A 57671-nucleotide genomic window follows, 5' to 3' on the forward strand; every position below is an offset into this window, starting at 1 on the left:
CGACGCGTATAGCTGTTTTTGAATATCGAAGCACCGAGTGCGTTCTTCGGTAAGGCTGTGCCCATTTTTTGCAGTCGAGGGCGTAGGCATCCGGGTTTTTAAGGCGCTCTTTACTACTGGCTCTTTTCAGCGCATCGATCAGGCGGGTCAGTGCCCAGTTGATCCTGTTCTCGCCGCCTGTCGACATCGTCAACCCTTGACTGTCAGGTTTGAACTCGCCTATTTCTTTGAACTCGGTGCCAACCCCCTGCATGTAGTAAGCATAAAAACCTTCTTGCTCAGCGGCCTTGCTGTCATTCCTACCCACACTGGCGTGGTACAAGCGAGCCACATTGGTCGTAGTTGAAGGCAATGCCATAGCGTCTGACGGTTCATGGTTGTTGGTGCCGTCAAAGCAAAGCGTGATCGTCACGATCTTCATGCATGGCGGGCCCGGGTAAACCAGCCCAGCCGCACGGTGTGCGTCCATCGATTGTTGTTCAAAAGGGTCGTAGGCCGTCCGTTGCGTCCGATAATTACGCAGTACATCCCCTCGTGTTTGCGGCAGCAGCCCACCCATTTCGAAATCGGGAGTTGGGCTGAGAAATTCCGCAGCAGGCTTTTTGAGTTGTGGGGTCATGGCTTCGGACATGTGACTGGCTCCAGCATTTTTTGAGGGAAGTTAAACGGATAGCCGGGTTGGCCCGGAAGCACGGCTACTGCTGAAACCGCGACCTGATTACACGGCAGAAAATGCACGTCTATTGCGCCCAACTCGTCATAGGGCGCGACGACTACAACCGCACGATGGCGCGTGTATTTGGCCGCATGCAGTTTGTAAGCAGCCCGGTAGCCATCTGTCCCAAGCGGAGGCCAATTGGCTGAAGCATGCGGATTCGGGTCTTTCTCCCACTCAACCACGACGGTCAAACCGGGATACCACTTCACCGGAAGCGGCGCGCAGCAGTTCTGCTTTCCACCGCCACCATAAGGGCCGACATTCGGCCCGCCATTACCATTTACCGAGAACCGGTTAATCGCTGCCGAGGTATGGCTATAACCCTCAATGGGCGTGCCTAATCGTTCAGGCTGGGGCTGCGCACAGCCCAGCAGCGACATACCGCCCATTAACAGCACAAGGAATAAACGGCTCATAAAAGGGTTTCAGGACGCGTCAACGCCAGTGGAGGTTTGCGCAGTGCGCTTGCGATAACATCCTTGTGATGCCGCTTGTCCTGGTCAAACCAGTGCCACTGGATCACCGGGACTTTAAAAAGCCCTCGCTGGCGGCAATCAAGTAACAACGTGAAGTGCGCAGCATTGGCCGGTGCGAACATACGCTTATCCTTTAAAACGCGATGCTCAAGCCACAGCCTGCGCAAGCTCAAATTTCAGAGCACGCTAACAAGACGGAAAAAGATTTGATGTAGGAAGCCTCCCAAGTTCGTGTGGTATCCGTTTGATACGGCGAATACGCAATGCTTGAGAGGGCTGTGAGAATCGCGCCGAGTGCATTCGGCGCATCGGTATTTCGTAATGCGCTGCCGCTTAAACCGGTTGCCTCACCTCACGACGCACCCATTTCACCTCACCCTGCAACTCCAGCACCTGCTGATGAAAACCCTCCAGCGAGACAGTGTGCCCAACGCTGATCAGGATCGTTTCCGGAAGCATTTCCTTGAGCAACTGGTAACACCGCGCTTCGTTGGCGGCGTCCATTGCCGAGGTGCTTTCGTCGAGGAACAGCACCGCAGGGCGGGCCAGGAGCGCGCGCACGAAGGCGCAGCGCTGTTGTTCGCCGATGCTCAGGGTTTGTGCCCAGTCGCGCTCTTGGGCGAGTTGCGGGCACAGGTGTTCGAGGCCGACTTGCTGCATCAGCTGCTGCAACAGGGCGTCCTCTGTGGCAGGCGCGGGGTTCGGGTACCAGAGCGTTTCGCGCAGGCTGCCGAGGGGCAGGTAGGTTTTTTGCGAGAGCGTCAGCGTACGCTCACGGTCATAGGCAACCGTGCCTGACGCGTGGTGCCAAAGCCCGGAGACGGCGCGAATCAGCGTGGATTTGCCGTACCCTGACGGCGCCCTGATCAGCAGGCTTTCGCCGGGCTTGAGCGCGAGGTTAAAGCCGGTAAACAGGCGTCGGCCATCGGGCAGCCAGATGTCCAGGTTGCGAATCAGCAAACCGTCGCGCTGTTGCGTCAGCACTACGTCGGAGTTGACCTTGACGTTATCCAGGCGTTTCTGGAAGCCGTCCAGCCGGTCGATCACCGATTTCCACTCGGCCAGCTCTGGAAACACGCCAACCAGGTAGGCCACGGCCGAATGCACTTCGCCAAACGCCGCGCTGATCTGCGTGAGGCGCCCGAGGGTAAAGGCCCCGGCGAAGAACTGCGGCGCCATGATAAACATCGGAATCACTGTGGCGCTGCGCAGGTAGAAGGTCGAGTAGCCCATGATCAGCTTCTGCTTTTTCACCAGTACCCAAAAGTTTTGCAGCGCAGCTTCGAGGCGTTGGTTGAACCGCTGATTTTCCACGGCTTCGCCACGGTACTGCGCAACCGAGTCGGCGTTTTCGCGCAGGCGCATCAACGAGAAACGAAAATCCGCCTCGCGGCGTTGCTGCATGAAGTTCAGCTGGGGCAGGGCGCGGCCGAGCCAGAACGCGAAACCGGTGCCCAGCAGCGCATACACCAGCGCCACCCACACCAACAGCCCCGGGATGACCACGCTTTGATCGCCCAACGGAATGCTGATCAAGCCCGAGGCCTGCCACAGGATGTTCAGGAACGAGAACAGCGACACCACTGCCGTCAGCAACCCAAGGCTCAGCTTGAGCGACTTGATGATAAACAGGTCGATGTCTTCAGCGATGCGCTGGTCGGGGTTGTCGACATCGGTTTCGGTCAGTTTCAGCTTCTGGTAGCGCTGATTGTCCAGCCACTGATCGAGCATGTTGCGCGTGGACCAGCGCCGCCACAGCAAGGTGAGTTTTTGCTGAAAGTGAAACGCGCCGACGGTAAACGCCGCGAGCCCAACTTGCAGCAGAATGAATTGCAGCCCGCCCACCAAAAAGCCCGGGTAGTCCTTCTCTTGCAGTGCGTTATAAAAATGCAGGTTCCAGAAGTTGTTGAGGATATTCACGCCCACCAGGCACAGGTTCATCAGCACGGTGGCCAACAGCAACAGCAAGGCCGGGTATTTCTGCTCGGAGGTCCAGAATGGCCGTGCCAGGCGCCAGAAATTACGAAGTGTATGCATGAGGGCTGAAGAGGTCCGGTCGTTGGCGACGTTGAGTTTGCAGGGGAGGGAGGATAGGATCTGCCAATGCTAATCGCTTGCATTCATAAGGGAAAGCCACAGGAGCCGCGTTATCGAATTTCCAGACTGGCTCAAGCAGGCGTGGCCGCCTATTCAGCGGGTCATCCAGCTTGAACCGAATGATCAGCCGTTCATCCCACTGAGCCGCGCCGCCGCCCCCGCGTTGTTGCACCCGGTGCTGGCCGAGTTCGCCCTGCGTTACCCCGGCATCAACCAGCCGGCCGTGGTGTCGCAGTGGTCGATGAACTACATGAGCATCGTGGTGCCGGCAACGCTGGCCTGCGTGCTCACCGGGCAGCGCGCAATCGACTTTTGGGGCGATGACGCGGTGTTGCGCCTGGATGCCGGCCAACCGTTGGCGTTGTATTTTTCCAGCGCCTTGCCGCCCATCACCGCAGCGGAGCGCGCCGCGTATTGGTCGCGCTGGGTGCACGAACACCTGGCGCCGTTGTTCGCCAGCCTGGCAGTAGCGGGTGGCTTGGCGCCGAAGGTGCTGTGGGGCAATTTTGTGGCGATCTGGGACGGCGCTTTCGACCGGCTTGACCCCGACTTGAGCCGCGAAGGCTTTGCCGAGGCGCACCAGTGGCTGGAAACGGTCAGCGTCAACGACGGGCGCTTGAAATTGCGCGGCCTGCAACGCCAGGTGCCGTCGCCGGCCCCCGAGATTTGCCCGCGCCTGCCGCTGCGTCGGCATTGCTGCCTGCACTATCAACTGCACCCGCTGGTTGAAGGCGAGCCGTTGGTGCTCTGCGAATCCTGCCCCAAACTGCACCGCCTGCCCGTCGCCGAGCAGGTCAGTTACCTGCATTCGCTTTACGACTGAAGTTCAACCTCGGCATGCGCGCTCAGGCGTGATTCGCTCAGCCGTCCGTGTTCAATGCGCAGCAGCCGGTCGGCCAGGCCGAAATACGCATCGTCGTGGGAGATCACGATCACCAGTTTGCCGCGCTCACGCAGGTCCGCAAGAATTCGCGTGTAGAAAAAGTGCTTGAACACCGGGTCCTGATCCGCCGCCCACTCGTCGAACAGGTAGCACGGGCGGTCATCCAGGTAGGCACTGAGCAGCGCCAGGCGTTTGCGTTGCCCGGTCGACAGGGCCAGCGTGGTCAGGCGGCCTTTTTCGATTTGCACCTTGTGGTCCAACTGCAAGTGCACCAGGTAATCCTGCGCCTGCTGCACCAACTGTGGGTTGTCACCGTCGAACAGATTTTCGAACAGGCAGAAGTCGGTGAAGATCGCCGAGAAATGCTGGCGGAAATGGTGGTTGTCGTTGCTTGACGAGACCTGCTCGTCGAGCATTACGTCCCCACTTTCCGGGCGATAAAGCCCCGTCAGCAACAGCGCCAGGGTGGTCTTGCCGCTGCCATTGCCGCCGGTGATGAACACCACTTCGCTGGTACTCAACGTGACATTGATTGGCCCCAGCGTGAAATGCCCGTCCTCGCGTTCGCGGTAGTAGGTGTGGGTGACGTCACGGCACACCAGGCTGCGCACCTGAGTCGGCGCGAAGGTTTCGAGGGTTTCGCTGGCGCCGTGCATCTCGCTTTCCAGGCTGCGCACCTTGTTCAGCGCAACGCTGGCGCGGCCGAGTGTCGGCAGGGCGTGCATCAGTTCCGACAGCGGCGTGATCATGTACAGGATCGTGAGGATGTAACCGGTGACCAGGCTGACGCTCAGGTCGATGAAGTGCGGCGCGACAAACAGCACCACACCGATCAGCATATAAAACACCGCATTGCCCCAGTTGAGCACCACGGCATAAATGCTCATGCCGCGCACAAAGTCGCGGCGGTATTGCTGGCTGACCGGCAACAACAGGCGGGTAAAAAAGTGCTGGCGACGCGGGTGGTTGAGCTGCAGTTCTTTACTGCCATCGGTGAGCAGGCGGTAATGCTCGAACAACTGGTCCTTCAGCTCGCGCGCACGCGAGATCGAGGTCAGCGCGCGGCGTTGCGGCCAATTGAAACTCAAGCTGCCGAGTACGATCAGCAACACCGTCAAGCCCAGCAACGGCAAGCTGAGCCAGCCGAGGTAGCCGAGGCAGGCAATGATGATTCCGCCATTTACCAACAGAATCGGCACCAGCTCCACCGCTTGGCTGATGGTTTGCGTGTCGTCGGTCAACATCGCCAGCAGCCGGTGTTTGCCCAGGCGCTGCAATTGCGCATAGGGCGTGTCGATCAGCTTGGCGCTCAGGTGCAGGCGCATATCGTTGACTGCCGCCTGGCCCAGGCGCAGCAGGCTGATGTCGGAAATAATCCGCGACACCGCTACCAACAGCACCAGGCCGCCAAAGTACAGGCCGTCAATCGGTCGCAGTTGATCGAACACCGTGAGGCTGTGGTTGATCATCGCGATCAAGCCTGCCGCCGCGAGCCCGCAGGCCAAGCCCGTCAGCGTCGCCACCAACAGCGCGCGCCACGAGCGCTTGGCCATGAGTATCAGCAAATCCATTAAACCGCTCCATCTGTTGCCAGCGCCGCAAGGGCGGCCGCCAATTGTTCATGCACCGCCGGGTGCTCAAGAATGTTCAAGTGCTGCGCCTGCACCACTTCACACGCGAATGGCCCGCTGCTCAGTTGTTGCCACTGCGGGTCGGCAAAGTCCGCCTCGCCCAGCGTGGCGTCGGCCCACCACACATGCACCGGGCAACTCAGCCGTGGCGGTTGGAAGCTGCCGAGTAGCTGCTGCGTATGCTGTTGGTAACCCAGCCGCGTGTGCAGGTGCTCCCAACTGTCGCCATCGAGTTGCAAGCCCTGCTGCTGTGCCCATTGCGCGAGCGCGGGCAGGCGCTGCGCGACCGGCAGTGTAGCGAGGTGTGCGCTCAACGCGGCGGATACTGCTGCCGGCAACTGGCGCAGTAGCGCCTGACTGTCTACGGTCAGCGCTTGCGCAGCCGAGGCAATCAGCGCCGCGACGCTGTCTTGCGCGGCCTCGCGCTGGTATTGCGAGTCAAGAATGCCGAGAAACGCCACCTGTTCGCCGCAACGCTCCAATTGCGCCGCGGCGCTGATCGCCAGCAGCCCACCGAGCGAGAACCCGAGCAGATGATACGGCCCATTGGGCTGTTGTTGGCGCAGGTGTTCGACGTACTGCGCAGCCAGGCTATCGATGTCGCCGTCGGCCAGGGGTGCGCTGTCATCGCCCAGATACGCCGCCTGCAACCCCCACAATTGCCAGTTCGGCAGATGCGGCGGCAGCGTGCGGTAATCCTGTACATGGCCGGTGGACGGGTGGAAGCAGAACAGCTTCGCGCCGCTGTCCGCTGGCGACAACCGCACCAGCGGCGACAGTTTGAACTCGGACTGCACCAGCGCTGCAAACGCCGCGACACTCGGCGCATTGAACACCGCATTCACCGTGACCGGCGCCGACAGCACGCTTTGCAATCGGCTGGCCAGGCTCACCGCCGCCAGCGAGTGCCCGCCCAGCGCGAAAAAGTCATCCTCGATACCCACCCGCTCCAGCCCCAGCACCTGCGCCCAGACCTCGGCCAGCAGCGCTTCCAACGGCGTGCGCGGCGAGGCACCGCCAACGCTGTCGAGGACCTTGTCGGCCCATTGCTGCAAGGTCTTGCGGTCGAGTTTGCCGTTGCCCATCAGCGGCAAGGCGTCGACGATGCGCAAGCTCGGCAGCATGTAATCCGGCAAGCGGTCCTGCGCCTGGCCGTGCAGTTGCGCCACGCTCACTGAATGCCCCGGCGCGAGGGTCAAGAAGGCAAACAATTGCTGGCCCAGTTCGCCTTTGGGCAAGCATTCCACCGCCGCCTGCGCCACGCCCGGCAGGCTGGCGAGCTGCGCCTGAATCTCGTCGAGCTCGATGCGAAACCCGCGCACCTTGACCTGGCGGTCCGAGCGGCCGGTGATTTCCAGGCTGGCGTCGTGCCGATAACGCGCGCGGTCGCCACTGTGATACAGGCGTTCGCCGTCGCGCTGGATAAAACGTTCGGCGTTGTGTTGCGCATCGAGGTAGCCACGCGCCAATTGCGGGCCGGCGATATACAGCTCAGCGTGTTGCCCCGGCGCCGCCAGTTGCTGTTGCTCATCCAGCAGGTACAGGCGCATGCCGTCGAGTCGATCGCTCAGCGGCAGGCGCCGGTAGTCACAGGCCGGGTCGAGCGTGTGCATCGCTACGCCGACGGTGGTTTCCGTCGGCCCGTAGTGGTTGAACAGCTTCAGTTGCGGTGCGAACTGGCGGATCGAGTGCAGCAGGCGCTGCGAGCAGCTTTCGCCGCCCACAATCAGTTGTTTGCGTGGCAATACCGCGGCGCTTTGCGCGCTGATCAGCCAGGCGTCGAGCAGCGACGGCACGATTTTCAGGTGATCAATCGGGTAGCGCAACTGCCAGGCGGCCCACGCCTGGGCATCCATCGCAGTTTGTTTGTCGAGCAGGTGCAGTTCGCCGCCGCTGAGCAGTGCCGGGAACAGCAGGGTGTAACCCAGGTCTGCGGCCAGCGAGGTGACCACGGCGCTGCGCTCGAAGGCTTGCAGTTGCAGGCGTGCGGACACGCTGTCGACGTAGCTGGCGAGTTGCGCGTGCTCGATGATCACGCCCTTGGGCACGCCGGTGCTGCCCGAGGTAAACAGCACGTAGGCCGCGTCATTCGGCTGAATCTCGTGGCTCACGTCGGTCATCGGCGTGTGTTGCCACGCGGCAGTATCGCGCAGGTCAAGGCTGCCCATCGACGCCAGCAGCGGCGCATTGCCGTCGGCGCCAGTGAGTACAAAGCGCGCTTGCGCCTGTTGCAGGATCGCCAGGCAACGCTGCGCCGGCTGGTGCACGTCCAGCGGCACAAACGCTGCGCCGCTCTTGAGCACCGCGAGCATTGCCAGCACCATCGGCGCCGAACGGTCCATGTACAGCGCCACGCGGTCTTCGCGGCCAATGCCTTGGGCGCGCAGGTAATGCGCCAACTGGTTGCTGCGCGCGTGCAGTTCGGCGTAACTCAGGTGCTGGCCGGGGTCGCGCAACGCCAGGTGTTCGGCAAAGCGTGCAGCGCCCGCATTGAAGCGCGCAGGCACACTGACAAAGGCCGGTGCGACGCTGGCATGCCTTGCCGCCAACGCCTGCGCAAAGCCCGGCGCGTGCAGCGACAGCTCGGCCAAGGGTTTGGCCGGGTGGGTGAGGGCGTCGAGCAGCAGCGATTGCAGTTGTTCCAGCAAGGTCTGTGCGGCCTGCACGCTGTAACGATTGGCCTGATGGCACAGCGTCAGGCGGTAGGCGCCCGTCGCGTGCGCTTCGGCGACCAGCAGCAGTTCGATGCCGGCGGGGATCGCGTCTACCTCCAGCACGTTGAACGGGCTACCCGCAGCAACATCGGGGGCCGCGCTCCACTGAAAACCATACGCTGAGGTGTTGACCGGCGGTGAGTATTCCTGCCATTCGCCGACTTGCTCGCAGAGCGCTTGCAAGGTCGCGAGTGCCGCGCCGAACGGGTGCTCGAGTGCCGGTTGCCAAGGCAATGGCAGGGCCTTGGCGAACAAGCCCCAGCACTCGGCGAGTTCTTCATAGTCGTCACGGCAGTCATGCACCCAGTTCAGGCTCAGGGCCGGGTTGTCACTCGCGCTCAAACGCTGTAACAGCACACCCCAAGCGGCCATCAGCAACTGTTCGGCGGGCGCGCTGTGCCCTTGCAACGCGGCGCTTAACGCCGGGTTGAGCGCGCAGCGCGTGGTCAGCGGCGTATCGGTCTGATCGCTGCGCGCTTCGCGGTACAGCAACTCGCTGCCGGCGTGCTCGCCCAGCGCCAGGCCGGCCCAGTATTGCCGGCCTTGTACCGCGTCTTCATCGGCCTGCAAGTCGTGAATCCAGGCGCTGTATTGGGTGTAGGTCATCGCCTCGGCGTCAGCCACCGGCGCTTGCGCCGAACCCAGCGCCCGCGCCAGCCGCAGCAGCGTGCCACGGTCGGCGGCGAGGGCGGGCAGTTGCAACGTGACCCGCCGCACTTCATCGCCCAGCGCCTGCACGTCTACACCGATGGCGCTGGTGGCGGCGACGATCTGCAGCGGCACCTGCAAGCCCGGCTCAGGCCGGGTGTGCAGGCGCAGTGCATCGTGAACCGTGGCCAGCGCCGCCAGCCGTTGCTGCAACTGTGCCAGCGCGGTGGCGCCGCGCACCTCCAGCACCAAGCGTGCCGGTGGCGCGTTCGCCAGCCATTGGCTGCGTTGCTGGGGCGACAGGGCGAATGCTGCCGGGTGGTTACTCATGCCTGTTCCTCGGTGCGGTTCAGTGGTTCGCGGTTCATCATCTGGCCCATGGCAACGCAGATTTTGCGTTCACCCTCAAACGGGTCGCGAGCATGCGCCACCAGCATATTGTCGAGCATCACCATGTCGCCCTTTTGCCAGGCGAAGCGCACCGCACAGGCTTCGTACGCCGCGCCGATCACTTCCATCACCGCGTCTTCAATCACGCTGCCATCGCCGTAATAGACGTTGCGTGGCAGGTTGCCGGCGCCGAACAGGTTGATCAGGTTGCGCCGCACTTCCGGCTCCAGGCAGGCGCTGTGATGCAGTTGCACCTGGTTGAAAAACGACGCCTCGCCGGTGTCCGGGTGAGCAACAATCGCCGGGCAATACTGGGCGATTTTCAGGTTGTCTGCCCCCAGCCATTCCCACTGCATGCCCGATTTCCGGCATTGGCGCTCGACCTCTTCGCGCTGCTCGGTTTTGAAAAAGTCTTGCCAGCGCACATCCAGCTTGTCGGTGAAATGCCGCACGTAGAGCAGGCCCAAGGCCTTGAAGCGTTCAACGATGTCGGCCGGCAACTGCGCTAGCACCTGGCGGCAGTCGACAACCGGCGTGCAGCCACCGCGTGGTGCCGGTATCTCGCAGTAAAACCACTGCTTGCGCGGCCACTGCGGCAAGTGCGAGCTTTCGTTGTGGAACAGAATCATGTGTTGTTCCGGGTACGGCGTGGAGTGGTAGATATTCTTCCCGGACTTGTTCTTCGGCAGGTCGCCGTACGTGCCGAACAGGTCCGGTTCGATGGCTTGGGCGAACTGCTCGAAGGCGCTTGCGTCCGGCAGGTTAAAACCGCGAAACAGCAGGCCGCCGTGGGTGCGCAGTTGCGCATTGATCCACTCACGCGCTTGCACGGCCCAGTGCACCGGGTCCAAATCCGCCAGCAGCGGTTCAATCACCAGCGGCAGCGGTTGCGCGTCACTCAAGGTGCGCGTGCGTACCTGCTCATGCGCCAACTGGCTGACGGCGGTGGCGCGGGTGTTTTTCAGCTTGCTCATCTTCGACTGCTTGCGCTCACTGCGCGCTTGCGCCTCGTCTATGGCCACCGGCGCAGGCTGGCTGTCGCCTTCCAGGCGCCAAGCCCACGTCTGCAGCGTCAAGCGTTCAAGCAGTTGCTCGAAGCCTTGTTCCAGCCGCGCAATGGTCTGCGCCTGCAGCACGCTGGTGCGATACACCCAGCGCACGTTCAGGCCGCTTTCGTCTTCCTCGACAAACACCGCGAGGTCGAACTTGCTGGTCTGCTGCTGCGGCTCCAGGTGTTCCACCTCAAGGCCCGACAGGCTGGCCGTGCCCTGCGGGGTGTTCTGCATCACGAACAACACCTGCACCAGCGGGTTAACCCCCGGCGTGCGTGGTGGTTGCAGCGCTTCCACCAGCTTGTCGAACGGCACTTGCTGGTGCTGGAACGCCGCCAGGCAGTCTTCGCGCAGGCGTTGCAGGCGGCTGTCGAAGCTGTCGCTGTCGCTCAGGCGTGCGCGGATCGGCAGCACGTTGACGAAGAAGCCGATCAGTTGTTCCAGCGCCGGTTGCTCGCGGTTGGCAAGGTCGGTGCCAACGATAAAGTCGTGCGTGCCGGTGGCGCGTTGCAACAGGCTGTTGAAGGCGTTGAGCAAGACCATGAACAGCGTGGCGCGCTGGGTGTGCGCGTACGCCTTGAGCACCTGCGTTTGCGCCTTGCTGAAGTGCTGGGTCAGCACCGCGCCCTGGTAGTCCGGCTGCGTCGGGCGCGGCGCATCCAGCGGCAACGCGATCAGGGTTGGCGCGCCGTCGAGCTGACGCCGCCAGTAATCAATCGCCCGCGCCAATTGGCGCTGCTGCGGTTCACTGCGTTGCCATTGCGCGTAATCGGCGTACTGGATCGGCAGCGGCGTGAATACCGGCGCCGAACCGCTGGCGTAGGCCTGGTAGCCGGTGATCAGCTCCTGAATCAGAATGCCCATCGACCAGGCGTCCGTGGCGATGTGGTGCAACACCAGTTGCAGCACGTGATCATCCGCGCCCACCTGCAGCAAATGCGCACGCAGCATCGGTGCATGTTGCAGGTCGAACGGCTGCGCCGCGTGCTGATCAATCAGGCGTTGCAGGGCGTGCGCTTGCACGCTGATCGGCGTGAGGTTGAGCATCGGCGCCGGGTTGATCACCTGGCACGGCTGGTCGCCTTTCAGGTGGAAGCTGGTGCGCAGCGATTCATGCCGTTCCAGCACGCGTTGCAGCGCTTGCTGCAAGGCGCCGGTGTCGAGCGCGCCACGCAGCCGCACCACGCTGGTCATGTTGTAGGCGGCATTCGGGCCTTCGAAGCGGTCGAGGAACCACAGCCGTTGCTGGCTGTACGACAACGCCAGGGTCTGGTTACGCGGCACCGGCACGATGGGGTTGTCGTCGGGCACCTGAGCCTGTTGCTCTACCGCCAGCGCCAATTGCTCCAGGGTGCCGCCTTCGAACAGGGTGCGCAGCGGCAGGCTGACGTTCAGGCGTCGACGAATGCGCGAGAGCATTTGCGTGGCCAACAGCGAGTGCCCGCCGATGGCAAAGAAGTCATCGTGCACGCTGACAGTGGCCACGCCGAGAATGTCCTGCCACAGCTCGGCCAAGACGTGTTCTGTCGGCGTACGCGGCGCCACCGATTCGCCTTCGGCCTGCTCGGCGTGCGGCACGTCGAGTGCCGCCAAGGCCCGACGGTCAACCTTGCCGTTGGCGTTCAACGGCAACTGCGCGAGGTTCAGCCAGCGCGCCGGCAGCATATAGCTCGCCAGTTGCTGCGCGAGGTGCGCGCTGAGTACCTGCTGCGCGGGTTGCCCGCCGAGGTCTGCGGTGTCGTCGAGTACGTACCAGGCCACCAGTTGCAACGCGCCACGCGCATCCGGCAGCGCCAATACCGCTGCGCTGTCGACCGCCGGGTGCTGCATCAGGCGGTTTTCGATTTCGCCCAGTTCGATGCGATAGCCACGGATCTTCACTTGCTGGTCGCGGCGCCCGAGGTATTCGATCACTCCATCCGCGCGCAGGCGGCCAATATCACCGCTGCGATACAGGCGCGCGCCCGGCTCGAACGGGTGCGCGACAAACGCTTCACGCGTGCGCTGCGGGTCGTGCAGGTAACCACGGCCGACACCCGCGCCGCCGATGCACAGTTCGCCCGGCACGCCGATGGGCACGCTGCGCAGCTCGGCATCCAGCACAAACACTTGGTTGTTCGCGGTCGGCCGACCAATCGGCATGTGCAGGCAGTCATCGCCCGGCGCCTCGCTGATCGGGTAAAAGGCCACGTCATCCGAACACTCGGCGGGGCCGTAGGCGTTCATCAATGGCACCGAGGCGAAGCGCGCAAACCAGTCCTGCGCCAGCGCCGGTGGCAGCGCTTCGCCCGTCGGCAGCAGCCAGCGCAGCGTCGACAGGCTGTGCTGCGCACGCGCCTCCTGCAACATTCCGCGCATCAGCGCCGGTACGGTTTCGAGCAGGCTCAATTGCTGCGCCTGCACTGCGTCGAGCAAGGCCAGTGGGTCATGCGCCTGGCTGTCCGGCAAAATGTGCACAGTGGCGCCTACCAGCGGCGCGGCGAGGAACTGCCACACGCAAATATCGAACGCCGGCGAGGCGGTTTGGGCGATGCGGTCGTGCTCGCCGAGGCCCAGCGCCGGAACTTTGCCGAAAATGTTGTTGAGCATGCCGCGCTGTTCGACCATCACCCCTTTGGGTTTGCCGGTGGAGCCGGAGGTGAAAATCACGTAGGCCAGTTGGTCGGGGTTGTGTGTGTAAGCCACGGCCGGCTTGGCCTCGCCTTGCCAGAGTGGCTGCGCGATCAGGCAGGTGGGCTGCTTGAGAATCTGCGGCAGCACCGCATCAAGCTCAGCGGCGGCGCTGTCGCACACCAGCAGCAGCGGCGCTGCACTCAGGTTCAGCAGTTCGGCCAGGCGCGCGGGCGGCTGTTGGATGTCCAGCGCCTGGAACGCAGCGCCGGCTTTGAGCGTGCCGATCATCAGCGTCAGCAAGGCCAGGCCACGTTCGGCGAACAGCGCCACCAGGCTTTCCGGGCCGGCACCGGCGGCTTGCAAGGCATGGGCCACAGCGTTGGCGCGACGGTCCAGCTCGGCGTAGGTCAGCGTCTCGTGCTGATGCACGGCGGCAATCTGTTGCGGCCGACGGCGTACCTGATCGGCGAACAGCGCCGCGTAGCCTTGGCTCAGCGGGAAGTCTACCGCGCTGCGGTTCCAGTCCACTTGCAATTGCTCACGCTCTGCGGGCGGCAGCATGTGCAGGCTGCCCAATGGCGCTTCGGGCGCATCAAGCATGCTCGACAGCAACTGCACCAAGTGGCCGAGCATGCGCTGCACGGTGTCGCTGCTGAAACGCTGGCTGTCATACGACAAGCGAATACCCAAGCGGTCGCCGGGGTACAGCACCACGGTCATCGGGAAGTTGGTGTGCACGCGATCTTCATAAATGTCGATGCTGAAGGCATCCAGCTGCACGCTGCTGATGTCCAGCGGCGCGTTTTCGAACACCACCAGGCTGTCGAACAGTGGTTGGCCGCGCGGTACACCGCTGCTGCGCTGAATATCCACCAGCGAGGCACTTTCGTGTTCGCGCAAACGCGCGTTGTGCGAGAGCAAGGCTTGCAACCAATTGGCCACCGGCGCTTGCGGGTCCACATCAATGCGCAACGGCAGGCTGTTGATGAACAGGCCGACCATTTCTTCGACACCCGCAAGGTCAGTCGGGCGACCGGCCACGGTCACGCCGAACAGTACGTCGCGGTTGCCGCTGTAGCGCGACAACAACAACGCCCACGCACCCTGAATCCAGGTGTTGGGGGTCAATTGGTAATGCTGGCAGAGCTGCTGCAACCGTTGGGTCTGGCTGATGCTCAGGGTCTGGTCGAAGTCGCCGACCTGTTCCGGTGCTTGTTCCGGGCGGGCGAGGGCGGTGTCTACATGCAGCGGCGTCGGCTCGCTGAACCCGGCCAGGTCGGCCTGCCAGAAGGCGTGCGCGGCGGCCATGTCCTGGCGTTCGAGCCAGCTCATGTAGCCACGGAACGAACGCAAGCGCGGGCGCGCTATCGGCTCCTGACGCACGATGGCTTGGTAGATCGCCAACAGGTCTTCCATCAGCAGGCCGAAACACCAGGCATCGGTGAGGATATGGTGGAAGCTGCGCACCACGGCGAAGCGGCGCTCATCCAGCTGGAACACGCGCAAGTGCGTCAACGGTGCGCTGCTCATGTCAAAACCCTGCACGCGCTGCGCTTCCAGAGCCTGGTCCATCGCTGCGCGTTGCTGCGCGTCATTCAAGTGGCGCAGGTCTTGCCAGTCGAACGCCGGGTCGGTGCTGCGGTACACGCATTGCAGCGGCTCATGGTCGTCCTGCCACCAGAATGCGGTGCGCATCATTGGGTGCCGATCAAGGAACACTTGCCACGCCGCCTGCATCGCCGGGCGCTGCAACACGCCGTCCCAGCTGTAGCGTTGCTGCATCAGGTAGATGCCGCTGTTGGGCTGCAGCAACGTGTGCAAGAGCATGCCCTGTTGCATCGACGACAGCGGGTACACGTCTTCGAGGTTCGCCCAGTCCAGCGGTTCGGCGGCGAGGGTGGCCGCCTGTTGGTGGCACAGCGGGAACGCTTGACTCGCCGGGCGCAGCTCAGGCTCGGCGAGCAGTGCCGCCAAGGCGCTGAGGCGTTCGGCGAGTGGCGCGGCCCACTCGGCGGCGAGTGCGCCTTCGCAGCGCAGGTGCAATTGGCCGTCCTGCCAATGCGCATCGATGCGCAACGCGTGCGCCGAGGGTGTTGGCGTGTTCGCCGCCGTCACTTGCTCAAGCAGGCCGCGCTGTTCGCGGTGGCTGTCGAGGTCGCCGCGCCAATGGATCGCAACCGCTGCCGGCGGCAACTCGCGCAAGGGTTCTTGCAGGTAGGTGTTATCCGACAGGTAGCGCAAGGCGCCATAGTCGGCGCCGTGTTGCGGGTAGTCGCGCAGTTGCGCCGCGACTGCCTGCACGCGTTGCAGCAGCGTCGCGCCCTCGGTGTGCACGAACACCGGCACGGCCAAGTCCAGCGCGCCGATGATCAGGTGCGGTTGCAGGTCGGCGAGGACGATGGGCGCGTTGACCGGCAAGCGCTCGGCAGTCGCACGTGCGGCGTGCAGGTCTAACGCGAGCAGGCCGTCGCCACAGTGGGCGCGGCATTCTTCAACCACGGCGCTCGCGAGCAGGCTGTTCCAGTCCAAGTGCAGCACGTCGACCAAGCGCTTGAGGTCGCCGCTGGGCTTGGCGCCCAGGCGGTGCTCCATCACTTGGCTGACGTGCTGGCTGTGCGGCAGTTGCAGCGTGTCTACCGCGGCGTATTGCAGCCAGTGTTCCCACGCGTCGTCGAGCGCATCGCTTTCGGCGTAGGTGTGCTGGTGGCGTGCCCATTGGGTGAAGTTACCGCCGGTGTAAGACAAGCGTACCGGCCGTTGGAAGCGCAATTGGCCCAGCGCCAGGTTGAGGTCGTTGAGCAGCAACGGCCAGGACGCGTCATCCACACACAACGGGTGCGCGGCCAGCAGCAGGTGGTGCTCGCCCAACAGGCTGGCATGCAGGCTTTGCCCGGCGTGCAGGTCAAGGCGCTCGACAGCGGCTTGGGCGACGTTGTGCAACTCGGCCTCGGTGTACTCGCCCAGCGAAACCGCTGGCGCTGTGGGGGCGACCAGCACGCGCTGTTGCCAGTCGCTGTCGAGCGCCAGCCGCAGCGCTTGATGATGTTGCTGCAGCGCGCCGAGGGCTTCGGCGAGCAGTTTTCTGTCCAGCGGCTGTGCGAGTTTCACGCAACGCCAAGTGGCGGTCAGCGGGCCTTGTTCGAGGCGTGCGCGTTGGCCGGCGCTCAGTGGCAACGCATAACCATCGGCAAGTTGCTCGGCCACCGCATGGCTGGCATCGGCGCCGAGTACGCGGGCGATGTCGGCAATGGTGCGGTTTTCGAACAGTTGCCGTGGGGTGAGCTTGAGCCCTTGTTGGTTGGCCCGCGCGATGATTTGCAGGTTGAGGATCGAATCACCGCCAATCGCGAAGAAGTTATCGTTGACACCGACCTGCTCGCGCTTGAGCACGTCTTGCCAGATCGCCGCCAACAGCGTTTCGACTTCATTGCGCGGGGCGACGTGGGTAGCGCTCTCGTCGTTGGCGGGTTGCGGCAGCGGCAGGCCTTGTACGTCGACCTTGCCGTTGCGCGTCAGCGGCAGCTCATCCAGCGTGATGAAATGCGCGGGCACCATGTAATCCGGCACGCGGCTGCTCAGGTCGTTACGCAGCTTGACCGCTGACAGCGACTGGCTGGCAACCAGGTAGGCGACCAAACGCACACTGCCGTCCAGCTCGACCGCGCGCACCACTACTTGCTCGATCAGCGGCGACAAGCGCCTGATCTGCGCCTCGACTTCGCCCAGCTCCAGGCGGTTGCCACGGATCTTCACTTGGCTGTCGACGCGGCCGAGGAACGCCAGTTGCCCGTCGACCAGCCAGCGCACGCGGTCACCGGTGCGGTACCAGCGTTGCTGCTGTGCATCGCTGTGAAAGCGCTCGGCGGTCAGGTCGTCACGGTGCAAGTAGCCACGGGCGAGGGCGCCGCTGATCAGCAGTTCGCCGCTGACCCCGGTGGCCACGTCGCGACCTTGCGCGTCGACCACCCGCAGTTGGCGGTTGGGCAGTGGCTTGCCCAGCGCGATACTGCGCTGGCCCGCTGTGAGTTCGGTGGCGATTGCGCCAACCGTGGCTTCGCTCGGCCCGTAATGGTTGAACACGCGCAGGCCGGGGGCCAGGCTGTTGACCTGGGCCAGCAGCGCGGGGCTGAGGGCATCGCCACCAAACACCAGCAGCGCGGTGGGCAACAAGCGCGCATCCGGCAGCGCCTGTAACAGGCCGCCGAGGTGGCTTGGGGTGATTTTCAACACATCTACCGGGTGTTGGCTGAACAGCTCGGCGAGTGCCAGTGGGCTGAACCCGCTTTCGTCATCCACCAGCAACAGGCTGCCGCCGCTGCACAGCGCGCCGAACAATTGGGTGTGGCCCAAGTCGGCGGCAATGCTCGACAGCAGGCCGTAGCGCGCGGCGGCCGGCGGCTTGAGCACGCTGTGCACCGCCGTCAGGTAGTCGACGATGGCGCGGTGCTCGACCACCACGCCTTTTGGCGTACCGGTGGAGCCCGAGGTGTAAATCACGTAGGCCGCAGCATCCAGCGCGTGCGTGATTACCGGCGCGGTGTCGGGCTGGGCGGCAATCACGGCGGCCTGTTCAGCCAGGCACAGCAGTGGTGTGTGCTCGGCCAAGCGGGTCAGCAAGGGCGACGCGGTCGCGCCGATCAACAGCGCGGCGCGGCTGTCTTGCAGCACATCGGCCAAACGCCCGAGCGGTTGTTTCAGGTCCAGTGGCAGGTAGGCGGCGCCAGCCTTGAGGGTGGCGAGCAGGGCGATGACAAAATCGGCGCTGCGCTCCAGCGCCAGGGCGACCAGGCTGTCGTGGCCGATGCCTTGGGCGCGCAAATGCTGGCTGAGGCGATTGGCGCGCTGGTCGAGTTCGCGGTAACTCAGCGCGCCGTGTGCGTCACGCAGCGCCGGTTGATCGGGGGCGGCTGCAACCTGTTGCTCAAAGCGCTGGTGCAGGCACAGTGGTGCTACGGCGAGCTGTGCACCGCGCCCGAGGGCTTGTAACTGCGTGCGCTCGGCAGCGCTGAGCCAGTCGAGTTCGCCCACGCGGCACGCTGGCTGCGCGGCCATGGCCAACAGCACACTGCGCAATTGCGTCGACAGCCGCGCAATTTCGGCATCGCTGAAGCGCTTGCGGTCGTAGCTGAACAGGTAATGCAGTTGCTCGCCCGGCACCACGATCAGCGACAGCGGGAAATGGTTGCGGCCTTGGGTCAGCGTCAGGCCATCGACGGCCTGCGCACGGTTCGGGTCGGTGAAGCTCAAACCGCCCGCGTCCTGGTTCAGCGCGTCGGTGACCGGGAAGTTTTCGAACACCAGGATCGAGTCGAACAGCGCCTGCTCGGCGGCGATCTTGCTCATCGCCTTGAGTTTGCCCAGCGGCAGGTAGGCGTGGTGGCGCAGGTCGCTGTTGGCCTGCTGCAACTGTTGCAACCAGTCCACCAACGCCGGGCCTTCGGACCATTGCACGCGCAGCGGCAGGGTGTTGATGAACAGGCCGACGGTGCTGTCGATAGCCGCCAGTTGTTCCGGGCGACCGGCCACGGTGACGCCATAGATCACGTCGTCGCGCCCGGCATGTTGGCCCAGCAGCAACGCCCAGGCGCCCTGGATCAGGCTGTTCAGGGTCAGGTGATGACGGCGCGCAAACTGCGACAGTTGCTCGGTTTCGTCGACACTCAAGCGGTTTTCGCGCTCGGCGCAAGGCGCGTCGGTGGGCGGCGTCAGGCGCAGGCCGAAGTCGGGCAATGGCGTTGGTTCGCTGACGTCGTGCAGTTGTTCACGCCAAAAGCCTTCGGTGGCGGCCATGTCCTGCTCCGCCAGCCAGGCGATGTAGTCGCGGTAAGCGCGGGTCGGCGGCAGGTTGGCCGGGCGGCCATGCGCGTGCTGGTAGTAGAGCGCCAGCCATTCCTGAATCGCGATGCCCACGCTCCAGCCGTCCATGATGATGTGGTGGAAGGTCCAGATCAGGTGCCAGCGCGCAGGCTCAAGCCGCACCAGCGCGAGGCGCATCAGCGGCGCGTCATTCAGCTCCAGCGGCTGGGCGCGTTGCTCCAGCGCCAACTGCTGCAGCGCGTTTTGGGTGTCGGTGCGCGTTTGCCAGTCGAGTTCGGTCAACGGCAGTTGCAGGTCGCCCTGGACCACTTGATAGGCGTCGTCGAGGTCTTCCCACAGGAACGCGCTGCGCAACACCGCGTGGCGTTGCATCAGGGCTTGCCAGGCGCCGCGAAACGCGTTCAGTTGCAGCGGGCCGTTCATTTCCAGGCTCAGTTGCTGGTAGTACACCCGTGAGTCGGGCTCCACCACGCTGTGAAACAGCAAACCGTGTTGCGTCGGCGAAAGCGAGTAGATGTCTTCGATGTTGTTCATTGGTGTGCGATCCATTTCAAAAACGGGGAGAAAACGGCGAACGACGCAGCGTTTTCAGGCATTCGGTTTGCGCTTTAGCTTGCTCAGCAAGGTGTCCAGCGACTTCTGATTCAGCGCCTTGGCCAACGGGAAGTCAGACGGCATCAGTGCCCCGGCGTGTGGATCAAGGCAGTGTTCGAGCAGTGCTTGCAGGTGCGTCAGCAGGCGCGCCGGCAGGTCGCGATCGGCGGCCGGGCTGACGCTGTGCCAGTGCAGGTGCAGCACGCCGTCTTCCAGCCATGCCACCACTTCACGGGCATGGCTCACCCGGTTAATGCCGGCAACCTCGGGCGGCGCCGCCAGTGTGCTGGCGCGCAGCCAACCGGCGGGCGGTTGCTCGTGGCCCAAATAGTTGAACAGCACGTCACCGGTGGCCGCCGGCAATTCACCGCGCAGGCGCAGCAAACCGTGGCCCAAGCCCTGGCCTGGAACCGCGCGCAAGGCCTCTTTGGCCTGGCGCACCCAGTCGCCGACGCTGCCACGCGCGTTCACCCGCAGCGGGAACAGGGTGGTGAACCAGCCCACGGTGCGGCTGACATCCAGCCCCGCAAAACCTGCATCACGGCCGTGGCGTTCCAAGTCGACGACGATGTCCTGGCGCTGCTCGACTTCCGCCAGCGTTGCGACGAGCGCGGCGATCAACAGTTCTTCGGGCTGGGTGCGATAGGCCGCATGGGACTCGGTCAACCATTGATGAGTGCGCGGCGCATCCCAACGCGCCGCCAGGGTCTCGCGCTCGGCCACCGTTGCCTGTGGCCGAGGGTTAGCAGCGACCTGGCTGGCCCAGTAAGGCTGTTCGGCGCCGACGTTGGCTGCGTGCGCGTGCATCTGCTCGGCCCACTGGCGATAAGCCGTGGTTTTCGCCGGCAGTGTCGCCGGCGTGCCGTTCTCCAGCGCGGCATACAGCGTCTGGAAGTCTTCCAGCAGCGGCGCCCAGGAAACCGCATCGATCACCAAGTGATGCGCCACCAGGTACAGGCGTTGCGGCGTGCCTTCGAGCAGCGCGGCGGCGAACAGCGGGCCGTGTTGCAGGTCCAGGCTTTGTGCGACCTGTTGCAGTTGCTCCACGTGCGTCACGCGGGTCAACTGCGCAGGTTCGACCGCAGCGATGTGCGCTCGCCATGCGCCGTCCACTTCGGTGAAGCGCAGGCGCAAGGCGTCGTGATGCGCGACCAGCCGATCGAGTGTCGCTTGTACGTGGGCGAGTTGCAGCGGGCGCTCGCTGTCGGCCAGCACCGACTGGTTCCAGTAAGCGGCCTGCGGTTGTTGCTGGTCAAAGAACCATTGATGCAGCGGCATCAACGGCATCGGGCCAACGATGTCACCTTGCTCGGCCACGGCCAGCAGTGGCGTGATCACCAAGGCCAGTGCCGCCGGGGTTTGCGCGCGGAACAGGTCTTTCGGCGTCAGCGCGTAACCGTGGTCGCGCAGGTGTGAGATCAACTTCAGGCCGAGGATCGAGTCACCGCCCAAGGCGAAGAAACTGTCTGCAGCACCGACCGCGCGGCCAGCGGTGAGGCTGTCGCCAAGCAACTCGCTGAACAGTTGGCACACCAGGCTTTCCAGCGCAGTGCGCGGCGCCACTGGTTCGTGCTGCGTCTGTGGCAACGGCAGCGCCGCCAGGGCTTTGCGGTCGAGTTTGCCGTTGCTGGTCAGCGGCAGGCTCGGCACCTCTACCCAGACCGCAGGCAGCATGTACGCCGGCAACTCGGCGCCGAGCGCAGCGGCCAGGTCCGGCTGCGGCGAGTGGCTGCTATAGAACGCCACCAGGCGGTTGTCGATGACCAGCGTGCACGCACCGGTGATGCCCGGTTGAGCCAGTAGCGCGGCATCAATTTCGCCCAGCTCGATGCGCTGGCCACGCAGTTTGACCTGATGGTCGAGGCGGCCGAGGTAGTCGACATTGCCGTCAGCGAGGAAGCGGCAACGGTCGCCGGTGCGGTACAGGCGTTCGCCGTCGACCATCAGGAAGCGTTCGGCGCTGAGGTCGTCACGTTTCAGGTAGCCACGCGCGACACCGACGCCACCGATGTACAACTCGCCGATGCTGCCAATCGGCAGCGGTTGCTGGGCGTCATCGAGGATGTACAGGCGCAGGTTGGCAATCGGTTTGCCGATGGGCACCACGCTATCAGTGACTGAACAGCGCCATACCGACACGTCAATCGCCGCTTCGGTCGGGCCGTACAGGTTGACCAACACGGCCGGGTGTTGCGACATAAAGCGCTGCACCAAGTCGACCGGCAACGCTTCACCGCTGGCAAACACTTGGCGCAGGCTGCGGCAGTCGGCCAGGCTGGGCTCTTCAACAAACGCGCGGAGCATCGACGGCACGAAGTGCAGCGTGGTGATCTGTTCCTGTTGAATCAGTTGGCTGAGGTAAGCCGGGTCACGATGCCCGTCGGGGCGTGCAACCACCAGCGTGGCCCCGGTGATCAGCGGCCAGAAAAACTCCCAGACCGACACGTCAAAGCTGTACGGGGTTTTCTGCAAGACTCGGTCGTTCGGGCCAATCGGGAACGCGTCCTGCATCCAGTGCAGGCGGTTCATCAGCGCGCCATGTTCGTTCATCACGCCTTTGGGCTGGCCGGTGGAACCCGAGGTATAGAGCACGTAGGCGAGGTCACTGGCGTGGACGCTCAGCGGGTCTGCGGCAGGTGCCTCTGGCAGCGTCTCCAGCGTCCAGGCGGTGTGGCCTGCGGGCAAGTGTGGCAGCCACTGCGCTTGCGTCAGCGTAACGTGTGCGTCTGCGTCAGCGATCAAGAACGCCAAGCGCGCAGCCGGCAATTCCGGGTCCAGCGGCAACCAGGCCGCACCGGCATGCACCACGCCGAGCAAGGCAACGACCATCTCCACCGAACGCTGCATGCACACCGGCACAATCGACTCGCGGCCAATACCGGCGCTGCGCAGGGCGCGGGCGACGGATTGCGCGCGCTGGTCCAGCTCGGCATAGCTGAGGCGCTGGCCTTCAAACACCAATGCCGTTGCATTCGGGGTCAGTGCGGCTTGTTGGGCCAAGGCCGTGTGCAGGTTGCTTGGGCCTTTATAGTCACGCTCGGTCGCGTTCCACTGCGCAAGCTGAGCCTGATCCTGCGACTGCGGGAACAGCTCGACCAGCGCGCGTTCCGGCGCAGCCACCAGTGCATCGAGCAGGGCACACCACTGCGCGCTCCAGCGTTGCATCGTCGCGGCGTTGAACAGCGCGGCCTGGTATTCCAGCGTAAGGCGCATGTCGCTACCGTCATCGTGGACTTCCCAGCTTTGTTCGAACTTGGCGTCGATGGCTGGCAGCGTTTGTTCCGTCAGGCTCATGCCAGGCCACTGGCGACTGTCCATGCGGCCGTGGTTGAGCGAGAACAGCACCTGAAACAGCGGCGTGCGGTTGAGGTCGCGGCGCTGGGCCACGGCGCCGACCAAGGTGGCGAAAGGCAGGTCGGCATGCGCCTGGGCGGCGCGCAGGTCGGCTTCCAGGTTGGCCAATAAGGTCGCCGCCGGGGCCTGTTGATCGACCTCGCTGCGGAGCACCAGCGTGTTGACCAGGCAGGCCAGCAGCGCTTGGGTTTGCGGCTGATCACGCTGGTCGGCCGGGGTGCCCAGGCGAATCTCGCGCTGGCCGCTGTAACGTGCGAGCAGTGCACTCAGGGCCGCCGCCAGCACCACGTACGGCGTGCTGCCGCGCAGCCGCGCAAACTCGCGGATCGCGGCGGCGCGCTGGGCGCCAAGGCTGACGCTCAGTTGACCGGCGCGCCGATCCGCTTCGGCGGCGCGTGGCTGGTCGAGTGGCAGTTCGAGGGCATAGTCGTCCTGGCCGAGGTGCTGTTTCCAGTAGTCCAGGCTGAGCTGGCGCCGGGCCTGAGTGTCCGCTTGGTGTTGCCACACGGCGAAGTCAACATAGTCGATCGCCAGTGCCGCCCAGCCCGGCGCTTGCGCGTCGAGGCCGGCACGGTAGGCCTGCGCCAGTTCGTCGATCAACAACTGCATGGCCCAGCCATCGGTGGCGCTGTGGTGCAGGCACACCAGCAGCAGGTGTTCGTCGCTGCCGTGGCGTTGCAGCAACTGCGCGCGCCACGGGGCGGCGTTCGCCAGGTCAAACGGGGCCATCAAGTCAGTTTGTGCCTGGCTACATGCGGTGTTCCAGTTATCGGTGGCAACCTCGATCACGCGCAGCGCCGGGCCTTGCGGGTCGATGAGCAATTGCGCTTCGCCGGCGACGTCGACAATGCGGCTGCGCAACACCAGGTGGCGCTCACTGACCAGGTCAAATGCCTGCCGCAACACGGGCACGTTGAGGCTGCCGCTCAAGCTCAGTGCGAACGGCATGTGGTATTCGCGCGACTCCGGCACCAAGCGGCTGAGCATCCAGAAGCGGTGTTGCGCCAGGCCCAGCGGCAATACTGCCGGGCGCGGTTGTGCAGTGATCAGCTCGCCAGGCAGCGCATCGCGCAGGTGCGCGGCCAGCGCCGCCACCGTCGGTTGGGCAAACACCAGCGCCAATGGCAAGCTGACGTTGAGGCGTTCACGCACACGGGCGACCAAGCGCGTGGCGAGCAGCGAATGTCCGCCGAGCTGGAAGAAGTTGTCGTCGATGCCTGGCAGCGGGCATTCCAGCACGTCGCTGAACAGTTCGCAGAGCAGCGTTTGCGTGGCGTTTTGCGGCGCCCGGTGCGGCTGTTCGCGGGGCGCGTCCGGCAGCTTGATGGCGGCGAGCGCTTTGCGGTCGAGCTTGCCGTTGCTGTTCAGCGGCAGGTGGTCGAGCTGCACCAGCAGGCTTGGCAACATGTGCGTCGGCAACTGATTGCTGAGTGCCGCGCGCAGGCTGGCTTCATCAGCGTCGCCACTCCAGAAACTCACCAAACGCTGATCCAGCAACAAGGTGGCGGCGTCACGCACGCTAGGCTGAGCCAGCAACGCGGCGTCGATTTCGCCCAGTTCGATACGCTGGCCGCGCAGTTTGACCTGATGGTCGAGGCGGCCGAGGTAGTCGATGTTGCCGTCAGCGAGGAAGCGGCAACGGTCGCCGGTGCGGTATAGGCGTTCGCCATTCACCATCAGGAAGCGTTCGGCGCTGAGGCCGTCACGCTTCAGGTAGCCACGCGCGACGCCGACACCACCGATGTACAGCTCGCCGATGCTGCCAATCGGCAGCGGTTGCTGGGCGTCATCGAGGATGTACAGGCGCAGGTTGGCAATCGGTTTGCCGATCGGCACCACGCTGTCGGTGACCGAGCAGCGCCATACCGACACGTCAATTGCCGCTTCGGTCGGGCCATACAGGTTGACCAGCGCCGCCGGGTGTTGCGACATAAAGCGCTGCACCAAGTCGACCGGCAACGCTTCACCGCTGGCGAACACTTGGCGCAGGCTGCGGCAGTCGGCCAGGCTGGGCTCTTCAACAAACGCGCGGAGCATCGACGGCACGAAGTGCAGCGTGGTGATCTGTTCCTGCTGGATCAACTGGCTCAGGTAAGCCGGGTCGCGATGCCCGTCGGGGCGTGCGACCACCAAGGTCGCACCGGTGATCAGCGGCCAGAAGAACTCCCAGACCGACACGTCAAAGCTGTACGGGGTTTTCTGCAAGACTCGGTCATTCGGGCCAATCGGGAACGCGTCCTGCATCCAGTGCAGGCGGTTCATCAGCGCGCCATGTTCGTTCATCACGCCTTTGGGCTGGCCGGTGGAACCGGAGGTATACAGCACGTAAGCGAGGTCACTGGCGTGCCCATCGAGTGCCGGGCTGTTTTCAGCGGCGGGCAGCGTGTCCAGGGTCCAGGCCGTGTGCCCAACCGGCAAGTGTGGCAGCCACTGTGCTTGCGTCAGCGTCACTTGGGCGTCTGCGTCAGCGATCAAAAACGCCAAGCGTGATGCCGGCAATTCCGGGTCCAGCGGCAACCAGGCCGCACCGGCATGCACCACGCCGAGCAAGGCAACGACCATCTCCACGGAACGCTGCATGCACACCGGCACAATCGACTCGCGGCCAATACCGGCAGCGCGCAGGGCGCGGGCGACGGTGCGCGCGCGCTGGTCCAGCTCGGCATAGCTGAGGCGCTGGCCTTCAAACACCAGCGCCGTTGCATTCGGGGTCAACGCGACTTGTTGGCTCAGGGCCGTGTGCAAGTGCGTCGGCCCGGGGTAATCGCGCGCGGTAGCGTTCCATTCAAGCTGCTGCTGACGTTCGGCGGGCGTCACCGCTGACCAGTCGCCAAGGCGCATCTGTGGCGTTTCCAGCATGGTTTCCAACAGCGCTTGCCATTGCGTCAACCAGCGTTGGGCGGTGGCGTGGCTGAACAGCGCGCTGCGGTATTCGAGCAACACCGACAGCACCTCGCCGTCGTGCACTTCCCAGTTCAGGTCGAATTTGGTTGCGCTGGCGGTGACCGCACGTTCGCTGACCTGCAATTGCGGCCACTGGCTGGCACTCGCGGCGCCGTTCTGCATCACGAACAGCACCTGGAACAACGGCGTCTGGCCGAGGCTGCGCTGCGGCGCGAGGTGTTCGACCACTTGATCGAACGGCACCTGTTGATGCTGTTGCGCGTCCAGCACGGTATTACGCACCTGATCGAGCAAACCGGCAAAATCCAGGCTCGGCTCCAGGTCGGCACGCATCACCACGGTGTTGACGAAGCACCCGATCAGCGGCTGCAACTCGGCCAAAGGCCGCTGGGCCACCGGGCTGCCGATGCGCACGTCGCGCTGGTTGGCGTAACGCCCGAGCAACAGTTGTGCGGCACTCAGCAGCAGCATGTACAGGGTCGCACCGCGCTGTTGCGCGAACTGGCGCAAACGCGCGGTCAGCTCGGCGGGCAGTTGCAACTGCACCGAACCGGCGCGCGGGTCGAGCACCTGCGGGCGCGGCTGGTCGGTGGGCAGTTCAAGCCGGTAGCCTGGGTCTTCAAGCTGCGTGCGCCAGTACGCCAGTTGGCTGTCGAACAGCGCCTGCTGCGCAGGCTCGCGTTGCCACACGGCGTAATCCGCGTAGTGCAGCGCCAGCGTTGGCAGGTTGGGCGTGCGGCTCTGGCAGTGTGCGCTGTAACACTCGGCCAATTCGTCGAGCAGGTTCTGGGTGGACGCGTCGTCGGTGGCGCAGTGATGCAGGGTCAGCACCAACAATGCCTGGCGGTTGCGCTGAAGCAACGTCGCGCGGATCGGCACTTCGTGCGCCAGGTCGAAGCGCTGCGCGGTGGCGGCCTGGATCGCGGCGTCGGTCAGTTGCTGCCAGCGTTGGTCGTCGACGGCATCCAGCGGCGTCAGGCCCAGCGGCAGAGCAAACGACGGCTCAATCACCGACGCCAAGTCACCTGCGGCTTCACGCACGATGCGGCTGCGCAGGATTTCGTGGCGTTGAATCACCGTGTTCAGCGCCGATTGCAGCGCCGCCAGGTTCAGCTCACCGTCGAACTGCACGGCGCTGACCGCATTGTATTCACTGACGCCGCTCAGTTGTTCGAGGAACCACAGGCGCTGCTGTTCGAACGACAGCGGCAAGCTGGCGGGGCGCTGCGCCGGTACAAAGGTTGCGGCAGGGCTTTGCAGCGGCTGCGTCAGCAACGCGGCCAGCGCTTGCAAGGTTGGGTGTTCGAACACTGCACGCAGCGGTGGCACCGAGGCAAATTGCTGACGCAAGCGTGCAAACAGCACCGCCGCCAGCAACGAATGGCCGCCGAGATAAAAGAACTGGCTGTCACGCCCGATAGCGCTCACCGGTACAGTCAGCAGCTCGGCCCACAAGGCCGCGAGTTGGCGTTCGGCGTCGGTACGCGGCGGGTCTTGCGCGTCCGGTTCGGCTTGGGTGTCTGGCGCGGGCAAGGCCTTGCGGTTGAGTTTGCCGTTATCGGTCAGCGGTAATTGGTCGAGCACCACGAACGCCGAAGGCACCATATAGTCGGGCAGCGCGGCGCCGAGGCTGTTGCGCCAGGCATTTACATCAGCCGCGTGGTCGGTGGTGACGTAGGCCACCAGGCGTTTGTCGCCGGGCACGTCTTCACGCGCCAACACCACCGCCTGACGCACGCCGGGTTGCGCGCCGATCAAGGCTTCGATCTCACCGAGTTCCACGCGGAAACCACGAATTTTGACCTGATGGTCCATGCGGCCGAGGTATTCAAGCTGGCCGTCCGGCAGCCAGCGCACCAAGTCGCCGGACTTGTACATGCGCGCCTTTGGCAGCGGCGAAAACGGGTCGTTGATAAATACCTTGGCGGTTTGTTCAGCGCGGTTGAGGTAACCCAAGGTCACCCCGGCACCGCCGATGTGCAGCTCGCCGGGCACGCCCACCGGCATCGGGTTAAGGAACGCGTCCAGCACGTAGGCACGCACGTTGGCGATCGGCCGGCCGATGATCGGGCGTTGCGGGAAATCCTCCACCGCGCAACCGGTGGCGTCCACCGTGCATTCGGTCGGCCCGTAGGTGTTGAAAAAGCGGCTGCCGCGTATTGCCGGCAGGCGTTGCCAGAGCTGCGCATCCACCGCGTCGCCGCCAAACAGCACAAAGCGCGGCAGGTAGGTGTCGCCACGGCGCACGCCGTCGGTTTCGAGCAGGTTTTTCAGCTGCGCCGGGGTGCATTCGAACGCGTCCAGGCGCGTCTCTTTGAAAAACTGCGCGAGTGCAGCCGGGTCGTAACGCACGTCTTCGGGCGTGAGGTACAGACTGTGGCCGTCGAGCAGCAAGATCAGCTCGGCGACGGAACTGTCGAACGCGAATGAATAGTTGAAGCTGGTGCGCATCGGCTGATCGGTGTAGCGCCGGTACAGGCCGTGGATACGCGCCCACGCGAGGTTGACCACGGACGCGTTGGTGACCAGCGTGCCTTTAGGCTTACCGGTCGAACCCGAGGTGTACATGATGTAGGCCAGGTCATCCGGCCCCGCGACTGGCGCGAGGTTGTCGCCTGGCTGCGCGGCGAACAGCGCGGCATCGGCGTCCAGGCGCAAGCGCGGCAACTGGCTGCCGAGCTGTTCGAGCAGGCGTTGCTGGCCGAGGAACAACAGCGGTTGTGCGTCTTCAAGCATGTACGCCAGGCGCTCCACCGGGTAGCTCGGGTCCAGCGGCACGTAGGCGCCACCGGCCTTGAGAATGCCCAACAGGCCGATCAACAGCTCCAGCGAACGCTCGACACACAGCGCCACCGGGCTATTGGCAACCACGCCTTGCGCCCGCAGCGTGTGCGCGACCTGGTTGGCGCGCCGGTTCAATTCGGCGTAGCTCAGGCGTTGGCCTTCAAAGCACAACGCATCGCGCTGCGGGGTGCGCTCGGCTTGCTGTTCAAACAACTGGGCGAAGGTCAGGTGCTGCGGCACCTCCATCTCGGTGCGGTTCCACTCGACCACAGTGCGTTGCCATTCCGCCGGCATCAACAAGGGCAGGGCGGCGACTGCGCGCTGTGGCTCGGCCAGCGTTTGTTCCAGCAAGTGTTCCAGGCGCGCGAGGGTTTGGCGCGCGCTGTCTTGGGTAAACAGGTCGAGGGCGAACATCAGCTCCAACTGGATCGGCGCATTGGCCGGGCACAGAACGTGCAGGTCGAGGTCGCATTCGGAATGTTTGAGCGGCGTGTCGAGGGCTTGGAAGGCCAGCCCCGGAAACTGCAAGCGCGACTCCATGGCCAATTGCTGCGCGACCATCACTTGATACAGCGGCGCATGGCTGAGGCTGCGCGGCAGTTGCAGGCTGTCGACCAATTGCTCGAACGGCAAGTCCTGATGCTGCAGGCCTTCGCGCAAACGGCTGGCGATTTGGCTGACCAACTCACTGAAGTCGGTTTGCGCGGTAAAATCAGCGCGAATCGCCAGGTTGTTGAGCAAGATCCCCAGCAAACCCTCGGTGCCTGGTTGCTCGCGGTGAGTCACCGGCGTGCCGATCAGCACCGTGGCATCGCCACTCAAACGGTGCATCAGTACCGCAAAGCCTGCGAACAACACGCAGAACGGCGTGGTGCCCAAGCGACTGGCGAAGGCTTGCACGCGGCCGCTCAGGCCGGCGCTGAGTTCACGCTGTACCAGGCCTGCGCGGTAGCTTTGCACCGACGGCCGTGGGTGGTCGGTGGGCAACGCCAGCAACGGGCTGGCGTCCTGGTCGCGGCGGTCGAGGGTGCGCGTCCAGTAATTGAGTTGACGCGTGAGTTCGGCGCCTTGCAGGTGCTCGCGCTGCCACAGCGCGAAGTCGGCGTATTGCAGGGGCAGGGCGGGCAATTGCGCGGCGCTGCCGTTGCAACGCGCTTCATAGCCCAGCGCCAGTTCGCGCAGGGCGATGGTTGCCGACCAGGCGTCGGAGACCAGGTGATGCAAGGCGATGCCCAGCACATGCTCGCCCGGCGCCACTTTGAGCAGGCGCGCACGCAGCAGCGGTGGCGCCGTCAAGTCGAACGGTTGTTCAAAGGTCGCTTGCAGCGCGCTGAATTGCGCGCCCTCACGCGCCGTGGCGCTCAGGTTCGACACATCTTCGAACGGCAACGCGAAGTCCAGCGCCGCGCTGATCTGCTGGCTGGGCACGCCGTCGACACTGCGGATGCCGGTGCGCAGGATTTCGTGACGTACCAGCAAGTCATTCAGGCTCGCCTGCAGCGCTGCAATATTGAGTTGACCTTCAAGGTGCAGGGCAAACGGGATATTGAACAGCGTGGTGCCCGGTGTCAGTTGCTCGATAAACCACAGCCGTTGTTGCGAGAACGACAACGGCAGCAGCGCTGGCCGAGGCTTGGCCTGCGGCGCACTGTGCGCGGCGGTGTGCGCTGTGGCGGCGTGCGCCTCACGCTCGGCGATGGCCACGGCCAGCAGCGCGACGCTCGGCTGTTCGAACAGCACGCGCAGCGGCAGGTCGAGTTTGAACTGGCTGCGCAAGCGCGCGACGATCTGGGTCGCCAGCAGCGAGTGGCCGCCGAGGGTGAAGAAATTGTCTTCCACGCCGACGCTGTCGCGACCGAGCACCTGCGCCCAGATAGCGGCGATGGCGGCTTCGCGTTCGTTGCGCGGTGCGATGCTTTCCAGCGTGTCGGCCTGCCAGTTCAGTTGCAGCGCGGCGAGGGCTTTGCGGTCGACCTTGCCGTTGTTGTTCAGCGGCAAACGTGGCAGGCATTCAAACGCCGCCGGCACCATGTACGGCGGCAGTTGCGCGCGCAGGTGTTGGCTTAAACCGCTGTCGCCCAGCGTGTCGTCATGCGCCGACCAGTAGGCCACCAACCAGGCTTCACCGACGCTGTTCTCGCGCAGCAGCACGGCGGCTTCGCGTACGTTCGGGTGCTGCGCCAGGCGGTGTTCGATTTCAGTCAGTTCGATGCGGTGCCCGCGCAATTTGACTTGCTGGTCGCGCCGGCCGAGGTATTCGATCACGCCATCGGCGCGCCAGCGGCCGAGGTCGCCGGTGCGGTACACGCGGCCGTCGAGGTGCGGGTGCTGGATAAAGGCCTCGGCGGTACGCTGCGGGTCGTGCAGGTAGCCACGGCCGACGCCGACGCCGCCCACGCAAATTTCCCCGGCCACGCCAATCGGCACTGGGCGCAGGGCTTCATCCAGCACGTACAAGCGGTTGTTGGCCGTCGGCTGGCCGATCGGCATATGGCTGATGCTGGCGTGCGGCGCTTGGGTAATCGGTTGGAACGCCACGTCATCCGAGCATTCGGCCGGGCCATAAGCGTTCATCAGCGCGATGCCGGGGAACCGCGCAAACCAGTCGCGGGCCACCGTCGGCGGCAGTGCTTCGCCGGTCGGCAGCACCCAGCGCAGGTCCGGCAGTTGCAAGTCGCACGGGCACAGCGCAAGCAGCGTGCGCATCAGGCTCGGGACGATTTCCAGCACATTCAGGCGCTCGCTGGCGAGCACCTGCAGCAGGCGTTGCGGGTCGTGGGCAATCTCGTCCGGCAGAATATGCACGGTCGCGCCGAGTACTGGCGCGGCGAGGAACTGCCACACGCAAATGTCGAAAGCCACCGACGCGGTCTGCGGGATGCGGTCAGCCGCGTTCAGCCCCAGCGCCGGGACTTTGCCAAAAATGTTATTGAGCATGCCGCGTTGTTCGATCATCACGCCCTTCGGCGTGCCGGTCGAACCCGAGGTGAACAGCACGTAAGCCAGGCTGTTCGGGCTGCCAAGGGGCGCCAGCGGCGCGTCGTTCGGGGTGTTCCAGGCCGCTTCGGCAAACAGCGCCGTGGGCGCGAGGTCGAGGCCGCTGAGCAATTGATCGAGTAGCGCGTGGCAATCTTCAGTCGCCACCAGCAGCGGCGCGCGCGACAGGGTGAGGATCTCGCGCAGGCGCTCCGGCGGGTGGTTGACTTCCAGCGGCAGCATCGCCGCGCCGGCCTTGAACACGGCAATCATGCAGGTTAACAACGCCAGGCCACGCGGCGCGACCAGCGCGACCAACTGGTCTTCGCCAGCACCGGCGGCGCGCAGCGCATGCGCCAGGCGGGTGGCGCGCCGGTCCAGCTCGGCGTAGGTCAGCGACTCGCCGTCGCAGACTGCGGCAATCTGCTCGCCGCGCTCTGCGACGTGCCTGGCAAACAGCTCGGCGTAACTTTTGCCCAGCGCAAAATCGTGCGGGTTCACGGCCCATTCGCCGAGCAATTGCTGACGCTCGTCAGTGGCCAGCAGCTCGAAACTGCCCAGCGGCGCCTCGGGCGCGGCGAGCATGCCGCGTACCAGGCTCGCCAAGTGGCCGAGCAAACGCTGCACGGTGTCGGCCTCGAAACGTTCACGGTCGTACGACACGCGAATGCCCAGTTGCTCGCCGGGCAGGATCACCACGGTCAGGCCGTAGTGGGTGTGCACGCTGTGGTCCATGCCATCGAGGGTGAACTGGAAACCACCGTGCAGAATCTGTTCGTCAATCGGCGCGTTTTCAAACACCAGAATGCTGTCGAACAGGGTTTCGCCACGCGGGAAATCGCTCCAGCCCTGAATGTCGGTGAGCGGCGTGTGTTCGAAGTCGCGCATGTCGACGTTGAGCCCTTGCAGCGCGCTGAGCCAATCACCCAAGCGCGCTTGCGGGTCGACGCTGACGCGCAGCGGCAAGGTATTGATGAACAGGCCGATCATCTCGCCGACGCCGGTAAGCTCGCCGGCGCCCGGCCACGGTGACGCCGAAGACCACGTCGCGTTGCCCGCTGTAGCGCGACAGCAGCAGCGACCATACGCCCTGGAAAAACGTGTTCGGGGTAATCCGGCGGCTGCGGCAGAAGCTGGCCAGCGCCTGGGTTTCGCTCGCGCTGAGGTGAATCAACTGATCGGCGACCAGCACCGCGTCGGTGTAGCGGTCGCGCGTCACGCCATTGTCGACCGTCAGCGCGGTCGGTGCGTTAAGCCCCTGCAACTGACCGCGCCAGAACTGCTCGGCTTTGCCAGCGTCCTGGCGTTGCAGCCATTGAATGTAGTCACGGAACGGCCGAGGGCTTTTGATCTGTGGCGTGCCACCGTTGCACAAGGCCTCGTAGACCTTGAGAAAGTCCACGGTCACCAAGGAGATGCACCAGGCGTCCATCAGGATATGGTGGAAGCTGCGGATGAATTCATACGACTCGTCCGCCAGACGCACCAGGCGAAAGCGAATCAGCGGCGGTTTGGACAGGTTGAAGCCGAGTTTCTGCTCGTCTTCGAGCAGCGTACGAATACGCGCTTCCTGTGCCGCTGGCGCCAGCCCGCGCAGGTCGAGGGTATCCAGCGGCACCTTGACCTCGCGGTGGATCACCTGCACCGGTTGCTTCTGGGTTTTCCACTGGAAGCTGGCGCGCAGCGACGGGTGCAACGCGACCACTTGACGCCAGGACTCAAGGAACGCGCCTTCATCAATGGCCCCACCGATGCGGTAACGATCCTGCATCAAGTACACGCCGGAGTCTTCGTGCAGCAGGGAGTGAAACAGCATCCCTTGTTGCAGCGGTGACAGCGGGTAGACATCTTCGATCGGATTGCGGGTGGTCTGTTCGGTGGTCATTCAAAACGTCCTGCAAAAAAAGGGGCTACGGCGCCGGGCGCGGCGGTTACAGGTCGGCGTCGTTGAGCTCGGCCATCAGCGCGTTGAGTTCGTCTTGCGACATCCCGGAGGCACTGAACTCGGCGCTCTCGGCTTCGACATGGCGAGCGTCCAGCGGCTGCGCGACGCTGGCCATGGCGGCAATAGTCTGGTGTTCAAACACATGCTTGGCCGACAGCGCGATGCCGTGCTCATGCGCCTGCGCCACCACTTGCAGGCTGAGGATCGAGTCGCCGCCAATCGCAAAGAAATTCTCGGTGACGCTGATGCTCGACAGCTTCAAGACCTTGGCGACGATGCCGTGCAGCGTGGTTTCCATCGGCGTGCGCGGGGCAACGTGGGTGCTTTGGTCAAAGGCGTCCGGGTCGGGCAATTGGCGCGTGTCGAGCTTGCCGTTCGGCGTGCGCGGAAACGCGCTGAGGGTCAGCACGCGCGCGGGCACCATGTACGACGGCAAGCGCTCGCCCAGGTAGCGCTTGAGCGCTTCCGAATCCGGCGCGTAGCCATGCGCGGCCAGCACGTAGGCGAGCAGGCGTTTGCCGGCAGGTTGGTCCTGCACGATCACCGCGGCTTCGCGCACGTCGCTGTGGCTGCACAGTTGGCGCTCGATTTCGCCCAGCTCGATGCGGTAGCCGCGCAACTTGACTTGATGGTCCTTGCGCCCCAGGAACGCCAAGCGCCCGTCGGCCAGCCAGCACGCCAGGTCGCCGGTGCGGTAGGCGCGGGTGCCATCGGCGAGGGTCACGAAGGCCTTGGCGGTTTCAGCGGGTTTGTTGCGATAACCGCGCGCCAGGGTCGGCCCGGCAAGCACAATTTCGCCGGGTTCGCCGATACCGCTGGCGGCCTCGTGCTCGTTCAATACGCGCAGGTCCATGCCGGCAATCGGTCGGCCGATGGTCAAGGCGCGCTCAGGGCTGAGCACGTCGCAGGTCGCCCACACGGTGGCTTCGGTCGGCCCGTATTCGTTGACCAGCAGGGCGTGCGGCAAGGCTTTACTGTGCTGGGCGATCAGCGACGGCGGGCAGGCCTCACCGGCGACGATCCAGCAGTGCAGGCTGTCGGCGCTGCCGAGTTGATCGAGCAACGCCTGGTACAACGACGGCAGCGACAGGCCATGGCTGACGCGGTGCGCGGCGATCAACTGCGCCAGGCGCGGCATGTCGAGTTCTTCACCCGGCGCCGGCAATACCAGGCGCCCGCCTTGGGCCAGGGTCCAGAAAATACCCGCCACCGAGCTGTCGAAGGCAAACGAGGACAGCAGCAGGTAAGCGCTGACTGGCGCCGCATACGCGGCCATGCGCACCTGCGTTGAATAGCTCAGCGCGGCGTGGCTGATTTCCACCGCCTTGGGTGCGCCGGTGGAGCCGGAGGTGTAGATCAAATACGCCAGGTCATCGGCGTGGGGCAGTGGCAACGACGGCAAGGCTTCGCCGCCGTGCAGGTCGTCCAGCACAAAGCATTGCAGGCCAGCCGGCACGCTGTCGGCCAGTTCCGGGCTGACCACGATGTGCGCGATGCCGCTGTCGGCGAGCATGTAAGCGCGCCGCTCCTGCGGGTAGCTCGGGTCGACGGGCACATAGGCGCCACCGGCCTTCAGCACGGCGAGCATGCCGACGATGGCGGCGTTGCTGCGCGGGAACAAAATGCCCACCGGCACGCCCGCGCCGATGCCGGCGTTGACCAGTTGGTGCGCGAGTTGCGTCGAGCAGGCGTCGAGTTGCGCGTAGCTCAGGTCGCCATGTTGGTCACTGAGGGCGACGGCGCTGGGGTGTTGCTGCACTTGGCGAGCGATCAGCTCGACCAGCGTGACCGCTTCGATCTGCGGCGGTTGCGCCTGGCTCGCGATGATCTGCGCCTGCAGCGGGCCGTTCATCGGCAGTTGCGCCCACGTGTGTTGAGGTTCGGCCAGCGCCGCCAGCAGCAACTGCGACCATTGTTCGGCGAGGCAGGCGGCCGCTTCCGCGCTGAGCACGTTGCGGTCGTAGATGATCTGCGCGTTGAGCTGGTCGGCGCCTTGATGCACGTGCAGGCATGCCTTGGCCGGGCTCATCACCGCGCTGGCGTCGCGTTCACGGGCGTCGCTTGCACGCCAGGCAAACGCGTAGCCGCCCTTGAGGTCTTGGGTGTAATAGTCTTGCCAGCCCGTGGCATGTTCGACCACGGCGCTGACGTGGCGGCTCTGTTCCAACAGCGTGGCCTCGGCTTGCAGGTCGATGCGCACGGGCAGGGCTTGCTCAAACAGGCCCACGGCGCTGTCGAGTTCCGGGCCTCGGCTGGCATGCATCAGGCTGATCGGCACGTGTTGTTGCCCTGACAAACGCCCCAGCAGAACGGCCCATGCCGTCAGCATCAGGTCGGCGGTCAATGCCGGCTGCAATGCCGGCTGCAATGCCGGGTAGTACGCCAGGTTCACCGCCACGCGCGCCGGGGCAAACCCGCCGCCCAGCGGCGTTTCCAGCGACAACTGCAAGGCGTGCTGTTCGCTGTCGGCCGAGGGATTCCAGAACGCCGTACCGGGGTGCTCGGGCGCGTCTTCGCTGAGGCTCCAGCGCCACTCCGCGTAGTCGGCGTATTGCAGGGTGTCGGACAGGTCGGGCGGGGTGTCTTGCAGCAGGGCCTCGGCCAGCAATTTCAGGCTGGTGAGGTCGAGGTGGCTGCTCGCAGCGGCCAGGTGCAACTGCGGCCCATCGGGCAATTGCAGCAGCGTGACCGCCAGCGGTTGGCTCCAGTCGCGCGTGGCCAGTGCGGCCTGTTGCTCAGCCGGGCTGAGGTGACGCAAATCCTTCAGCGTAACGCTCAGCGAGGTGGTGTCATGGATCACCTGCACCGGGTGGCGCAAGCCCGGCACGCTGGTCAGTTGAGTGCGCAATATCTCGCTGCCGTTGGCCAGCGCTTGCAGGCGCTGGGTCAGCGTGTGGGCGTCCAGCGTCTGGCTGATCGACCATTGCAAATGGCAACTGAACGGGTGTTCGGTTGCACCGTTGAGGTGTGGGTACAGCGCCGCCTGTTGCGGCGAGATGCGAAAACCTTGAAGTCCGTTCATGTTCAACTCAACTGCAAAATGGGGTAAGTGGCGCTCACACAGCCACGTCGCTGGACAGCAAGGCCTCGGCCATGCCGGTCATGATTGCGCGCTTGCCGGTGAAGGGCTCGCGACCATGCACCGCCAGCATGTTGTCGATAAACAGCACGTCGCCCTGTTGCCAGGTAAAGCGCACCAGCGAATCCAGGTAGGCAGCGCGCAGCGACTCCAGCACCTGCGGCTCGATCGGTGTGCCGTCGCCATAAAAGGTGTTGGTGGGCAGGTCGAGGTCGTTGAAGTTGCCTTGCAGCGAGTCGCGGATGGCCGGTGGCAGGGTGCTGATGTGAAAGAAGGTCGCGTGGTTGAACCAGACTTCTTCGCCAGTGCGCGGGTGACGCACCGTCGCCGGCCCGCGTTGGCGGGTGCGCAGGCGGTTGTTTGGTTTCCATTCGACTTCAATGCCGACGCTGGCGCAGTAGGCTTCGACTTCGCTGCGCTCCGAGGACTGAAACACGCTCTGCCAGGGCAGGCCGAAACCGTCGCCGTAGTTGCGCACGTAGAGCACGCCTTTTTCACTGAAGCGTGCTTCGATTTCCGGGCTGATGCGGTTTTTTACCGCTCGCGTCGAACCGATTGGGGTTTCGCCGCCGGTCTCGGAAGGCAGTTGGCAATAGAAGAACAGCCGCAGCGGAAAGCGCGGCGAATACGAATGCTCGTTGTGCGGGAAAATCATCTGGTCGGCCGGGTAATCGGTCGAGGTGTAGATATTGCCGCCGACGCGGGTACGCGGTGAGGCGCGGAACATGTATTCCAGCGCGCCGGGCGACAGGGCAGCGATCACCTGGTCGAATTGCTCCACCGACGCCACGCCGAACCCGCGAAACAGCAGGGCGCCGTAGTGCAGCAGTTTTTGTTCGAGGCTTTCACGTTCGCTGGCGGCCCAAGCGGCGAGGTCGACGCCGCTGACTGTCGGCTCAATCACCAGCGGCAAGGCGTGGTCGGGGCTGAGCAGGCGTTCGCTGACCAATGGCTGTTGCGCGACGTTCAGCGCTTTGCGGCGTACACCGCCGAGTGTGCGGGGTGCTGGGGGCGCGATAGGCATACAGGCATCCACCTTATCAAAGGGTCAGTGAGCGACGTTTGGTGTGCAGCAACTGGCTGCGACCGGCGAGGGTTTGCGACTGTTGGGCGTCACGGCGCACGGCCTGGTCCCAACCGTCGAGGCGCTCGGCCAGTGCCGGCAGCGGCTCGCCGAGCAGGTCGCGGGCTTCGCCCAACAGGCGCGTCCACAGGTGTTGCAGGCGCTCGGCGCGTTGCGGGTCGAAGTACTCGCCACGGTATTTGAGGGTGGCGTCGATACCGTGGGCGGCATGCACCAGGTCGAGTACCAAGTGGAAATCCCCCGGCGCCTGTGCCACCGCCATTGCCGTAAGCTCGGCGCCAGCGAGGGTGGCGGGTGCCACGCGTGACGGCTGATAGTTGAGCTTGACCTGAAACAGCGGCGAATGCCCCGGGCGCCGTGCGGGTGCCAATGCGGCGACCACCAGGTCGAACGGCAGGTCTTGATGGGCGTAAGCCAGTCGCGCCTGATCGCGCACCTGCTGGAAAAACTCAGCCAGGGTTAACTCACCCTGCACGTCGCAGCGCACCGTGAGTTGGTTGACGAAAAAGCCGATCACCTCGTTATGCGCGGCCAGCGGGCGGCCGCTGACATCGGTGCCGAGCAGGAACTGCGCCTGGCCGCCCAATTGTTTGAGCACCAGTTGGTAGCTGGCCAATAACAGCATGAACAGGGTCATGCCGTGTTCGCGGGCAAGGCTTGCCAGGCTGTCGCAGGTGGCTTGAGGCAGGTTGAAGTTCAGGCTGTGTTCGGCGTGCGTGCTGCCACTGCCGCCCAAGTCGAGGCTTTGCGGCACGTCGGCCAGGTGCTCGCGCCAGAACGCTTGCTGCGTGGCGATGCGTTGCGGCGTCCAATGCGCGGCTTCCCAGCGCGCAAAGTCGAGGTACTGCACGGGGCTGGTTGGCGCGGTTTCGGCGGCCAGTTCGGCGAGCAATAGTTGCGCGGAACGGCCATCGAAGGCGATGTGGTGCAGCGTCAGCAACAGGTGGTGTTGCGGCGCGTGGCTGATCAGATGAGCGCGCAGCACGGGGCCGTGCTCCAGATCGATCGGGCTTGCGTGTTCACGGTCCAGGCAATCCTGCAACTGAGTATGGCGGCTCAGCACCACCGCGCGGGTGGGCAATACCCGCTGTTGCGGCCCTTCGGCGCTGTCGTGGTAGACCGTGCGCAGCACACTGTGACGCTCGACCAGTGCATTCAGCCGTTGCGATAACGTATCTACATCAAGTGGGCCTTGCAGCGTGAGGTGCAACACCAGGTTGTGGCGGCTGTCTTGTGGGTTCAATTGATGCAGAAACCACAGCCGGCGTTGCGCGAAAGATTGGCGGCTGTGGCTAGCGGTGGTACTGGTTGCGGCCTCGGCAATCGGCGCTGGCGTACTGAGGTAGACCAGCAGCGCGTGTGCCCATTCGGCAAGGCTTTGCTCGCCGAACAGGCTTTGGGTGTCGAGGTTCCAGCCGAGGTCGCGGTGCAGGCGCGCGGCAAAGTCGGCGACGCCGATGGAGTCCAGGCCCAAGCCGATCAGGCTGAGTTCGAAATCGACTGCCAGGTACGGGTTGATTTCAGCCAGGGTCTGTTGCAGCCACTGGCGGCACGTCGCAGTGCTGCCGTGCTGACGCAGGTGTTCGACGTCAATGCGTTCGACAGGCGCGGCAGTTGCAGCACCGCTCTGGGCGATGATGCTCAGCGTACCGGCGGCGAGTTGCGTGCGCGCCCCTTGGCGGGCAATTTTGCCGCTGGTGGTCATCGGAATGGTGCCGGCTTGCACCAGCACAATCTGGTCAATGCCGCAGTCAGCGGCTTCGCGCACGGCGGCTTGCATTGACGCAAACAGCGCGGGGTGGTGCGCCGGGTCGACGAATTTGCGTTGCGGTTCGGCGACGATCACCAGTTTTTCGCGGCCCAACAGCGGGTCCATCTGCGAGAAGGCGGCGATGCGCCCGGTGCGAATGCCTGGCTCGCTGTCGGTGATCGCAAACTCGATGTCGTGAGGGTAGAGGTTGCGGCCGTTGAGGATCAGCAAGTCTTTCAGGCGCCCGCAGATCACCACTTGGCCTTTGTGCATAAAACCCAGGTCGCCGGAGCGCAGGTAATGCCCAGGCTCGCCGACAATTTGCGCCTCGAACGCGATGCGGCTGGCTTCGGGGTTTTGCCAATAGGCCTCGGCGTTGCTTGGGCCTTGCAGCCAGACTTCGCCGATGCGGTCGGCGGCGCAGCGCTCAAAGGTCTGCGGGTCGGCGATGGCGATACGGTGCAGGGCCTGCGGGTAACCGCAGGCGACAAATTCCACGGCCGCCGCGTCGCCGCCTGCGAGCACCGCGCGGCCGCTTTCCAGCACTTTCTTGTCCAGGCGCAACACCACCGGCAGCGCGTCGGCGGGCGTTGCGCTGACACACAAGGTGGCTTCGGCCTGGCCGTAACCGGGGCTGATCGCCAGAGGGTTGAGGCCGCAGACGGCAAAACGCTGGGCGAAGGCGTCGAGGGTGCCGGGGTGGATCGGCTCGGCGCCGTTGATGGCGTGCCGCCAGGCGCTCAAGTCGAGCTGGGCAATCAGGTTGTCGCTGACCACACGGTTGCACAGCGCGTAGGCGAAATTCGGCGCGAAACTGGCGGTGGCGCGATAACGGCTCAACGCCTGTAACCACGTCGACGGCGAATTGACGAAGGTTTGCGAGGCGATCAGGTAGCACGGCATGCCGCTGTAGAGCGGCGCGAGTACACCGCCGATCAGGCCCATGTCGTGGTACAGCGGCAGCCAGTTGACCATCGCGCCGTGCTCATCGAAGCCATAGGCCTGACGCATCAGCTCGACGTTGGCGAGCAGGTTGCGCTGGCGAACTTCAACCCCTTTCGGCGTGCCGGTGGAGCCCGAGGTGTATTGCAGGAACGCGACGCTGGCGCCGTCCACCGAAGGCCGTTGCCATTGATCGGCGGCAGGCGTGCCGAGGTCGCTGACGGTGAACACGTCGATGCGATGCTCCACCAGCTCGCGCAGCGCTTCGCAGTGCTCAAGCGGGGCGAGGATCAATGCCGGCTGCGCATCAACCACCACATTGCGCACGCGGTCCAGGTGCCGCGGTTTGCGCGACGGCGGCGGAAACAACGGCACGGCGATCAGCCCGGCATATAAGCAGGCGCAGAACGCGCGAACATAGTCGAGGCTGCTGGGCAGCATCAACAGTACCCGCTCGCCTGGTTGGCAACGCGCTTGCAAGGCGGCTGCCAGCGACTGGGATTGTTCGTGCAGTTGAGCAAAGGTGAGGGTTTCGCCGATCTCGACGCCGTCAGGCAAAAAATGCAGGGCGGCACGCTGCGGGAAGTGCAGGGCGTTAGCCTCCAGCACGTCGATCCAATGATTGAAGGTAAACATGCTGGGATTTACGCCATGGCCACGATGACTTTGCGGTCACCGGTGTAAGGGTTGCGCCCGTGGGCGACCAGTCGGTTGTCGAGCATCAGAATGTCACCGGCTTGCCACGGGAAGCTCACGGCGGTCTGGTCGTAGACCTCACGCACCGTGGCGAGCATCGCGTCGGGGATCGCCGAGCCGTCGCCGAAGTACACGTGGCGCGGCAGGTTTTCTTCACCGACCGCCGCCAACAGGCTGGCGCGTACGCCAGGTTCAATGGCCGAGACGTGAAACAGGTGGGCCTGGTTGAACCAGACCCACTCGCCGGTTTGGGGGTGCTGCAACACGGCTGCGCAGCGCTGGCGGGTGCGCAGGTCACCGTCGGGTTTCCATTCCCACTCGATGCCGTTGGCCTGGCAGTAGCGCTCGACCTGGGCGCGGTCTTCGGTGTTGAACACCTTCTGCCAGGGCAGGTCGAGGGCGCCGCTGTAGTTGCGCACGTAAAGCAGCTCACGGCTGGCGAACAGGTCGCGGATCTCGGCGGGCATGCGCTGATAGATCAGGCGGCTGTCGCAGATCGGCGTTTCGCCGCCGTTTCACTGGCCTTGATGCAGTGAAACCAGATGCGCGACGGCCACGGCCGGGTGTAGGCCTGTTCGTTGTGCAAGGGAATACATTGATGGGCCGGGTATTCAGTCGAGCTGTAGACCCCGGCGAACACTTTGCTGCGTGGCGTGGAGCCGAATTCGTAGCTGGCCAGCGGCGCGCCGAAACTCGCGGCAAAACGCTTGAAGTCGATGGGTGTGGCCACATTAAAGCCGCGAAACAGCACGCCGCCGACGCTGCGCAAGGTCGCATCGAGGCTGTCTCGGATCGACGGGTCGAGGGCGTGGATCGATTGCCCTGGTTCGGCCTGAATCAACCTCGGCAGCGTCGCTGCAGCGGGGGCTCCATCTGTGTTGATGGAAACAGGCGCGGAACGTCCGTTGGGGTGTTCGATTGAGGTCATCCTTTGCACATCCTGTTGTTTTTCTGGCTCTGTAGCAACGTCAAAGCGGGCCTTGAAAGCTGGGCAGAGGCCTTCACAAAACATTGAAACGAAATGTGTGCATCTCGATACTGAGGCCATACTAGGTGTGAATGCGAGGGATTATCAATACTATTCCTTTAATATTTTTTTTCGACTAGACTCCGCCCCGCTGGGAAAAAACAGGGGTTTGCCGACGGATAAAAATACCAATAACTGCATAAACAACTGCGGTAGGGGGCGGGGCGTGAATTACAAAATTAATACACTTGCGTTGGCGGTAGGGTCTGCTATGTGCCTGATGAACAGCGCATGGGCCGACGATCAGCCAGCCGCACTGGAAATGGCTCCGATCACCGTCACCGGTGAAAAAATCAACCGCACGCTTGAGCAAACCCAGTCGAGTGTAGCCGTGGTCACGGAACAGCAACTGCGCGACAAGGCGGATCACAGCCTGATCGACGTATTTGCGCGTACCCCTGGCGTGTACAACCAGGCCGGTAACGAAAACTGGGGCATCCGCGGTGTGCCGGTGTCGGGTTTCGATGACCAGGGCCCGGCCACCCTTAATGGTGCAGTCTCGGTGTACGTTGACGGCGCCCAGCAACCCAACCGCGCGCTGACCCTGAGCCCGATCGGGCTGTGGGATACCGAGCAGGTCGAAGTGTTCCTTGGCCCGCAATCCACCACCCAGGGCCGCAACTCGCTGGCCGGCGCGGTGGTTATCCAGACCAAAAACCCTACCTTTGACCCGTCGTTCTCCGCGCAGACCAACATTGGCAACTACGGTGAACGTGGTGTGGCCGTGGCGGGCGGTGGCTCGATCGTCGACGACAAGATCGCCGGGCGTATCGCCATCGACACCCAGGACGGCGACGGTTATATCCGCAACACCACCAACCACGACGATGCCAACCCGCACCGCACCAGCAACTATCGCGGCAAGTTGTTGATCACGCCGAACGACGACACCGATGTGCTGCTGACCTACGCGCACAGCGAACACCGCCAGGGCGACAACTCGATCACCCGCATCGGCGACAAGGTGCAGTATTACAAGATCGACTCCAACACCAAGGCCTACGACAACCTTAACCAGGACACCCTGAGCGCGAAGATCGACTGGCGCCTCAACGATGCCTGGACGCTGACCAACCTGACCACCTACACGCATTCGGACTACACCGCGCGCAAGGACTTCGACCAGACGTCCACGGCCAACAATGTCATCTATCGGAAACAGTCCGGCGATATGTTCAGTCAGGAACTGCGTTTGGGTTATCAGTCCGATACCGTGCGCAGTTTTGGCGGGGTGTACTTCGGCAACACCACCAACAGCTTCCACGACCGTTTGGAGTTCAACAACGTGCCGCGCGGTGCCGCCAAGGGCGACGTCGATATTAAGAACGCTGCGCTGTTCGGTGAAGTGGACTGGGACTTCGCGCCCAACTGGACGCTGATCACCGGCCTGCGCTACGACTACGAAACCAACGATACCGACATCAAGCAGGACGACTTCTCCAGCCCTGGCAAGGTCAAAAAGAGCTTCAATGCGCTCCTGCCAAAAATTGGCGTGGACTATCAATTCGTTCCTGACCAATACGTCGGGTTCATGGTGCAGAAGGGCTACCGTGGCGGTGGTGTGAACGTGCGGGCAGGTGGCGGTCACCAGGCTTACGATCCTGAATACACCACCAACTACGAGCTGTCGTACCGTGGTTCGTTCCTCGAAAAGACCCTGCGTGCGCGTGCCAACCTGTACTACACCGACTGGAAAGACCAGCAGGTCAGCGTGCTTGACCCGTCGGGTGATTTTTTCCTGGTTTACAACGCCGGGCGCAGCGACATCAAAGGCTTGGAAGTGTCTGTCGAAAAAGACTTCGGTGAGCAGTTGACCCTGAACGTCGGCGGCGCTGTCACCGACGCCAAGTACAAGGACTTCAACACCGGTGATGGCCTCGACCGCAGCGGCCAGCCGTTCCTTTATTCGCCGAAATACAAAATGTCGGTGGGCGGTACGTACCGCTGGAACGAGCGTCTGACCCTTAACACTGACCTCACCTATCAAAGCACGGCGCCGTCCGACTTCGAGTTCGATGATAACGGCCAAGTCAGCAAAGTACGCCGCAGCGACAACTATGTGCTGACCAACTTCAGCACCGAATACAAGGTCACCAAGAATGTGGCGGTGTCCGGTTACCTGAAAAACGCGTTCGGTAAGGAATACGTTACCAGCAACCGCATCGGCGACATCATTGACGTGGGCGCCCGCGTACGTTCGGCCTGGTGCTGCGTTACGACATGTAAGTCGATGGGCGCAGGGATGCGCGTTCCCTGCGTCTGGTTTCAAGAGTTTGGCTGCCGGGCGCATGCGTGCCCGGGCAGCGCTGCTTGCTTCCAAACCCAGCCTCCGTGGAGGACGTAATGAACGCTTTTTCGAATGCCACAACCGGTGGCGCGTCACAGCTACGCCTGTCGCACACGGGCCTGTCGCAGCCTTATTGCCTGGACCTGACGCCGATGCTGGAGCGCCAGCAACAGCAGGAATCGAACGCCCGCAGCTACCCGCGCCGCATCCCGCTGGTGCTGGAGCGCGCGCATGGGATTTACGTACAGGACAGTCGCGGCCAAGTGTTTGTCGATTGTTTGGCCGGTGCCGGCACCCTGGCGCTGGGCCACAACCACCCGGTGATCATTCAAGCAATCACCCAACTGATGGCCGCCGGTGTGCCCATGCACACGCTGGACCTGATGACACCGGTAAAGGACGCCTTCGTTCAGGAAGTCTTCGGCTGCCTGCCCGCCGATTTCGCGCGCACTGCACGTATCCAGTTTTGCGGCCCGAGTGGCGCGGATGCGGTGGAAGCCGCGCTCAAATTGACGCGTACCGCGACCGGGCGGCATTCGGTGCTGGCGTTCGAAGGTGCTTATCACGGCATGACCTTGGGCACCTTGGCGATCAGCGGCAACCTGTCGCCAAAAAATGCCCTCGGCGCATTGATGCCGGGCGTGCAGCGCCTGCCGTACCCGCACGATTATCGCTGCCCGTTTGGCGTTGCAGGCGAGGAGGGCGTGACCCTCAACGTGCGCTACCTGGAACATCTGCTTAACGACCCGGAAAGCGGCGTCACCTTGCCGGCCGCGATGATCCTTGAGCCGATCCAGGGCGAGGGCGGTGTGATCGCAGCGCCAGACCGCTGGCTGCAGGAACTGCGCCGCTTGACCAGCGCCCACGGGATTCCGCTGATCGTCGACGAAATCCAGTGCGGTATCGCGCGCAGCGGGCGCATGTTTGGCTTCGAGCAGTCGGGCATTACCCCGGACGTGATCACCTTGTCCAAGGCCATCGGCGGCGGCCTGCCGTTGTCGGTCGTGGTCTACAACGATTCGCTGGATGTATGGCAACCCGGCGCGCATGCCGGCACCTTCCGTGGCAATCAACTGGCGATGGCGGCCGGCACGGCGACCTTGCGCTTTATTCGCGACAACCAGTTGGTGGCGCACGCCGAGAGCGTGGGCGCACACCTGCGCAAACAGTTGCAGGCGCTGCAAAGCGAATTCGCCTGGGTCGGCGATGTGCGCGGGCGCGGGCTGATGCTCGGCATGGAAATCGTCGACCCGCACGGGGTTGCCGATGTACAAGGGCACCCGCCGGTCGACGCTGCGCGCGCCAAGGCGTTCCAGCAGGCCTGTTTGCGGCACGGCTTGATCGTGGAGTTGGGCGGGCGTCACGGCGCAACCGTGCGTTTTCTGCCGCCGCTGATCATCACCGAACAAGAGATCGACTTTGTTGCGCAGATCCTGTTCAAGGCCGCGCATTCGATCACTACGCAGCCCTGATCGGGCGATGCCCGGCTGTTCCATACGGGGCCGATACGCTCGGTGTACGTGCGCGATCCGGACCTTAACCTGATCGAGATTTGCGGGTACGTCGAGGTTGCCGGTTAGAAGTCCAGAGTGACTCCGGTATAAAGCGCGCGACCATCTCCCGGAGAGTGCAGCGACCCTCGGGCACCGTCCGGGTCGTACCACACGTATTCGTAATAGCGGTTGGTGAGGTTTTTCAGCTGCAGGTCGACGCTCACCGACGGCGTCACTTTGTAGGTTGCACCGAGGTTCATCAGTACGTAACCGCCATACGTGCCTTGGGTGTTTTCGCGCTCCAGGTAATAGTCGGTCTGGCCGTTCATCCACGCAGTCAACTGCAACGCAGGTGTCGCCTCGTAGCTGATGCCGGCGTTGTAGAGGTGATGGGGGATGTGGTCGATTTGCTGACCTTTGCTGTCAGGTAACGTGGCACTTGGCTGGAGTATTTTCGAATACTGCCAAGAGTAGGCCAGCCACAGTTCAGTGCGGTCGTTGGGGTGCAGGTTCACCTGTAAATCGTAACCCCAGCGCCGGGTTTCGCCGACGTTATCCGACTCGCCGCTTGGGTCGTTCAGCCTGCGACTGACTTCCCCGGAGGCCTCTTGCTGCCAATAGGCGACACGCCCGTCCACCCAGTCAGCCGGTGTGAACTTGATGCCGGTTTCCCAGCCGTCGTTGATCGACGGTGCCAGGTCGGTATCCCTGGGCGGAATTTTGTACGCCGCCGCACCCGTGCCGACTTGAAAGGTACGCCCCCAGTTCGCGTAGACGCTGGCGACGTCCCACGGCGAATAGACCACGCTGAGCTTCGGCTGCTTGATCAGCCCGTAGTGGTTGATGTCGTAATCGGTGCCGGTCATTTCATTGGTGAAGTTGCCCTGAATTTTATCGACGCGGTAGGCCGGTACGATCTTCAGGGACTCGAACGGTTTGATCTCGGCCTGGACATAAGCGCCGTAGGTGTCGAAGTCAAACTGCTGGTCGCGCGTGGTGGCCAGGCGCGCACGCTCTTTGCTGCGATAGCGCTCACTTTTGTTTTGCTGCTGTTGTACGTCTGCGCCACCTTCCAGCGCGAAATCGTAGAGCCAGCTGACTTCAGGTCGCCAGGTCAAAGAGGTGAGGGCGCCATACTGTGTCTCGTAGGCGTCGCGCTCTTGCTGCGAGCTTGTGCGCCAATACTGCGTCCAACGCCTGTCATCAAAGGTATTCACGTAGGTTTTCGCTGACCAAGCCAGCGTATCAGCCAGGTCTGTGTCGACATGCAGGCTGACCTGATTCATGCGCCGCGTGCCTGTGTCGGTAGCGTTAAAACGGTTGGTCATTTGGGGATGACGACGCGCATCCTCCTCAGTCAGATAACCCGGCTCCTGTGCCTCGGTTTCGTAGTGACGGGCGATCAGGCCGATGCGGTAGCTGTCATCGTCCGGCGTGTAGAACCATTTGCCCGACATCGAAAACTTGTCTGCCTGAGCGTGATCCCGGTAACCAGCGGATTTCTGATAGGCGAAGAAGTAGTTCTGCGTCCAATTGCTGCTTTGAATGCCCTTGGCGAGTTGGGCCTCCTGAGTATTGAAGCTGCCATACCGCAGGCGCGCCTTGGTGTAGTCGCCACCGGTGCGGGTCAGCATATTGACGTTGCCGGCGATGTTATTCAGGCCATAGCGCGCATCACTGGTGCCACGCACCACCTCGATGCTGTCCAGCTCCATAGGGAAAATCATGTCCATGTACGGCATGTTGCCGTCATTGCTGTTACTCGGAATGCCGTCAATCAGCAGCTTGACCGCGTTGACTTCGCCTTCGCCGTTGAAGCCTCGAAACGAGATTTTGCCGGAGGTGGTGCCTTGGTTGAATTCAGTCAGCATCACGCCCGGTGCGCGGCTGAACAGCTCCCAGCTGTAGTTGACCGGCATTTTATCGAGGATGTCGGCGCCCAGAATATCGACTGAGCTGAGTACATTGCTGGTGTTCAGCGGGCCGCTGGCGGTGCCCTGGACGCTGACCGCGCCCAAGGTCAGCGTTGAGTTTTCGAGGTTGCCGGCGTCGGCCAGTGCCACTGACAGCGGGCTTGCTGCAAGCATGCCTATCGAGAGCAAGGGCCAGATAGAACAGCAAATAAACAAAGGCTTTGCACGCGGCAAAGTGATTGAACTAGGCATAACGCACACTTCCTGATAACCAAGCGTATTCATCGGCGTTTAAGTGGCCACGCGCAGGCCGCACAAACACCGTGCAATGAAAACAGCGCCGAACATGCGTCGGCTAACTGCGAGGGTTAATCAGGCGAAAGGCGAGGCGCGCGGGCTTAGGCTCGGCCAACGAATTCGAGGATGTAGCGTGGGTAATTCCAAGTAGACGAGCGCGGCGTCAGGCGTGTATCGCGGCAGGAAATTGCGGTAGTAGTTAGAGGGCAGTGCTGCCAGGCCGGCATGCCCACAGCAGCAATCGCCGTGTTGCATAAGGGTCTTGGAGGGCGTCTGCTGTTGAAGCGGATCGCTAAGTTTGACGAAACCAGGCGGCAGTACTTTTGAAGGGCCTGCGGAGCAAAAACCGCCCCACAGCATCAACTGCACGTCTGGCGTTTGCATAGCGCGGCTTAACGGCATGGCCAACATGTTTAACAACACGGCCAGGCAGGCAATCCACGGGCAGATGCGTTTCAACGAAGACATGCAAGAGTCGCTGCAAAGGGGCTGGCATTTAGCCAGAGTTCGATAGCGGTGTAAAATTCTATGGAGTGCGCTATTTCGCCGCACACTGAACAATGCACATTGTTAGTTAGCTAACCATAGTAGGCCGTTTACAAATCGTGTGTCGATGTCCTCAATCTGTCATATCGAAACCTTAGAGTACGCGCAAATGTAAGGAAATATTTCAGGCGCATGAGTTCAATAGCGCGTCGCCAAGTGCTTGTCGGCGATGATGCCCGCTATAGAATCTAATGACCCCGTTTTGGCCAGGAGCGTTATTGCTGCATAACTTTCCGAGTCAACCTGTTTTGTCTTGAGAGCGCGCATCTGCGATGCACACTTCGAAACGCAGGTTGTCTGTCCAACATGGATATTGACTTGCCTATGAACGCGCAGTTTTCGAAGGTTGATTGGCTGATTGCAAGCGTTGGCATCCCGGCACGGGTGTTGGCAGCATGATCGCGCATGGAACCATAATGACACTGGCGGCGAGCGTAATGCTCAGCGCAAGTTTCGCAATGGCTGCTTCTGCACCCGTCAAAGACCAGACTGTTGTCGCCGTCATTAAATTTGTGAAGCGCGCCGAAGGGCCAGGCTTGCGCTTCGATCCAGCGAGTTGCACCCCCTGCAGGCGAGTGACAGACCCCGACTGGAACGCCGACAACCCGCGCGAGACGATCATTGCGCTGACAGTACCGCGCTCACGGATGCTCGAACTGAGGTTCGACGGCGCAGTGGCTAATACCTCGCGAGTGATTCTGGAGACCGGTGACATTCCGTTCAGGCTCGATGACGGGCGTTTGTACGTGGTACTGCCGCCACTGGCTGCGGATGCGATAACGGCCGCCGAAGTGTCCACGCATATCGTTGAGCAAGGTATGGTCCTGCGCTTCGAGCATGCTGACCCTGCACGTCGTGCGGGTTTTTATAGTCAAGGTGAGTTTCCTTCTGTGCAGCGCGCGGCGGCCAACGTGCTTGAGTTCGCGCAGCGTGAGGCCGTGCGTGACCTGGGGCTTGGGCACACGGTAGAAAGCCGCGGGCTGGGCAAGATCCAGATCATGGGGTTCGACACCAATGCCCCCCACGGCCATGAAGATGCGCCGCCCCACATGCACATGCACCTGCGTTGGCCAGCGAACACCGGCACGCAAATCGCCCACTACTACATCGGCACGGACGGTCTGCTGCTGCACAACATTGTCGGCGTAAAAGGGATTGATGCCCCGGAAAGGCGCTTTGAGCGCGGGGATTCATTTACCACGGTCGGCCCTGATGGTCGCCCGGTCTACACCCATCGCATTACGCCACAGGGCGCGCTGCAGATCACTCGTCCTGATGGCGCGATGTGCCTGATAGAGCCTGCCGGGGCAGGGCGCGAGGGCTTCGCAGGTGGAGCGAGTGTGAGCTGTTCCACCGGCACTAAACGGTTGGTCAACGTGGATGACGATCTGCACAAAGGCCGACTGAAAGTCAGCATCGACAATATTGAGGAGATCTACTACTACGACCCGGACACCGGCGTTTTGCTGTCCCCCAGGCAACCACCTCCCGTACCCCCTTCGGTGTATGTGGAAGCGGTGTCAGGCCCAGGCCTGTCATCGTCAGTGGCTGACTAGCGCTGTTGCTTTCGCACGTACAAACCTAATCCACTTCTGACCTTGCGGGAGTTAAGTCTATGTTTTGTATACCGAGAATAGTTCTACTGTGCACATCGATAGTTGTTCTGGCGGCGCCATGCATTGCGCGCGCAGAGTACAACACCGACAAGATCGGCGGGATACTCAAAGACGCCCACAACGACCTTACGATTGTCTGCGCCCACCGCGGATTGCACGGCACCGCGATAGGCACCAACGCTCACCCGGACTGGCTGCGCGATGTGCCGGAAAACTCGATCGCCGCCATTGAGCAGGCTGCCAGCAGTGGAATCGAGTGTTCGGAAATCGATCTTCAACTGGACCGCAACGGTAACGTGATCGTGTTGCATGATTCCAACCTCGGCCGAACCACCAACGCCTACACCACCGCAAACTCGACCGAGTATGACCCTTACGGGCATGGCGGCTATAACCCGAACTTGTCGAACTATTTTGGAAACACCCTGAATCTAAACCTTCGGCATCCCTCCCTGAATGGCTACAGCAACCAGAAATTGCCCACGTTCGATGCCATTTTGGACACGATCAAGCGCGATAAAATCGCGATGATCCTGCTGCTTGATGTAAAGAACATCGAAGCCGCCAAAAAAGCCTGGCAGAGCGTGAAGACGCACACCAACTGGTGGGGCACGCCGGCCGAGCGCTGGGTGTACTTCAAAATGCCGGTCAACGTGATTGGCACGACCGCTGCCAATTTTGAAGCCAAGGGCATCATGAATGCCCAGAGCGAAGCCGGACGCTTCCGCCTGATTCCGGTGTTTGGTGCAGACTTTATTGACGCCAGTGGCGGGCCGGCAAATTCGCTTATGAACTGGCAAGGTTACTACAACAAGGGTTATGTCTACGCCACCGAAGTGCGACTCAAGGAATATGACAACACACTCAGGTTTCCGCTGAACAACATCATGAACAGCTACTACGCCATGCGAACCACGCGCGATGTGAAAACCATGGGTGCTTATCAGCCTGTCGCGGAGACCAAGTTCTATAGCTTCTTTGCCGCCGATGGCCATTGCTGCACGGAGCCCAAGTACTGGCTGTGGAAATCCCAGAAGGGCTTTGGCCAAGAGACGGGGGATAACCGCACAAGCCTCAACTGGATCATGAACACCGCAGGCAAAAGTTTCAGCTACATCATTACGGACGATCCTCTGACTGCCATGTCGGCACTAAAAAATGATAACCGTCGAAACACGGGTCTTATTTCAAACTAGTTGTTTGATAGCCGTTGGGTGAGTGAACACTTTTATTACGCCGGCCGGATGCGCATGCCGTGTCCGGTCGATAGCGTGCTGTCTAACGGTCTATTGGAAAGACAGGTGGCTGTTATTCAATCAACTGAAGTTGTTGTCATCATAATAAAAACAGCCGCATCGACGCGATATTTAAAAGCCTTTTTAAAGCGCCATGCTGCTATTTATTTTGTCCCGATTGGTGATGTTATGTTCGCGTTACTTTCATCGCGTCATCCTGCGCAACTTTTTCGCGACTGCGATCTGTTGCGTGCTTCGCCGGCAGTTACGTTCGATACCCCCGCGACACCTTTACCGGCAGTCGCTGTGCCCCGCAGTGGCGTGGGGCCTATTGCTTGTGTATGCCTTGTTGCATTGGGTATGCATGCGGCGGGCTTTCTATGGTTTCGCAACAGCGCGCCCGCGCAGCCTTTACCGCCTATCACCCGGCCGATGCCGATTGCAATGCAAATGGTTGCCAAGCCCAAGCCGCCGCCTCCAATGCCGGCGGTTGAACAACCGGCGCGCCGCCACCCGTTACACCGGCACCGCCCCCCAAACCTGTGGCCACCGCGCCGAAGGCTGAGGCGCCACGCGCGCAGCCCGCCAAGCCACCGGCCAAACCACAACCTGCCCAGAAGCCGGCTGTCGAGAAGCAACCGCCTGCTGCGGCGCCCCAATCGATGCCGACCCAGCGACCTGCGCCAGCTTCGCCCGTCAGCCGCGAACCGACTACCACGGCACCCATCGGCCGCGCCGGTTACTTGAACAACCCGCCACCGGTGTATCCGCCCGCAGCGGCCAAACGGCATCAGCAAGGCACGACAGTGCTGCGCGTGCATGTACTGGCCAACGGTCGCCCGGACCAGGTTGAGGTTGCTCAGTCCAGTGGTTTTTCGGCCCTGGACGATGCCGCCCGCGCGGCTGTTCGACAGTGGTCCTTCACTCCTGCCAAGCGCGGTGACAGCCCGGTCGATGGCTGGGTCAACGTTCCGCTTGCCTTCACTCTCGCTCCTTGAGGCGCCTTACCATGACAATCGACTACTCAACGCTGATTCAGCAAAGCTCCATGGGCATTCTGCTGCTGTTCTCATTGGCGACCTGGGCCGTACTGCTGCTCAAGGCCTGGCAGCAGGGCAGGGTGAAAAGCCAGAACAAGCGCTATGCGCAGGCGTTCTGGGCCGCGCAGGATTTTGATACGGCGTTGCACAGCGGTCCGCAAAAAAGCCAGTTGGCGCGTCTTGCGCAAGTCACCACGCAAGCGCTGTCCGGCGGCCACGATGGCCACGAACCGGCTGACAGCTGGAGCCGCCAGGAACTGCTGGAGCGCAGCCTGCATCAGCAGATTTACGCTGAACGACGCACCCTTGAAAGCGGCATGATCGTGCTCGCCTCCATCGGCAGCACCGCGCCTTTTATCGGCCTGTTCGGTACGGTGTTCGGCATCATCCATGCCCTGCAAGCCATCAGCACAGCCAAGTCAGCGAGCATTGCGGTGGTGGCAGGGCCGATCGGCGAAGCCTTGATCGCCACCGGCGTCGGCATTGCCGTGGCGGTGCCGGCAGTGCTCGCCTACAACTTTTTCAGCCGCCGATTGAAACTCATGGTGGCCGACCTGGATGTGTTTGCGGTCGACCTGCTGAACCGCGCCCAACGCCATGCCTTCAGATTGAAAGGCGAGCGTGACGCTGGTCGCAGCCTGAGCGGGGTGGCTTGAGATGGCCTTCTCTTCAAGCCACGACGACGATGCAATCAGTGACATCAACATCACGCCTCTGGTCGACGTGATGCTGGTGCTGCTGGTGGTGTTTATCGTGACCGCACCGTTACTGACCAATGCGATACCGCTCGATTTGCCGCAGACAGTCGCCACGGCGCCGCTGGACGACGCCAAGCCGGTGGCTATCAGCATCGACGCCAAAGGCGGGTTGTTCGTCGACGACCAGCCTGTGCCCGAAGCGCAATTGCCGGACACCCTGCAGAACCTGCGTGCGCGTGACCCGGACGTGGCGCTGACCCTGCGTGCCGACACCGCGACCGACTACGGGCACGTTGCCAGGGTGCTGGCAGACGTGCAAAGCGCGGGCATAACCCGCTTGGCGGTAATCACCGAAAGTCCCTGATGACTGCCATTGCGATTAATAAAAACACGGCGCCAGAGCCTGTCGCCTCATTAAGCCTTTAGGAAACGCTTTCATGATCATGTTATCGACTGCGCGTGCGTCTGGTTTTCCCCTTAAACGACTGGTGTTGGTGATCGGGCTGCATGCCCTTAGCCCGGCGAGCTATGCACAGGACGCCGCGACACCGGCAGCGGCGGCGGAGGAGGCTGCCTCCGGCGCCGGCGATACCACGCTGGGCACTGTTTCGGTGATTGGCCAGGGGGAAACGCGCCAGGTACAGCGCGTCGATGAAAAGGACATCAAGGCTTACTCGGCGGGCACCAACCCGATGAAGGTGCTGCAGCGTCTTGCCGGGGTCAGCTTTCAATCGGGCGACCCGCTCGGGCGCGAAGAAAGCAGCCAGCGCATCAGCTTGCGTGGCTTCGACATGCATCACTTGGGCTACACACTGGACGGCGTCACACTGGGCAACATGAGTTTCGCCAACTTCAACGGCCTGAGCATCACCCGCGCAATCATCGCGGAAAATATCGCCAAGAGCGAAGTCGCGGCCGGGATCGGCGCCTTGGGCACTGCCTCCAACAGCAACCTGGGCGGTACGGTCGCGTTCACCAGCGCAAACCCCGACAAGGAGTTTGGCGCACGCCTTTCGCAAACCCTGGGCAGCTATGCCACCCAACGCACCTACATGCGCGTCGATACCGGCGAATACAATGGCCTGGCGGCTTATGTCTCGGGGGAAAAATACGACGCCGACGCCTGGAAAGGTCACGACAACCCGCAGGAATCGGACGCGCTCAACGCCAAGGTTACCTACGATTTTGGCGGCAATCACCTGAGCTTCTATCACAGTACTTCAACGCACAATGAAGCCAACCTGCCGGCGATGTCGACCAGCATGATCAGTCGCTTGGGCTACAACTGGAGTTACTACACGCCTGACTGGACGCGGGCCGTGAACGCCGCCAACGGTATTTTTACCGGCGGCGTCACACGGGCGTCAGATGCAACCTACAACGGCAGCAGCTTGCGTGATGATGAACTTGACATCCTCAGCGGCAACTTTTCGCTCACCGATGATCTGCTGCTGGACGCCACGGTCTATCACCACCACGACTCAGGCCGCGGCAACTCTTACTACCCGTTCGTCTACACCAGTGGCAGCACGACCGTGCCCACCAACTCGATTCGCAGCACGGTGTACGGCATCAACCGCACGGGTTTCCAGACCGCGCTGACGTACTTTCTCGGTCAGCATGAAATACAGGGCGGCTTCTGGATCCAGTCGAACAAGAATGACGTCTCGCGCTACCTGTTCGACCCGACCGGCACCGCGCCGCAAAACCACATTGTGAGAACCGACGGGTTGCCGCTGGTCGCCACCGTTCTGTCCCAGGATTACAACGACCTGACGCGACAGTTCTATCTGCGCGACAGCTACACCTTGCTTGACGACCGTTTGAAGCTGGAGTTCGGCGCCAAGAACACGGTCACTACCTCTACGGTGGAAGGCAAGGGCGGCGGTTACGCCAGTGGTTCGCTGGAGGCGCGAGACCGGTTCCTGCCGCAACTGGGTGCTACCTATAAGCTTAATGATCAAGATGAGGTGTTTACCTCGTACTCGGAAAACGTCGCCGCATTCCCCAGCAGCGGTTACAGCCCATTCTTCACCACCCAAGCGGCCGTCGACGCGGCAGACGGGTTCAAGAACCTCAAACCGGAAACCTCCAAAACCATTGAAGTGGGTGTGCGCCGCAGCAACCCGCTTTATTCCACTTCGGCCGCGGTCTACAACACCCGGTTCGATAACCGCCTGGTTGCGATTACCAACTGCACCGGTATTGTGATTTGCCAGAACAGCGTGGCCAACGTCGGCTCGGTGACCAGCCGAGGCCTGGAACTGACTTTCGCGCTGACCCCCAACGAAAACTGGAGCTGGTCCAACTCTGCCTCCTACAACCACAGCACATACGACGACGATTACCAAAGCGGTACCAGCCAAGTTCACGTCAAAGGCAAGACCGTGGTCGACACGCCCAAGCTGATGTATTCAAGCGCCCTGGACTGGCATTGGCAGCACTGGAATGCGGGGTTGCAGGGCAGCTACATGAGCAAGCGTTATTTCACCTACACCAACGACGCAAGCGTTGCCGGCTATTGGCTGGCCAATACAACGCTGGGCTATGACTTCGGCAAGTTGGGCGCGGTCAAAGACACCACCGTGTCGCTGAACGTGGTTAACCTGTTCGACAAGCGCTACATCTCAACGATTAACACGGATGCCACTGCTGCAAGTGACCCCACCGGTGACTTGCAGATACTGCAGGTCGGCAACCCGCGCAGCGCGTTCGTCACCCTGGCGGTGCGCCTTTAGCGCAGCGCTTTGGCGCGCCTGACCCAGAGGCTGAAGCGCATGCGTGATAGCCGAGCCACCCCGGTAAGCCGCCAGCGTGGTATTGCGCTGCTGATGGTGCTTTGGGTCATGGCCTTGCTCAGCCTGCTGTTGGCTTCACTCGCCGCCTGGGTGCAACTCGAAAGTCGCCAGGCCGTGTACCTTCGCCAGCACACGCAAGCACTGCTGGCGGCAGAGGCGGGCGTCGAGTTGGCGGTGCAAGCCTTGGCTGATCCTGTGCAGCGTAAAAAGTGGGTCGCCGACGGACGTGAAATGGCCCTGACATTCGACGACGCGCAACTCTCGGTCAGCCTGCACAGCGAGAATGGCAAGCTCTACCTGAACAACGCCGAACCGGATGATTTTTCCCGCTTGGCGCTGGCGTGCGGCGCGAGCCAGGCACAAGCCAGCCAATTGGCTGATGGACTGCTAGCGCGCCGGAATAAAGACCAGCCGCCGTTTCGCTTGCTTGAAGAAGTACGGCAACTACCGGGCATGACGCAAGCGCTGTACAGCCGGCTGTTGCCGGAGATTACGCTATGGAGCGGCTTTGATCGGCCCGATCCGGCTTTTGCCAGCCCGCTGATGCGCACTGCACTGAACCTGCCAAAGGGCAACCCGGCGGGTGTGGACCCTGGCGAGGTGTTGGTGATTGACAGCCGGGCGCAGCGCGGTGATGGGTATATCGCGCGGTTGCAGGTGACGGTGTTGTTGAATACGGTGAAGGGGCGGGCCTATACGGTGCTGCGGTGGGAGGAGTGAGGTGACCAATCCAAGTGAACTATGCGGTAGCGTCGGCGATTACCAAACAAGGGTTACCAACCTTGCCCGCCATGGGAACAGCATTGAGCGCAGGCAGTCATTCGGGTTGAACCGTGAGTGAGGCGCAGGCGGCTGGCCAGGCAGCTTATGAGCTTCATCATTTTTGAACTAATCATCACGCTCATCCACCTAATTCTGTGCAAATAGTCTATAGCTCAGGCTTATCCTGGGTTACTCATTCACACATGAAGGTTTGGTGGATCATGAAGAGCGAACAGGTTGAAGGCGTTGCAGAAAAGATTACCGGCAAAGCGCAGAGCGCAGTAGGGAAACTGTTTGGTGACTCGAAGCTGGAAGCTGAAGGTACTGGACGCCAAGCTGCCGGTCAGTTGACCCAAGCCTATGGCGATGCATTGGACAGCGTATCGACGTTCGTCAAAGAAAAGCCAGTCGCCGCGATCGCAATTGGTGCAGTCGCACTGCTGGTTATGGACCGTCTCTTTCGCCGCTGACTCAGGCGCACAGCTGAACGGGCCTGATGAATTTGCACACCGCAACAGGGCGCTATGATGGCGCCTAAACCTGCGGTGTGCAGATAAGCGAAAGTCCTGCTCAAGCGAGTTCAAGCTCAACGCCGCAAGTAGGGTGCCTGACCAAAAAAAGTGCAATCTGCAATGCAAGCGTTGAGCAACGCTTGAGTTATCAGCTCATGCGCACACCGGCATTTACCTGAAAACGCTAAAGGCCGTTAATCTTGGTTTCCGGACTTCCTGGCATTAGTTTTTTAGCTAAAAACTGCCAGGTCTTCCAGGAAAGTAGCGCAAGGAGCGCCCCAAACGTACCGTAGAACAAAC

General features: G+C 62.8%; 24 protein-coding genes and 3 pseudogenes (1 of these 27 running past the window's edge). 11 read left to right on the plus strand and 16 right to left on the minus strand.

The genetic code is table 11. From position 1 onward, the window contains the following. From F0169_RS09595 to F0169_RS09610, 4 genes are all read right to left on the minus strand, one after another. The coding region (locus F0169_RS09595) for a phospholipase effector Tle1 domain-containing protein (protein ID WP_241679086.1) at window positions 1-631 on the minus strand (631 nt) is incomplete at its 3' end. Beyond that, a complete protein-coding gene (gene tli1a / locus F0169_RS09600; protein WP_425274287.1) occupies window positions 616-1134 on the minus strand; it encodes a Tli1a family immunity protein in 519 nt (172 codons plus the stop codon). The genes F0169_RS09595 and tli1a, both read right to left, overlap by 16 nt. Continuing rightward, the gene (locus tag F0169_RS09605; protein ID WP_152746355.1) at window positions 1131-1316 is read right to left on the minus strand and encodes a hypothetical protein; all 186 of its coding nucleotides are present in this window, start codon (window positions 1314-1316) and stop codon (window positions 1131-1133) included. The genes tli1a and F0169_RS09605 overlap by 4 nt, the downstream gene beginning before the upstream one ends. 211 nt (window positions 1317-1527) lie before the next feature. After that, window positions 1528-3231 carry an ABC transporter ATP-binding protein/permease gene (locus tag F0169_RS09610; protein ID WP_152746356.1) on the minus strand — a complete coding sequence of 568 codons (1704 nt, stop codon included), beginning with the start codon at window positions 3229-3231 and terminating at the stop codon, window positions 1528-1530. A gap of 226 nt (window positions 3232-3457) precedes the next feature. Here F0169_RS09610 and fhuF point away from each other — a divergent pair, with 226 nt between their 5' ends. Then, on the plus strand, window positions 3458-4114 hold the full coding sequence (fhuF, locus tag F0169_RS09615; protein ID WP_152746418.1) for a siderophore-iron reductase FhuF: 657 nt from the start codon (window positions 3458-3460) through the stop codon (window positions 4112-4114). On the opposite strand, the gene F0169_RS09620 is transcribed toward fhuF, so the two are convergent. From F0169_RS09620 to F0169_RS09655, 9 genes and pseudogenes are all read right to left on the minus strand, one after another. Further along, window positions 4105-5745, minus strand: a complete 1641-nt coding sequence (locus tag F0169_RS09620; protein WP_152746357.1) for a cyclic peptide export ABC transporter — start codon at window positions 5743-5745, stop codon at window positions 4105-4107. The genes fhuF and F0169_RS09620 overlap by 10 nt on opposite strands. Continuing rightward, the gene (locus tag F0169_RS09625; protein ID WP_152746358.1) at window positions 5745-9497 is read right to left on the minus strand and encodes a non-ribosomal peptide synthetase; all 3753 of its coding nucleotides are present in this window, start codon (window positions 9495-9497) and stop codon (window positions 5745-5747) included. The genes F0169_RS09620 and F0169_RS09625 overlap by 1 nt, the downstream gene beginning before the upstream one ends. Next, the gene (locus F0169_RS09630; RefSeq protein ID WP_152746359.1) at window positions 9494-19573 is read right to left on the minus strand and encodes a non-ribosomal peptide synthetase; all 10080 of its coding nucleotides are present in this window, start codon (window positions 19571-19573) and stop codon (window positions 9494-9496) included. Before F0169_RS09630 ends, F0169_RS09625 begins: the two co-directional genes overlap by 4 nt. Before the next feature lie 54 nt (window positions 19574-19627). Beyond that, window positions 19628-32641, minus strand: coding sequence for a non-ribosomal peptide synthetase (locus F0169_RS09635; RefSeq protein WP_277755325.1), 13014 nt, complete (start codon window positions 32639-32641; stop codon window positions 19628-19630). Next, window positions 32574-33536: a condensation domain-containing protein gene (locus F0169_RS27815; RefSeq protein ID WP_277755326.1), complete on the minus strand. Its 963-nt coding sequence runs from the start codon at window positions 33534-33536 to the stop codon at window positions 32574-32576. The genes F0169_RS09635 and F0169_RS27815 overlap by 68 nt, the downstream gene beginning before the upstream one ends. A gap of 46 nt (window positions 33537-33582) precedes the next feature. Next, on the minus strand, window positions 33583-36618 hold the full coding sequence (locus F0169_RS09640; protein ID WP_152746360.1) for a non-ribosomal peptide synthetase: 3036 nt from the start codon (window positions 36616-36618) through the stop codon (window positions 33583-33585). Between the two features lie 34 nt (window positions 36619-36652). Next, window positions 36653-37699: a TauD/TfdA family dioxygenase gene (locus F0169_RS09645; RefSeq protein WP_152746361.1), complete on the minus strand. Its 1047-nt coding sequence runs from the start codon at window positions 37697-37699 to the stop codon at window positions 36653-36655. A 16-nt stretch (window positions 37700-37715) separates the two neighbouring features. Further along, on the minus strand, window positions 37716-41087 hold the full coding sequence (locus tag F0169_RS09650) for a condensation domain-containing protein (RefSeq protein ID WP_152746362.1): 3372 nt from the start codon (window positions 41085-41087) through the stop codon (window positions 37716-37718). Window positions 41088-41095: 8 nt separating this feature from the next. After that, window positions 41096-42075, minus strand: a pseudogene (locus F0169_RS09655) (TauD/TfdA family dioxygenase). 265 nt (window positions 42076-42340) lie between these two features. Between F0169_RS09655 and F0169_RS09660 the strand changes: the two are divergent. Together F0169_RS09660 and F0169_RS09665 are read left to right on the plus strand one after the other, a co-directional pair. Beyond that, a pseudogene (locus tag F0169_RS09660) lies at window positions 42341-44400 on the plus strand (TonB-dependent receptor). 117 nt (window positions 44401-44517) lie between these two features. Then, the gene (locus F0169_RS09665; RefSeq protein WP_122250727.1) at window positions 44518-45933 is read left to right on the plus strand and encodes a diaminobutyrate--2-oxoglutarate transaminase; all 1416 of its coding nucleotides are present in this window, start codon (window positions 44518-44520) and stop codon (window positions 45931-45933) included. 104 nt (window positions 45934-46037) lie between these two features. Here the strand turns inward: F0169_RS09665 and F0169_RS09670 are convergent, their stop codons facing one another. Beyond that, window positions 46038-48041, minus strand: coding sequence for a TonB-dependent receptor (locus F0169_RS09670; RefSeq protein ID WP_172979388.1), 2004 nt, complete (start codon window positions 48039-48041; stop codon window positions 46038-46040). 198 nt (window positions 48042-48239) lie between these two features. Beyond that, the gene (locus F0169_RS09675; protein ID WP_082648997.1) at window positions 48240-48632 is read right to left on the minus strand and encodes a DUF2946 domain-containing protein; all 393 of its coding nucleotides are present in this window, start codon (window positions 48630-48632) and stop codon (window positions 48240-48242) included. Between the two features lie 653 nt (window positions 48633-49285). On the opposite strand from F0169_RS09675, the gene F0169_RS09680 reads away from it, so the two are divergent. The 8 genes and pseudogenes from F0169_RS09680 to F0169_RS09715 all read left to right on the plus strand — a co-directional run bounded on the left by F0169_RS09680 (window position 49286) and on the right by F0169_RS09715 (window position 57329). Next, window positions 49286-50266, plus strand: coding sequence for a hypothetical protein (locus F0169_RS09680; RefSeq protein WP_341869091.1), 981 nt, complete (start codon window positions 49286-49288; stop codon window positions 50264-50266). A 59-nt stretch (window positions 50267-50325) separates the two neighbouring features. Continuing rightward, window positions 50326-51522, plus strand: a complete 1197-nt coding sequence (locus tag F0169_RS09685) for a glycerophosphodiester phosphodiesterase family protein (protein WP_152746365.1) — start codon at window positions 50326-50328, stop codon at window positions 51520-51522. 399 nt (window positions 51523-51921) lie between these two features. Next, a pseudogene (locus F0169_RS28035) lies at window positions 51922-52559 on the plus strand (energy transducer TonB). A gap of 11 nt (window positions 52560-52570) precedes the next feature. Further along, window positions 52571-53257: a MotA/TolQ/ExbB proton channel family protein gene (locus F0169_RS09695; protein ID WP_058412032.1), complete on the plus strand. Its 687-nt coding sequence runs from the start codon at window positions 52571-52573 to the stop codon at window positions 53255-53257. A 1-nt stretch (window position 53258) separates the two neighbouring features. Then, the gene (locus F0169_RS09700) at window positions 53259-53663 is read left to right on the plus strand and encodes an ExbD/TolR family protein (RefSeq protein ID WP_058412033.1); all 405 of its coding nucleotides are present in this window, start codon (window positions 53259-53261) and stop codon (window positions 53661-53663) included. A 73-nt stretch (window positions 53664-53736) separates the two neighbouring features. Next, window positions 53737-56037: a TonB-dependent receptor gene (locus tag F0169_RS09705; RefSeq protein WP_058412034.1), complete on the plus strand. Its 2301-nt coding sequence runs from the start codon at window positions 53737-53739 to the stop codon at window positions 56035-56037. A gap of 39 nt (window positions 56038-56076) precedes the next feature. Further along, the gene (locus F0169_RS09710) at window positions 56077-56817 is read left to right on the plus strand and encodes a type II secretion system minor pseudopilin (RefSeq protein WP_152746366.1); all 741 of its coding nucleotides are present in this window, start codon (window positions 56077-56079) and stop codon (window positions 56815-56817) included. 263 nt (window positions 56818-57080) lie between these two features. Beyond that, window positions 57081-57329, plus strand: a complete 249-nt coding sequence (locus F0169_RS09715; protein WP_058412036.1) for a CsbD family protein — start codon at window positions 57081-57083, stop codon at window positions 57327-57329. Between the two features lie 226 nt (window positions 57330-57555). Here the strand turns inward: F0169_RS09715 and F0169_RS09720 are convergent, their stop codons facing one another. After that, window positions 57556-57671 carry the 3' end of a hypothetical protein gene (locus tag F0169_RS09720; protein ID WP_152746367.1) on the minus strand. Its footprint extends 277 nt past the window's final position, so only the last 116 of its 393 coding nucleotides appear in the window; its start codon lies beyond the right edge, outside the window; it ends in the stop codon at window positions 57556-57558.

The sequence above is a fragment of the Pseudomonas kitaguniensis genome (genome assembly GCF_009296165.1).
Lineage (GTDB): Bacteria > Pseudomonadota > Gammaproteobacteria > Pseudomonadales > Pseudomonadaceae > Aquipseudomonas > Aquipseudomonas kitaguniensis.

What these genes read in the sequence shown, in the direction of transcription:
- tli1a (WP_425274287.1), bottom strand. Translation starts at nt 1,134, where the DNA reads ATGAGCCGTTTATTCCTTGTGCTGTTAATGGGCGGTATGTCGCTGCTG.
- F0169_RS09605 (WP_152746355.1), bottom strand. Translation starts at nt 1,316, where the DNA reads ATGTTCGCACCGGCCAATGCTGCGCACTTCACGTTGTTACTTGATTGC.
- F0169_RS09610 (WP_152746356.1), bottom strand. Translation starts at nt 3,231, where the DNA reads ATGCATACACTTCGTAATTTCTGGCGCCTGGCACGGCCATTCTGGACC.
- F0169_RS09620 (WP_152746357.1), bottom strand. Translation starts at nt 5,745, where the DNA reads ATGGATTTGCTGATACTCATGGCCAAGCGCTCGTGGCGCGCGCTGTTG.
- F0169_RS09625 (WP_152746358.1), bottom strand. Translation starts at nt 9,497, where the DNA reads ATGAGTAACCACCCGGCAGCATTCGCCCTGTCGCCCCAGCAACGCAGC.
- F0169_RS09630 (WP_152746359.1), bottom strand. Translation starts at nt 19,573, where the DNA reads ATGAACAACATCGAAGACATCTACTCGCTTTCGCCGACGCAACACGGT.
- F0169_RS09635 (WP_277755325.1), bottom strand. Translation starts at nt 32,641, where the DNA reads ATGATCGGCCTGTTCATCAATACCTTGCCGCTGCGCGTCAGCGTCGAC.
- F0169_RS27815 (WP_277755326.1), bottom strand. Translation starts at nt 33,536, where the DNA reads ATGACCACCGAACAGACCACCCGCAATCCGATCGAAGATGTCTACCCG.
- F0169_RS09640 (WP_152746360.1), bottom strand. Translation starts at nt 36,618, where the DNA reads ATGAACGGACTTCAAGGTTTTCGCATCTCGCCGCAACAGGCGGCGCTG.
- F0169_RS09645 (WP_152746361.1), bottom strand. Translation starts at nt 37,699, where the DNA reads ATGCCTATCGCGCCCCCAGCACCCCGCACACTCGGCGGTGTACGCCGC.
- F0169_RS09650 (WP_152746362.1), bottom strand. Translation starts at nt 41,087, where the DNA reads ATGTTTACCTTCAATCATTGGATCGACGTGCTGGAGGCTAACGCCCTG.
- F0169_RS09665 (WP_122250727.1), top strand. Translation starts at nt 44,518, where the DNA reads ATGAACGCTTTTTCGAATGCCACAACCGGTGGCGCGTCACAGCTACGC.
- F0169_RS09670 (WP_172979388.1), bottom strand. Translation starts at nt 48,041, where the DNA reads ATGCTTGCAGCAAGCCCGCTGTCAGTGGCACTGGCCGACGCCGGCAAC.
- F0169_RS09675 (WP_082648997.1), bottom strand. Translation starts at nt 48,632, where the DNA reads ATGTCTTCGTTGAAACGCATCTGCCCGTGGATTGCCTGCCTGGCCGTG.
- F0169_RS09685 (WP_152746365.1), top strand. Translation starts at nt 50,326, where the DNA reads ATGTTTTGTATACCGAGAATAGTTCTACTGTGCACATCGATAGTTGTT.
- F0169_RS09695 (WP_058412032.1), top strand. Translation starts at nt 52,571, where the DNA reads ATGACAATCGACTACTCAACGCTGATTCAGCAAAGCTCCATGGGCATT.
- F0169_RS09700 (WP_058412033.1), top strand. Translation starts at nt 53,259, where the DNA reads ATGGCCTTCTCTTCAAGCCACGACGACGATGCAATCAGTGACATCAAC.
- F0169_RS09705 (WP_058412034.1), top strand. Translation starts at nt 53,737, where the DNA reads ATGATCATGTTATCGACTGCGCGTGCGTCTGGTTTTCCCCTTAAACGA.
- F0169_RS09710 (WP_152746366.1), top strand. Translation starts at nt 56,077, where the DNA reads ATGCGTGATAGCCGAGCCACCCCGGTAAGCCGCCAGCGTGGTATTGCG.
- F0169_RS09715 (WP_058412036.1), top strand. Translation starts at nt 57,081, where the DNA reads ATGAAGAGCGAACAGGTTGAAGGCGTTGCAGAAAAGATTACCGGCAAA.